The 56854-nt window shown below is 69.3% G+C and carries 59 protein-coding genes (1 of these 59 only partly in view); 13 read left to right on the forward strand and 46 right to left on the reverse strand.

The genetic code is table 11. The annotated features are described in order from the left end of the window. The 4 genes from HT102_RS03000 to rimP all read right to left on the reverse strand — a co-directional run. On the reverse strand, positions 1-687 hold a 687-nt coding region (locus HT102_RS03000; protein ID WP_192037890.1), incomplete at its 3' end, for a translation initiation factor IF-2 N-terminal domain-containing protein. 132 nt (positions 688-819) lie between these two features. Next, the gene (locus HT102_RS03005; RefSeq protein WP_333473264.1) at positions 820-1176 is read right to left on the reverse strand and encodes a YlxR family protein; all 357 of its coding nucleotides are present in this window, start codon (positions 1174-1176) and stop codon (positions 820-822) included. A 159-nt stretch (positions 1177-1335) separates the two neighbouring features. Beyond that, the gene (gene nusA, locus HT102_RS03010; RefSeq protein WP_192037891.1) at positions 1336-2337 is read right to left on the reverse strand and encodes a transcription termination factor NusA; all 1002 of its coding nucleotides are present in this window, start codon (positions 2335-2337) and stop codon (positions 1336-1338) included. After that, a complete protein-coding gene (gene rimP, locus HT102_RS03015) occupies positions 2334-2882 on the reverse strand; it encodes a ribosome maturation factor RimP (RefSeq protein ID WP_192037892.1) in 549 nt (182 codons plus the stop codon). Before rimP ends, nusA begins: the two co-directional genes overlap by 4 nt. 92 nt (positions 2883-2974) lie before the next feature. On the opposite strand from rimP, the gene HT102_RS03020 reads away from it, so the two are divergent. After that, on the forward strand, positions 2975-3541 hold the full coding sequence (locus HT102_RS03020; RefSeq protein ID WP_192037893.1) for a hypothetical protein: 567 nt from the start codon (positions 2975-2977) through the stop codon (positions 3539-3541). Next, positions 3541-4047 (forward strand): ferritin-like domain-containing protein, encoded by a 507-nt coding sequence (locus HT102_RS03025; protein ID WP_192037894.1) that lies wholly within the window; start codon positions 3541-3543, stop codon positions 4045-4047. The genes HT102_RS03020 and HT102_RS03025 overlap by 1 nt, the downstream gene beginning before the upstream one ends. On the opposite strand, the gene HT102_RS03030 is transcribed toward HT102_RS03025, so the two are convergent. Both HT102_RS03030 and HT102_RS03035 read right to left on the reverse strand, forming a co-directional pair. Then, the gene (locus HT102_RS03030; RefSeq protein WP_192037895.1) at positions 4011-4745 is read right to left on the reverse strand and encodes an O-methyltransferase; all 735 of its coding nucleotides are present in this window, start codon (positions 4743-4745) and stop codon (positions 4011-4013) included. The two genes, HT102_RS03025 and HT102_RS03030, sit on opposite strands and share 37 nt — an antisense overlap. Positions 4746-4823: 78 nt before the next feature. Next, on the reverse strand, positions 4824-6569 hold the full coding sequence (locus tag HT102_RS03035) for a proline--tRNA ligase (protein WP_192037896.1): 1746 nt from the start codon (positions 6567-6569) through the stop codon (positions 4824-4826). Between the two features lie 82 nt (positions 6570-6651). Here HT102_RS03035 and HT102_RS03040 point away from each other — a divergent pair, with 82 nt between their 5' ends. Both HT102_RS03040 and HT102_RS03045 read left to right on the forward strand, forming a co-directional pair. Further along, the gene (locus tag HT102_RS03040) at positions 6652-7392 is read left to right on the forward strand and encodes a YaaA family protein (RefSeq protein WP_192038035.1); all 741 of its coding nucleotides are present in this window, start codon (positions 6652-6654) and stop codon (positions 7390-7392) included. A 31-nt stretch (positions 7393-7423) separates the two neighbouring features. Beyond that, entirely contained in the window at positions 7424-8398 is a 975-nt protein-coding gene (locus HT102_RS03045) for an arsenic resistance protein (protein ID WP_333473252.1), read from the forward strand. On the opposite strand, the gene HT102_RS03050 is transcribed toward HT102_RS03045, so the two are convergent. From HT102_RS03050 to mqo, 7 genes are all read right to left on the reverse strand, one after another. Then, entirely contained in the window at positions 8395-9939 is a 1545-nt protein-coding gene (locus HT102_RS03050; protein ID WP_192038036.1) for a DHA2 family efflux MFS transporter permease subunit, read from the reverse strand. The genes HT102_RS03045 and HT102_RS03050 overlap by 4 nt on opposite strands. A gap of 107 nt (positions 9940-10046) precedes the next feature. Beyond that, entirely contained in the window at positions 10047-11297 is a 1251-nt protein-coding gene (gene cobA / locus HT102_RS03055; RefSeq protein ID WP_192037897.1) for a uroporphyrinogen-III C-methyltransferase, read from the reverse strand. A gap of 58 nt (positions 11298-11355) precedes the next feature. Continuing rightward, positions 11356-11871: a cobalamin biosynthesis protein gene (locus HT102_RS03060; RefSeq protein WP_192037898.1), complete on the reverse strand. Its 516-nt coding sequence runs from the start codon at positions 11869-11871 to the stop codon at positions 11356-11358. Continuing rightward, positions 11868-13262: a cobyrinate a,c-diamide synthase gene (locus tag HT102_RS03065; RefSeq protein WP_408611296.1), complete on the reverse strand. Its 1395-nt coding sequence runs from the start codon at positions 13260-13262 to the stop codon at positions 11868-11870. Before HT102_RS03065 ends, HT102_RS03060 begins: the two co-directional genes overlap by 4 nt. Further along, a complete protein-coding gene (gene cobO, locus HT102_RS03070; protein WP_192037899.1) occupies positions 13259-13879 on the reverse strand; it encodes a cob(I)yrinic acid a,c-diamide adenosyltransferase in 621 nt (206 codons plus the stop codon). Before cobO ends, HT102_RS03065 begins: the two co-directional genes overlap by 4 nt. Before the next feature lie 70 nt (positions 13880-13949). Continuing rightward, a complete protein-coding gene (locus tag HT102_RS03075) occupies positions 13950-15914 on the reverse strand; it encodes a VWA domain-containing protein (protein ID WP_333473255.1) in 1965 nt (654 codons plus the stop codon). Continuing rightward, on the reverse strand, positions 15911-17560 hold the full coding sequence (gene mqo, locus HT102_RS03080) for a malate dehydrogenase (quinone) (RefSeq protein ID WP_192037900.1): 1650 nt from the start codon (positions 17558-17560) through the stop codon (positions 15911-15913). Before mqo ends, HT102_RS03075 begins: the two co-directional genes overlap by 4 nt. Before the next feature lie 161 nt (positions 17561-17721). On the opposite strand from mqo, the gene HT102_RS03085 reads away from it, so the two are divergent. Together HT102_RS03085 and HT102_RS03090 are read left to right on the forward strand one after the other, a co-directional pair. Then, complete coding sequence (locus tag HT102_RS03085; RefSeq protein WP_192037901.1) at positions 17722-18792, forward strand: alpha/beta hydrolase; 1071 nt, start codon at positions 17722-17724, stop codon at positions 18790-18792. Between the two features lie 43 nt (positions 18793-18835). Further along, positions 18836-20263: a mycothione reductase gene (locus HT102_RS03090; protein WP_192037902.1), complete on the forward strand. Its 1428-nt coding sequence runs from the start codon at positions 18836-18838 to the stop codon at positions 20261-20263. Positions 20264-20285: 22 nt separating this feature from the next. Here the strand turns inward: HT102_RS03090 and HT102_RS03095 are convergent, their stop codons facing one another. Next, complete coding sequence (locus HT102_RS03095) at positions 20286-20849, reverse strand: alpha/beta hydrolase (RefSeq protein WP_192037903.1); 564 nt, start codon at positions 20847-20849, stop codon at positions 20286-20288. Between the two features lie 236 nt (positions 20850-21085). On the opposite strand from HT102_RS03095, the gene HT102_RS03100 reads away from it, so the two are divergent. From HT102_RS03100 to HT102_RS03110, 3 genes are read left to right on the forward strand one after another with little or no spacing between them, the layout of a single operon-like run. Then, complete coding sequence (locus tag HT102_RS03100; protein WP_192037904.1) at positions 21086-21454, forward strand: GntR family transcriptional regulator; 369 nt, start codon at positions 21086-21088, stop codon at positions 21452-21454. Continuing rightward, complete coding sequence (locus HT102_RS03105; protein WP_192037905.1) at positions 21441-22337, forward strand: ABC transporter ATP-binding protein; 897 nt, start codon at positions 21441-21443, stop codon at positions 22335-22337. Before HT102_RS03100 ends, HT102_RS03105 begins: the two co-directional genes overlap by 14 nt. After that, positions 22334-23068 (forward strand): hypothetical protein, encoded by a 735-nt coding sequence (locus HT102_RS03110; protein WP_192037906.1) that lies wholly within the window; start codon positions 22334-22336, stop codon positions 23066-23068. Before HT102_RS03105 ends, HT102_RS03110 begins: the two co-directional genes overlap by 4 nt. 22 nt (positions 23069-23090) lie before the next feature. On the opposite strand, the gene HT102_RS03115 is transcribed toward HT102_RS03110, so the two are convergent. After that, on the reverse strand, positions 23091-24044 hold the full coding sequence (locus HT102_RS03115) for a diacylglycerol/lipid kinase family protein (RefSeq protein ID WP_333473256.1): 954 nt from the start codon (positions 24042-24044) through the stop codon (positions 23091-23093). 122 nt (positions 24045-24166) lie between these two features. On the opposite strand from HT102_RS03115, the gene HT102_RS03120 reads away from it, so the two are divergent. Then, positions 24167-24781 carry a TetR/AcrR family transcriptional regulator gene (locus HT102_RS03120; RefSeq protein WP_192037908.1) on the forward strand — a complete coding sequence of 205 codons (615 nt, stop codon included), beginning with the start codon at positions 24167-24169 and terminating at the stop codon, positions 24779-24781. Here HT102_RS03120 and HT102_RS03125 read toward each other — a convergent pair. The 6 genes from HT102_RS03125 to dxr all read right to left on the reverse strand — a co-directional run bounded on the left by HT102_RS03125 (position 24778) and on the right by dxr (position 31895). Continuing rightward, positions 24778-26346: a cobyric acid synthase gene (locus HT102_RS03125; protein WP_192037909.1), complete on the reverse strand. Its 1569-nt coding sequence runs from the start codon at positions 26344-26346 to the stop codon at positions 24778-24780. The genes HT102_RS03120 and HT102_RS03125 overlap by 4 nt on opposite strands. Continuing rightward, positions 26343-27206, reverse strand: a complete 864-nt coding sequence (gene map, locus HT102_RS03130) for a type I methionyl aminopeptidase (protein WP_192037910.1) — start codon at positions 27204-27206, stop codon at positions 26343-26345. The genes HT102_RS03125 and map overlap by 4 nt, the downstream gene beginning before the upstream one ends. A 51-nt stretch (positions 27207-27257) precedes the next feature. Then, positions 27258-28094: a GNAT family N-acetyltransferase gene (locus tag HT102_RS03135; protein ID WP_192037911.1), complete on the reverse strand. Its 837-nt coding sequence runs from the start codon at positions 28092-28094 to the stop codon at positions 27258-27260. Between the two features lie 126 nt (positions 28095-28220). Next, positions 28221-29351: a flavodoxin-dependent (E)-4-hydroxy-3-methylbut-2-enyl-diphosphate synthase gene (gene ispG, locus HT102_RS03140; protein WP_192038040.1), complete on the reverse strand. Its 1131-nt coding sequence runs from the start codon at positions 29349-29351 to the stop codon at positions 28221-28223. Between the two features lie 124 nt (positions 29352-29475). Next, positions 29476-30729: a M50 family metallopeptidase gene (locus HT102_RS03145; RefSeq protein ID WP_192037912.1), complete on the reverse strand. Its 1254-nt coding sequence runs from the start codon at positions 30727-30729 to the stop codon at positions 29476-29478. Continuing rightward, on the reverse strand, positions 30726-31895 hold the full coding sequence (dxr, locus tag HT102_RS03150; protein WP_192037913.1) for a 1-deoxy-D-xylulose-5-phosphate reductoisomerase: 1170 nt from the start codon (positions 31893-31895) through the stop codon (positions 30726-30728). The genes HT102_RS03145 and dxr overlap by 4 nt, the downstream gene beginning before the upstream one ends. 186 nt (positions 31896-32081) lie before the next feature. Here dxr and HT102_RS03155 point away from each other — a divergent pair, with 186 nt between their 5' ends. Next, positions 32082-32357, forward strand: coding sequence for a DUF2631 domain-containing protein (locus HT102_RS03155; RefSeq protein WP_192037914.1), 276 nt, complete (start codon positions 32082-32084; stop codon positions 32355-32357). Between the two features lie 330 nt (positions 32358-32687). Here the strand turns inward: HT102_RS03155 and rlmN are convergent, their stop codons facing one another. Then, positions 32688-33797, reverse strand: coding sequence for a 23S rRNA (adenine(2503)-C(2))-methyltransferase RlmN (rlmN, locus tag HT102_RS03160; RefSeq protein WP_192037915.1), 1110 nt, complete (start codon positions 33795-33797; stop codon positions 32688-32690). A 77-nt stretch (positions 33798-33874) separates the two neighbouring features. Between rlmN and HT102_RS03165 the strand changes: the two genes are divergently transcribed. Beyond that, positions 33875-34360 (forward strand): LapA family protein, encoded by a 486-nt coding sequence (locus HT102_RS03165; RefSeq protein WP_192037916.1) that lies wholly within the window; start codon positions 33875-33877, stop codon positions 34358-34360. A 54-nt stretch (positions 34361-34414) separates the two neighbouring features. Here the strand turns inward: HT102_RS03165 and HT102_RS03170 are convergent, their stop codons facing one another. The 6 genes from HT102_RS03170 to rpsB form a co-directional block, all read right to left on the reverse strand. After that, positions 34415-35149, reverse strand: a complete 735-nt coding sequence (locus HT102_RS03170) for a class I SAM-dependent methyltransferase (protein WP_192037917.1) — start codon at positions 35147-35149, stop codon at positions 34415-34417. A gap of 31 nt (positions 35150-35180) precedes the next feature. Next, positions 35181-36062: a phosphatidate cytidylyltransferase gene (locus tag HT102_RS03175; protein WP_192038041.1), complete on the reverse strand. Its 882-nt coding sequence runs from the start codon at positions 36060-36062 to the stop codon at positions 35181-35183. 82 nt (positions 36063-36144) lie between these two features. Then, on the reverse strand, positions 36145-36702 hold the full coding sequence (gene frr, locus HT102_RS03180; protein ID WP_192037918.1) for a ribosome recycling factor: 558 nt from the start codon (positions 36700-36702) through the stop codon (positions 36145-36147). A gap of 127 nt (positions 36703-36829) precedes the next feature. Next, positions 36830-37561 carry a UMP kinase gene (gene pyrH, locus HT102_RS03185; RefSeq protein WP_192037919.1) on the reverse strand — a complete coding sequence of 244 codons (732 nt, stop codon included), beginning with the start codon at positions 37559-37561 and terminating at the stop codon, positions 36830-36832. A gap of 134 nt (positions 37562-37695) precedes the next feature. Further along, positions 37696-38520, reverse strand: a complete 825-nt coding sequence (gene tsf, locus HT102_RS03190) for a translation elongation factor Ts (RefSeq protein ID WP_192037920.1) — start codon at positions 38518-38520, stop codon at positions 37696-37698. Positions 38521-38625: 105 nt separating this feature from the next. Beyond that, complete coding sequence (gene rpsB, locus HT102_RS03195; RefSeq protein WP_192037921.1) at positions 38626-39534, reverse strand: 30S ribosomal protein S2; 909 nt, start codon at positions 39532-39534, stop codon at positions 38626-38628. A 451-nt stretch (positions 39535-39985) separates the two neighbouring features. On the opposite strand from rpsB, the gene HT102_RS03200 reads away from it, so the two are divergent. Next, the gene (locus HT102_RS03200; protein ID WP_192037922.1) at positions 39986-40582 is read left to right on the forward strand and encodes a M23 family metallopeptidase; all 597 of its coding nucleotides are present in this window, start codon (positions 39986-39988) and stop codon (positions 40580-40582) included. A gap of 17 nt (positions 40583-40599) precedes the next feature. Here the strand turns inward: HT102_RS03200 and HT102_RS03205 are convergent, their stop codons facing one another. The 18 genes from HT102_RS03205 to HT102_RS03290 form a co-directional block, all read right to left on the reverse strand. Then, positions 40600-41673 (reverse strand): tyrosine recombinase XerC, encoded by a 1074-nt coding sequence (locus HT102_RS03205; RefSeq protein WP_192037923.1) that lies wholly within the window; start codon positions 41671-41673, stop codon positions 40600-40602. Between the two features lie 75 nt (positions 41674-41748). Continuing rightward, complete coding sequence (gene dprA, locus HT102_RS03210; protein ID WP_192037924.1) at positions 41749-42966, reverse strand: DNA-processing protein DprA; 1218 nt, start codon at positions 42964-42966, stop codon at positions 41749-41751. An 11-nt stretch (positions 42967-42977) separates the two neighbouring features. Continuing rightward, a complete protein-coding gene (locus HT102_RS03215; protein WP_192037925.1) occupies positions 42978-44495 on the reverse strand; it encodes a YifB family Mg chelatase-like AAA ATPase in 1518 nt (505 codons plus the stop codon). Then, a complete protein-coding gene (locus HT102_RS03220; RefSeq protein ID WP_192037926.1) occupies positions 44495-44980 on the reverse strand; it encodes a YraN family protein in 486 nt (161 codons plus the stop codon). The genes HT102_RS03215 and HT102_RS03220 overlap by 1 nt, the downstream gene beginning before the upstream one ends. Positions 44981-45214: 234 nt before the next feature. Further along, complete coding sequence (locus HT102_RS03225; RefSeq protein ID WP_192037927.1) at positions 45215-45382, reverse strand: hypothetical protein; 168 nt, start codon at positions 45380-45382, stop codon at positions 45215-45217. Between the two features lie 8 nt (positions 45383-45390). Beyond that, a complete protein-coding gene (locus tag HT102_RS03230) occupies positions 45391-45714 on the reverse strand; it encodes a DUF2469 domain-containing protein (protein ID WP_149359976.1) in 324 nt (107 codons plus the stop codon). A gap of 76 nt (positions 45715-45790) precedes the next feature. Further along, positions 45791-46480 (reverse strand): ribonuclease HII, encoded by a 690-nt coding sequence (locus tag HT102_RS03235; protein WP_192037928.1) that lies wholly within the window; start codon positions 46478-46480, stop codon positions 45791-45793. Between the two features lie 13 nt (positions 46481-46493). Then, the gene (gene lepB, locus HT102_RS03240; RefSeq protein ID WP_192037929.1) at positions 46494-47324 is read right to left on the reverse strand and encodes a signal peptidase I; all 831 of its coding nucleotides are present in this window, start codon (positions 47322-47324) and stop codon (positions 46494-46496) included. Positions 47325-47367: 43 nt separating this feature from the next. Beyond that, positions 47368-47709, reverse strand: coding sequence for a 50S ribosomal protein L19 (gene rplS, locus HT102_RS03245; RefSeq protein WP_192037930.1), 342 nt, complete (start codon positions 47707-47709; stop codon positions 47368-47370). A gap of 177 nt (positions 47710-47886) precedes the next feature. Then, complete coding sequence (locus HT102_RS03250; RefSeq protein WP_192037931.1) at positions 47887-50277, reverse strand: Tex family protein; 2391 nt, start codon at positions 50275-50277, stop codon at positions 47887-47889. 27 nt (positions 50278-50304) lie between these two features. After that, on the reverse strand, positions 50305-51051 hold the full coding sequence (gene trmD, locus HT102_RS03255; protein WP_192037932.1) for a tRNA (guanosine(37)-N1)-methyltransferase TrmD: 747 nt from the start codon (positions 51049-51051) through the stop codon (positions 50305-50307). 8 nt (positions 51052-51059) lie between these two features. Continuing rightward, entirely contained in the window at positions 51060-51578 is a 519-nt protein-coding gene (rimM, locus tag HT102_RS03260; RefSeq protein ID WP_192037933.1) for a ribosome maturation factor RimM, read from the reverse strand. A 10-nt stretch (positions 51579-51588) separates the two neighbouring features. Continuing rightward, the gene (locus HT102_RS03265; RefSeq protein WP_192037934.1) at positions 51589-51831 is read right to left on the reverse strand and encodes an RNA-binding protein; all 243 of its coding nucleotides are present in this window, start codon (positions 51829-51831) and stop codon (positions 51589-51591) included. Beyond that, positions 51828-52259 carry a 30S ribosomal protein S16 gene (gene rpsP, locus HT102_RS03270; RefSeq protein ID WP_192037935.1) on the reverse strand — a complete coding sequence of 144 codons (432 nt, stop codon included), beginning with the start codon at positions 52257-52259 and terminating at the stop codon, positions 51828-51830. Before rpsP ends, HT102_RS03265 begins: the two co-directional genes overlap by 4 nt. Before the next feature lie 225 nt (positions 52260-52484). Continuing rightward, entirely contained in the window at positions 52485-53522 is a 1038-nt protein-coding gene (locus HT102_RS03275) for a CPBP family intramembrane glutamic endopeptidase (RefSeq protein ID WP_192037936.1), read from the reverse strand. After that, complete coding sequence (locus HT102_RS03280; RefSeq protein ID WP_192037937.1) at positions 53519-54598, reverse strand: amidohydrolase family protein; 1080 nt, start codon at positions 54596-54598, stop codon at positions 53519-53521. Before HT102_RS03280 ends, HT102_RS03275 begins: the two co-directional genes overlap by 4 nt. A gap of 6 nt (positions 54599-54604) precedes the next feature. Continuing rightward, positions 54605-56176, reverse strand: a complete 1572-nt coding sequence (gene ffh / locus HT102_RS03285; protein ID WP_192037938.1) for a signal recognition particle protein — start codon at positions 56174-56176, stop codon at positions 54605-54607. Positions 56177-56309: 133 nt separating this feature from the next. After that, positions 56310-56854, reverse strand: the 3' end of a protein-coding gene (locus HT102_RS03290) for a [protein-PII] uridylyltransferase (RefSeq protein ID WP_192037939.1). Its footprint extends 1972 nt past the window's final position; only the last 545 of its 2517 coding nucleotides appear in the window; the start codon falls outside the window, past its right edge; it ends in the stop codon at positions 56310-56312.

Raw genomic sequence — 56854 nt, forward strand, 5'->3', positions numbered from 1 at the left:
GCGACCGGGCGCGCCACCGGGACGCGGAGCCGCCGGTCGTCCGGGCGCGGGCGCCTGGCGAGCAGCGGGCGCGTCGGTGGGCGCGCTGAAGGGGTTGTTGCCTACCCGTGGTGCACGCTGGCCGGGCTTGGGGGCACCGGTGCGGGGTCCTGCGGGCGCGGCAGCGCTCGGTCCGGGGCCTTCCTGGGCCTCGGGGCGGCGCGGCATGGCGGGCTTGGGCGCGCCGGGCTTCGGGGCCGTGGCGCCTTCGGCGGGCTTGCTCTCCGCGGGCTTGCTTTCCGCGGGCGCGCTCGCGGCCGGGGCCGTGGGCTCTGCGGGACGCGGGGCGCTGGATGGAACCGGGGGCGCGGTGGCCTCCGGCGCGGGGCGGGGAGCGCCGGGCTTCGGCGCTGCGGCCCGGGCTGGCCCGGGCTTGGGGCCTCCCTTGCGCGGGCCCGCGGGGGCTCCGGGCTTGCCGGGGGCAGGCTTCGCTTGGGTGGGCTTTTCCTGGGCGGACTTGCGCTCGCCGGAACCGGAAGCATACTGCTCGCGGATCCTGCGGGCTACGGGGGCCTCGACGGTCGAAGAAGCTGACTTGACGAACTCGCCTTGCTCCTTAAGCGTGGTCAAGAGCTCCTTGCTCGTGACCGTCTGGCCTGATGCGCTGAGCTCTTTTGCTAGCTCGTGCACGCGGATCTTGCCTGGCACTGCTCTCCTCACTGATGAGGCCGAGCGGTGACAGGCCGCACGACCTCGGGTTATCGCGGATGATTGTTCATCGCGGGAACTTCATTGCTTGCTCATGTGTGCTCGTGCCTACCCTTCTCGCAGGTCGCGCTGTCATGGTTCATCACTGCCGGTGGCGCTGCCCCGGGGCCCGATCATTGAGGTCGGCCGCCGACCACCCGTGGGTGGCGGTGAATCCCGTACATAACGATCAAGCTCCGTGGTGTCCACGTTTCCCGGCCGCCGCAGAGCCTTCCCGAGCGCGCGCCGCTTGACTGCCTTGTCCAGGCATTGCGCGGTGGGATGCAACCATGCTCCCCGACCAGGCAAGACCCGGCGTGGATCCGGGACCAGGCAAGCGCGATGCTCATCGCCCTGCCGAGCCACGATCCTCAACAGATCAGCAGCGAACGCGCGGCGCCGACAACCCACGCAAGTCCGCACCGGCATGTGGGCCGGGCGAAGTGGCATCGGGAAGATCGAACTGTCGCTCACGTTGAACCACCCACAATTGTAGCGCTATATGCGCGATACGTTAAATGCGAATCGTTCGGCGGGCCACCGGCGTTAGCCCTCCCCCGCCGCGGTGCTGGTAGCGCCGCAGCGCGCAGGGTCGATGCCAAGCACGAGCTACGCGTCATCACCGGCAGCGGCGTCGCTGCGGATATCGATGCGCCAGCCCGTCAGGCGCGCCGCGAGCCTGGCATTCTGACCCTCCTTGCCGATGGCCAGCGATAGCTGGTAGTCCGGCACGACCACGCGGGCCGAGCGGGTCGCGAGATCCACGACCGAGACCGACAGCACCCGCGACGGCGAGAGGGCATTGGCGACGAAGCGCGCGGGATCCTCGTCGTAGTCCACGATGTCGATCTTCTCCTGGCCGAGCTCGCTCATGACGTTGCGCACCCGCTGGCCCATCGTGCCGATGCACGCGCCCTTGGCATTGAGCCCGGCGATGTGTGACGTGACCGCGATCTTGGAGCGGTGGCCTGCCTCGCGCGCGACCGCGACGATCTCCACGGATCCATCGGCGATCTCGGGCACCTCGAGCGCGAAGAGCTTGCGCACCAGGTTCGGATGGGTGCGCGAGAGGGTGATCTGGGTGCCACGCATGCCGCGGGCCACTCCCACGACGTAGCACTTCAGCCGGTCGCCGTGCTCGTAGCGCTCGCCCGGCACCTGCTCCGCGGTGGGTAGGACGCCCTCGGTGGTGGAGAGGTCGCTGCCGATGCGGACGATCACCATGCCGCGCGCGTTCGCCCGCGCATCGCGCTGGACAACGCCGCCCACGATCTCGCCCTCGTGCGTGGAGACCTCGCCGAAGGTCCGATCGTTCTCGGCATCACGGAGGCGCTGCAGGATGACCTGTCGAGCCGTGGTCGCCGCGACGCGCCCGAACCCCTCGGGCGTATCGTCCCATTCCGCGACGAGGTTGCCGTTCTCGTCCTCCTCGTACGCCATCACGGCGACCTTGCCGGACTTGCGGTCGATATCGATCCGGGCGTGTGGCTGATGCCCCTCGGTATGGCGGTAGGCCGTGAGCAGCGCGCTCTCGATGGCCTCGATCACGGTATCGACAGGAATGTCCTTGTCGCTCTCGATCGCCCGCAATGCCGCGATATCAATGTTCACTTGTGGGACTCCTCATTGCTCGTGCTCCCGGCTTCCCCGAGCGCGAGCGCGACGGCCCGCGCATCCGGAGCCGAGAATTCCACCTGCACCCCCGCGCTGGACACCTCGGAGAGGTCAAGCACGTGCGCGGTGGGTCCATCCGGGCCACTGACCACGAGCATCACGCCATCTGGGTCGTCCTCGTCGCCGACGAGAGCGCCAACGCGCGCCTCGATGGAGCGGCCGGCCGCCCGCACCTTCACGAGCCGACCACGTGCGCGCCGCCAGTGGCGCGGCAGGGTCAGTGGGCGATCCACTCCGGGAGAGGTGATCTCCAGGACGTAGGCGAGCTCGCCGAACACATCAGCGGCGTCGAAGGCCTCGGACACCTCGCGGCTCAGGCCAGCGAGCTCGTCGAGCACGGGTGGCTGATCAGCATCGACTACCACGGTGACCATGCTGCGGTTGCCGGCTGGCGAGACCCGTACCTCCTCGAGATCGCAGCCATGGTCCCGCGCGAGGGGGGACACGATCCGGGCCAGGTCTTCCCGGGATGGCACTGGCATGAACAAACCCTTCATCTCGATTGCGCGGCGGTGCAGCGCGCGGCCGTCTGTGGCCGCGCGAGGCTCTAGCTTAGCGCGCCAGGGATGGCAGGATGACCGGTGTGAACTCGCACGCGCGCCCCGAGGGCATTCCCGGCAGGTCCATGACACGACGGCAGTGGCTCGCCGCTGTCCCGCCTGCAACGGTGGCCGCGGGCGCGACGCTCGCCCTCGTCGGCTGTGCCGCTCCCACCGCGCCGCGATCCTCGGTGACGGATGAGGACATGCTCGACCGGCATGCGGGGGCCGCGGCCCGGGATGCCGCCCTGGCCCGGTCGGCCGCCGCGACATCCCCCGATCGCGCCGAGGAACTAGGGATCGTGGCCGCGCAGCGCGTGGAGCACGCCGCAGCACTGCGCACCGAGATCGCGCGAGCGGCGGGCCGGAGCATCACTGAGCCGCCGGCGAGCGTCGACGCGGAGCGGGAGGCGGTGCTCGCCGAGCTTCCGGCGCTGATGCCGGGCAGCCCCGCGGGGCTCGATGAGGTGCGCGCGGCGCTGGCGGAATCCGTGGAGGCCACGCGGCGGGCCGCCATCCGGGCGATCGGCCACCGGTCGGGCCTGCTGGCCTCGGTCAGCGCCTCGTGCGCGGCCCATCTCGAGCTTCTCGGAGGTGCGTGATGCCGCCCTTGCGCCCTCTCGGGCCCCACGCCCGGGACTCCCATGGCAGCCCCGGGCCGGGCAATGATCCGGCCAGCCTCGACGAGGCCTCGGCGCTCGCCCGGGCCCTCGACCGCGAGCATGCGGCGGTGTACGTCTATGGCATGCTCCAGGCGTTCGCTGACGCGTCGGCGAGGGCGGGCGTGGGTGCCGCGCTGGCGGTCCACCGGGCTCGCCGTGATGCGGTGGCCGAGCTGCTGGCCACCCGCGGAATGGCCCCGGTGATCGCTGCCCCGGCCTACGAGCCTCCCGCGGACATCGATTCCTCGGCGTCCGCGCTCCGGGTCGCGGCCATCATCGAGGATGATTGCGCGAGGGCGTGGCACGCGGTGATCGTGCGCGCCACCGCGCGGACCGTGCGGGAGGCTGCCATCGATGCGCTGTCCGAGTGCGCGCGGACCGCGGCCTCCTGGAGGATCGCGCTGGGCGATCAGCCCGCCACGGAGCCATTTCCCGGCTCGCCCTGACGCCGGGCGGAGCGGACGCGGGCGATCGCGAAGCCATCCCAGCCCTTCGTGCCGACTGTCTGGATGACGGTGGCATCGAACCGGGGCTCGGAACCGAGGAGCTCGAGGCCCGCGCGGATGCCCTGTGCCGCGTGGTCCGCGGCGTCGACGATGGCACCGTGCCACACCGCGTTGTCGAGCACCACGACCGCGCCGTCGCCGCAGAGCGAGAGCGCGAGGCGGAGGTACTCGGGGATGTTCTCCTTGTCCGCGTCGATGAACACGAAGTCGAACGAATCAGCGGTCGGCGCCGATCGCGCTAGCTCCTCGAGGATGGTCGTCGCGTCGCCGATGCGTAGGTCCACGGCATCGCTGAGGCCAGCCTCCGCGATGTTCTCGGCGGCGATCCTGGCGTGGCGTGGCTCGTTGTCGATGGTGACCAGCTTGCCGCCCGGTGGCAGCGCGGATGCCATCCAGATGGTGCTGTAGCCGGCGAGGGTGCCGATCTCGAGCACGCGGCGGGCACCGCTCATGGCCACGAGCAGGTGAAGCAGCTTGCCGTGGTTCGGCGCGACCTCGATCGGGGGCAGGCCCGCATCCATCGCTCGACGGGCAGCGTGCTCGGCGCGCTCATCGGGCGTGACGACGAGCTCGGTTATCAAGTGCTCGACAGCGTCGACATCGGCGGGCAGGCCCAAGGGGTGGTTCGCGGACACCATATGCCGATCATGCCTTGTGGACGGGCATCCCCGCACCTGGGCGCAGGCAACCAAGGTGCGGGGATAATGCTTCTTCGGTCAGGCCAGTTCCTCGACCACGGTACCGGCGGGCACCTCGCGAGCCTCGCCAGTGACGCGGTCGCGGATCTCCACCACGCCGTTCGCCCAGCCGCGGCCCACCACGACGATGGTGGGGACGCCGATCAGCTCGGCGTCCTTGAACTTGACACCGGGCGATGCCTTGCGGTCGTCGAGGATGACCCGCAGCCCCGCGTCATCGAGCTGCGCGGCGATCGACTCGGCACCCGTCCGGGCTTGCTCGTCCTTGTTGGCGATCACCACGTGCACATCGGCTGGCGTGGCCTCGGCGGGCCAGCGCAGGCCCTTGTCGTCGTGCATCTGCTCGGCGATGACGGCCACGAGGCGCGAGACGCCGATGCCGTAGGAGCCCATGGTGACGCGCGCGGGCTTGCCGTTGACGTCGAGCACGTCGAGATCAAAAGCGTTGGTGTACTTGCGACCGAGCTGGAAGATGTGCCCGATCTCGATGCCGCGCGCCGCGACCAGCGTGCCCTCGCCGTCGGGCGAGGGATCACCATCACGGACCTCGGCGGCCTCGATGGTGCCGTCGGCCTCGAAGTCCCGGCCAGCGACAAGGTCCACGACGTGTTTGCCGGGGGCGTCGGCGCCGGTGATCCACCGCGTGCCCGGCACGACCCGGGGGTCGAGGAGATACCGGACCTTGTTGTCCCGCAGGGCCCGCGGCCCGATGTAGCCCTTCACCAGGAATGGCCGCGCGGCGAAGTCGGTGTCGTCGAGCATGGCGAACTCGGCCGGCGCGAGCGACGCCTCGAGGCGCTTCTCGTCGACGTCGCGGTCACCGGGAATACCCACGGCGAGCAGCTCCCACTCCTTGCCCGGCAAACGGGTCTTGACGAGGACGTTCTTGAGGGTGTCGGCGGCGGTGACGGGGCGCCCCAGGCGCTCGACCACCTCCTCGCGCGAGTTGGCCCAATCGACGAGCGTCGCGATGGTGGGAGTGCCGGGGGTGTCGAACACCGTCGCCTCGGGGAGGCCGTCGATCGGCAAGGGCTCGGGCGCCGGGGTGGTGACGGCCTCGACGTTGGCGGCGTAGCCGGTCTCGGGGCTGCGGACGTAGGTGTCCTCACCGATGGTGCTCTCGGCGAGGAACTCCTCGGAGGCGCTACCGCCCATCGCGCCGGACGTCGCGGTGACGATGACGTACCGCAGGCCGAGCCGGTCGAAGATGCGCTGGTAGGCGGCACGATGCCGCTGGTAGGACTCCGCGAGCCCCTCATCGGTGACGTCGAAGGAGTAGGAATCCTTCATGATGAACTCGCGGCCACGCAGGATGCCCGCGCGCGGGCGCTCCTCGTCGCGGTACTTGTTCTGCACCTGGTACAGGATGACGGGCAGATCCTTGTACGAGCTGTACTCGCCCTTGACGGTGAGGGCGAAGAGCTCCTCATGGGTGGGGCCGAGGAGATAGTCGGCGTTCTTGCGGTCCTTGAGGCGGAACAGCCCATCGCCGTACTCGGTCCAGCGCCCGGTGGCCTCGTAGGGCTCCCGCGGGATCAGCGCGGGCAACGAGATCTCCTGCGCGCCGATCGCGTCCATCTCCTCCCGCACCACGCGCTCGACCTCGCGCAGCACCCGCAGGCCCAGCGGCAGCCAGGAATAGATGCCCGGGGCGACGCGCCGGATGTATCCGGCGCGAACGAGCAGCTTGTGGCTCGGGACCTCGGCGTCAGCGGGATCCTCGCGCAGCGTGCGGAGGAACAGATGAGAAAGTCGGGTGATCACGGCATGCAACACTATCGTGCCCATCACGGTCGTCGCACCTGGCGGGGCCCTCGTGCCGCGCATCACCGATAGGGTGTATTGCGTGCTGATCATCCTCCCGCCCTCGGAGACCAAGTCCCTCGACGGCCCCGGCGCCCCGCTCGACCTCGCGAGGCTCGCGCTGCCCGCCCTCGGCCCGATCCGCCAGCACATCGCCGATGCCGTGGTCGCGCTGGCCGCGAGACCGGAGGAATGCGCGGCGGCACTGAAGCTCGGACCGACGCAGCTCGACGATGTGGCACGCAACGCGGCGCTGTGGTCTAGCCCCACGATGCCCGCGCTGGAGCGCTACACCGGGGTGCTCTTTGATGCTCTCGACGCGGGAGCGATGTCGTTGTCCGAGCGAGGCCGCGCGGAGGAGCGCCTGATGATCGGGTCTGCCCTGCTTGGCGCGGTGGGTGCTGCTGATCCGATCCCCTACTACAAGCTCTCCGCAGCCTCCCGGATCCCGGGCGAGCCCACGCTGCGCGCCTTGTGGCGGCCCGTGCTCGGCGAGGAGATCGCGGGGCTGGGCCGGGGGCTCGTCGTCGATCTCCGCTCGGGTGGCTATGCGGCGCTCGGGCCGGTGCCGGGCGCGATCTCGGTGACCGTGATGAGCGAGCGTCCGGATGGATCCCGCACGGTGGTGAGCCATTTCAACAAGCACTACAAGGGCCTGCTGGCGAGGGCGCTCGCGGTGGCCTCGCGGGAGCCCGCTGACGCGCATGGCATCGCGCGGATAGCGACCAGCCAGGGCATGCGCGCGGAGGTCTCGGGCGAGCACGCTGTGACGCTGGTCGTCTAGAGGCGTGGATCGTGCTCGGGGAAAGTGGCTCGTGGTGGACCGGCTGGCCCTGGAGCGCCGGCAAGCCTGGATATACCTCGCCGCGATCGCGCTGGGCCTGCTCGCTGGAAGCACGTGGCCGCGCGCCGGGGGGTACTTCGAGGCGCTGATCTGGCCGTTCCTCGTGCTGTTGCTCTACGTGACGTTCACCCAGGTGCCGCTGCTGCATGTTCGCGATGCGCTGCGGGATCGTCGCTTCGTGGCTACGGTCCTCATCGGCAACTTCCTCCTGGTTCCGGCGCTGGCATGGGGGCTGCTGCAGCTCGTGCCGGCCGACCCCGCGATCCGGCTCGGGGTACTTCTCGTGCTGCTCGTGCCGTGCACGGATTGGTTCATCGCTTTCACCCAGCTCGGCCAGGGCGATGTGCCGCGCGCGATCGCCGCGACACCGCTGAACCTTGTGCTGCAATTGCTGCTGCTGCCGCTGTACCTGTGGATCATCCTGGGACCGGGCCTGGCCGCGACAATGAGCCCACCCGATGTGCTGCCAGCGCTCGCGGTGGTGCTCGTGCCGCTGGCAGCGGCGATCGCCTCGGAGCGCTGGTTCGAGTCCCGGCCAGGCCGGGCCAGGGCGCGCGACCGCCTCGCATGGTTGCCCATCCCCTTGCTGGCGGTCGTCGTGCTCCTCGTAGCGGGAGCGCAGGTCCATGCTGTCGGCGAGGTGGTGCACCTGCTGCCCGTGCTGGTACCCGTGTTCGCCGCCTATCTCGTCGTGGCCTCGCTGCTCGCCCGGGGCCTGGCACGAGTGGCAAGGCTGCCCGTCGAGCAGGGGCGCACCCTGGCGTTCAGCATGGGGACGAGGAACTCGTTCGTGGTGCTGCCGGTGGCGCTGGCCCTGCCGGGCGGCGAGATCGTGGCGGTCGTGATCGTCACCCAGTCGCTCGTCGAGCTGCTCGGGATGGTCTTCTACCTGTGGTGGGTGCCCCGTGTCCTGTTCGCTGGGCGGCCGGAGCGAGCCCGTGGCTAGAGGGTGGCCGCGTCCTGGGCCGCACGCGCCTGCGCGACCTGCCGCGGGGTGAAGCGCATCCACAGGCCAACGAGGAGGGTCAGCAGCACGGCGAGGCCGGCCGTGGTGCCGATCGCGAACATGTAGCCATCGCCGAGGGCAGTGACCTGGTTGGCGGTCATCTCGTCGACGGGCCCGCTGATGCCGCCGAGGTACAGGGTGCGCGAGGTGGCGATCGCGCCGACCACTGCGAGGCCCAGCGCGCCGCCGAGGGTCTGCGCGACCAGGGCGATCGCGGTGAGCGGGCCGATCTCGCTCGAGGGGACCCCGGCCACGGCGCACAACGTCAGCGGCACCACGGCCATGCCCACGCCCGCGCCGACGATGACGATCGCCGGAAGCAGGTTCGCGGCGTAGGTGGATTGCTCGTCCATGCGGGAAGCGAGCCCGAGCCCGACGGCCATGAGGACGCCGCCCGAGGCAACGAGCCAGCGAGGCTGGTAGCGCACCGCGAGAGTCGCCGAGGCTTGCGCGGCGATGCCGAGCGCCACGGCGAACGGCAAGAAGGACAGCCCCGCCTCCAGCGGGCTGAAGCCGATGATCTCCTGGACGAACAGGGCCACGAACACTGCCATGCACATGGTGATGGAGCCCGCGATGGCGATCGCGGCGAACGTGACGACGCGGTCGCGGTCGCGGAAGAGCACAAAGGGCAGCAGGGGATTCTCGGCACCGCGCTCTACGAGGAGGAACACGCCGAGCAGCACGAGCCCGACCGAGAGGGCAACGATGACGCTGGCGTGGTCCCAGCCGGCCTCGGCGCCCTGGGTCAGCCCATAGACGAGGGCTGTCGCGCCGAGGGTGCCGAGCACCGCGCCGGGCACATCGAGGCTGCGGCGCGGGCCCTGCGACTCCGGCAGCGCGGTGCGGGCCATGACGAGGATGAGCAGGCCGACGGGGATGTTGACGAGGAAGATCCAGCGCCACGAGATCTCGGTGAGCACACCGCCGAGCAAGAGGCCGGATACGGAGCCGAGCGCGGTCATCATGGCAAAGATCGCGAACGCCTGGTTGCGCACGGGACCGGCGGCGAAGGTAGTGGCGACCAGCGCGAACGCGGTGGGCGAGGCCACTGCGGCCCCGGCGCCCTGGAGGACACGGGCGAGGATGAGCACCATGTCGGTGGTGGCGAGGCCAGCGATGAGCGAGGCCGTGGTGAACGCGGCAACACCAGCCATGAACATGCGCTTGCGGCCGAACGTGTCGCCGAGGCGGCCGCCGAGCAGCATCAGGCCGCCGAACGCGAGCGCATAGCTCGTGATGACCCAGGTCCGGCCACTGTCGGTGAGGGCGAGATCGTTCTGCAAGCGGGCGAGAGCGAGATTGACGACGGTGCCGTCGAGGACCACCATCAATTGCAGAGCGCTGAGCACGACGATGGCCCATCCGAGGACCCGAGTCGCTGCACCGTCTTGGGCCACGTGCGTTGTTCCTCCGCCCGATCCCGCTGGTGTCGCGGATTCCTGGTCGACCGATCGTGAGCCCGGCCCGTCGCTAGCCATCGCGTGCTTACTGCTCGCGTCGATGTCGATGCTCACGGTCCGCGCTCCTTTGCGTCGTCAATCGAACCTTTCGTTACCTATCGTCAACCAATACGTAATTCGTTTCATCAAATGCCCGGTGCGATTCCCGCCACATCGCCAAACACGATGATCGCGGGCGGGCGGATCCCGTTCTCGGCCACCGCTGCCGCAACGTTCGCGAGGTCGCTGCGCACGATCCGCTGCCCCCGCGTGGTTCCCTCCTGCACGACCGTCACGGGCGTCGCGGGCTCCCGCCCGCCCTCGAGCAGCGCGCCCGCGAACTGCTCGATGCGCTCGACCCCCATCAGCAGCACGATTGTGCCCCGCAGCCGGGCGAGCGCCGACCAGTCCGTCAGCGACTGGGGATGGCCGGGCGCAACATGTCCGCTGACGATCACGACCTCGTGCGCTACCCCGCGATGGGTGATCGGCACCCCCGCCGCGGCGGGCACGGCGAACGCCGAGGAGATCCCCGGGACCATCGTCACGGGCACCCCGGCCTCCACGCACGCGAGGAGCTCCTCGAATCCGCGGCCGAACAGGTAGGGGTCCCCGCCCTTCAGGCGCACCACGAACTTGCCGGCGCGGGCACGATCGATGAGGGTGTCGTTGATCGCCTCCTGGGCCATCGACCTGCCGTAGGGGATCTTCGATGCATCGATGACCTCCACCGACGGGGCGAGCTCCGCGAGCAGCTCGGGCGGGGCGAGCCGGTCGGCCACGACGACGTCGGCATGCGCGAGCAAGCGGCGGCCGCGCACCGTGATCAAGTCCGGGTCGCCGGGCCCCCCTCCGACGAGCGCCACGCCCGTATAGGAGCTCGAGCGGGCATCGTGATCATCGACCGCGCCAGTCTGCAGGGCATCACGGATGGCGTTGCGGATGGCGGCCGATCGCCGGTGATCCCCGCCCGCGATGACCCCGACGGTCAGCCCGTCATAGGCCATCGACGCGGGAGTGACCGCGGTGCCCTTTCGCGCCACGTCCGCGCGCACGCAGAACACGCGCTGCGACTCGGCCTCGGCGACGATGGCGGCATTGGTCTCCGGGTCATCGGTGCAGGCGATCGCGTACCACGCGCCGGAGAGGTCGCCAGGCTGGTAGGCGCGCAGCTCGAGCTGGATCTGCCCGCTGGCGGCCATGCCCTCGACCGCCGCGGTGGCCGCGATCGTCACTACCTCCACGAGCGCGCCCGATGCGACCAGCAGCGGCAGCCTGCGCTGGGCGACCGACCCGCCGCCGACCACGACGACCTTGCGGCCGGCGAGATCGAGCCCTGCCAGGTAGGGGGCCTGGACGGACGCGTGCTCGCGGCCCTCCGACGTGCTATCGCTCACCGTTGCTGCTCCTCACTCACTGTGCCACCCGCGCCGGCGGCGGCGAACCTGCCAAAGCCTAGTACCTGGCCATGCCGGCGGCACCAATGGCCTGGCCGCCCTGCGGGCAGTCGGCCCACGTGGCCCGCGCCACCGCGCCCGTGACAAACCGCCCCACGAGCTTGGGCACCAGCATGTCGATCGCCGCGGCGGCGCCCGGCACGGGCCCGCCGCGCACCGGTGCCGGGCGCGGCACAGGCCCGTCCTCGGCACGACGCGCCGCCCTGGTCAGCCGCTGTGCCGCGCAGATCGCCGCGGCCTCCGCCACGCTCCCTGTGCCCACCGTGGCCTCGAGCCGACGGCTTGGCGCCTCGACCGGGATCACGGTGAGCTCGGCGGGCGCGAACCCCTCGATGCGGATCGGCGCGAACGACTCCACCCCACGCACGAGCGCGGGCACCGCGGACTTGCTCTCCAGCGTCCCCACCCCCACGAACGTCAGGACCCCGGCTGCCCGCGCGAGCTCGGCCAGCATGTCCAGCACGTCGAGATGGCTTGCCCGGGAGGAGATCCCCAGCCCCGCGGTCACGATCACGCCGCCGCCCCCGCCCTCGCGGCGGCCCGCTGGACGAACCGCGCCACCGCCGCGGGCCGCGCCACGGGATGGGTATGCAGGTAGGAAGCGTGCACCCCGCGATGGACCAGGCCCTCGCGCGCCGCGGTGCCGTCGTGGGCGCGCCAGCCCCAGGCGGCATGCCCTGCTGTGGCCGCGGCTGGGCCGGCATCGATGCTGGTGCGGTGGAACTCGTGCCCGGTGATGCGCTCCCCGGCCTCGAACGACGCCGACGGGGCGAGGGCGATCGCGTCCCGGTATCCGAGGACGAGCCGATTCCCGAACCGAGCGCGCAGGTCGAGCGCGCCCACCATCTCGTGCCCGTCGAGATCGCGAGCGAGATAGACCAGTCCCGCGCATTCCGCGTGCACGGGCATGCCCCGCTCGATGGCGTCCCGGATCTGCGCGCGCACCACCGTGTTCTCCGCGAGCGCGCCCGCGTGCTCCTCGGGAAACCCCCCGGGCAGGATCAGGGCCGTGGAGTCAGCCGGCAGGGGGTCGGTCAGCGGATCGAAGCGCACGAGCTCGGCCCCCGCGGCCCGCAGCAACTCGTCCTGCTCGGCGTAGACGAAGCTGAACGCCGGCCCCGCCGCCACCGCTATCCGCGCGGATGCTGGTGCTGGCCCGGTGAGGGCTGGCGCGATGGCCGCCGAGGGATCCCAGGCCTCATCGCGGGTGCTCGCCCGGGCGAGAACGCGGATCGCGCCGAGATCGATGTGCTCGCGTGCCAGCGCGACCATGGCATCCCGCGCGGCGATGGCGCCCGCGCCGCCTTCCCGCGCGGTGACCAGCCCGAGGTGGCGGGAACGGACCGTCGCGGCATCCAGCCGCGGCACGCACCCCAGCACGGGCATCCCGGCCCGGTCGCACGCCTCCCGCAGGACCTCCGCGTGCCGCTCGCTGCCGACCTGGTTGAGGATCACCCCGGCGATCCGCACCCGCGGATCGAACGTGGCGAAGCCATGCAGCAGCGCGGCCAGGCTCTGGCTATGCCCCCGGACATCCACCACGAGCACCACGGGCGCCCCGAGCAGCGCGGCGATGTGCGCCGTGGAGCCGGTCGCGGGCTCGCCGCTGCCGATGCGGCCGTCGAAGAGGCCCATGACCCCCTCGATGATCGCGATGTCACACCCGCGCGAACCATGCTGGTAGAGGGGGCCGATCAGCTCCGGGCGGGCAAGGACAGCGTCGAGGTTCCGGCCGACCCGCCCCGTAGCGAGGCCGTGGTAGCCGGGGTCGATGTAGTCGGGGCCCACCTTGAACGGGGCGACCCGCGCGCCGCTATCCGTGAGCGCGCCCATGATCCCGGTGGCCAGTGTCGTCTTGCCGCTTCCCGAGGCAGGGGCGGCAAGCACCACGGCCGGAACTGTCACCACTCGATGCCCCTCTGGCCCTTGCGCCCCGCGTCCATGGGGTGCTTGATCTTGGTCATCTCCGTGACCAGGTCGGCGGCGGCGATGAGCTCCGGGGGCGCGTCGCGCCCGGTGATGACCACATGCTGGTTGCCGGGCCGCGCGCGCAATGCCTCGACCACCTCGCTGACTTCGATCCAGCCCCACTTGAGCGGATAGGTGAACTCATCGAGCAGGTAGAAGCGGTGCCGCTCGCTGGCAAGCCGGCGGGCGATCTCCGCCCAGCCCTCGCGCGCTGCCTCTGCATGATCCGCATCATCCCCATGCTTGCGGATCCACGACCAGCCCTCGCCCATCTTGTGCCACTCGACGGGGCCGCCGATGCCACTGGCGAGGTGGGCGTCGCCGAGCGCCCGCAGCGCGGTCTCCTCGCCCACCCGCCACTTGGCGCTCTTGACGAACTGGAAGACACCGATATCGAAGCCCTGGTTCCAGGCCCGCATCGCCATGCCGAAGGCGGCGGTGGACTTGCCCTTTCCCGTGCCGGTGTGGATGGCGAGCACCGGTTGCTGGCGGCGCTGCCGGGTAGTCAGGCCATCGTCGGGGATCGAGCCCCGCTCCGGTACGCCCTTGGGCATCGTGTTCCCTTCCTCCTCGGTGCCGCGCCACGTCCGAATGCCGACCGTCCTCGCCCGCCTCCCGGGGCAGCTACGCCGCGGCGGCCCCGGGCCCGCGCGCTGCGCGGACCACTCCGGAGACAGTACTGGCGGACAACTCGTTCAACCGTACGTATCCACCCCGGAGGTGGTGGGCGAGTTCAGCGGCAAGGCCGAGCGAGACCATGCCGTGCTCGCAATCAATCGTGATCGACGCGATGCCGTCCCTGGCCATGCCGCGCGCGGTGGATCTCGCGCGTGCGACGGGATCTGGTCCCGCGGTGGCGCGGCCATCGGTCAGCAGCACGACGAGTGCCCGCCGGTCCGGGTCCCGGCGGCGCTCGCGCTGGATGAGCGAGCGCGCCTCGACGAGCCCCTCCGCGAGCGGGGTACGGCCCCCGGTGCGGAGGTCGTGCAGGCGACGGGCCGCGACATCGGTCGAGCTAGTGGGAGGCAGCACGACGTCGGCGCTGCGACCCCGGAGGGTGATCACGGCGACCTTGTCGCGCCGCTGGTAGGCGTCACGGAGAAGGGACCGCACTGCGCCGGTCACCGCGGAGAGCCGATCGCGCGCGGCCATCGAGCCCGATGCATCCACCACGAAGATGACGAGGTTGCCCTCGCGGTCCTCGCGCGCCGCGCCGCGCATGTCCTGGAGCCGGATGGCGAGCCCGCCCCGCCGCGGGACCTCGGCCGCCGCGGCGCGGATCGTGGCGGGGGCATGCATGCCGTGGCCGGTGAAGGGAGCGTCCCGGACGATGCGGCCGCGGGGGGAGATCGATCGGGACCGGCGCCCCGCAGCGCCAGAGCCTCGTCCTGGGAGCTCGAAGCGGGGCGCGACGAATCCCGGGCCGGGCGCCCCGGCCTGCCGCTCCCGCGGGCTGCCACTGGGCCCGTTCGGCGGCTCCGGTGATGGTTCCTCTCCCCCGCCCGGGCCGTCATCATGCGGCCCGTCACCATCGGGCTCCCCGGGGCCACCGGGGCCGGGATCCTGGGAGCCGGGATCCTGGGGCCCGGGATCCTCTCCAGGCTCGTCCTCGTCGCCCGCCGCGGACCGGGCCTCGCTGATCGCGTCGTCGAGCTCGTCCTCGCTCATTCCTGTCTCATCGAACGGATCCCGGCGCCGCCGGTGCGGCAGCGCGAGCTCCGCAGCGATGCGAACGTCGTCCTCGACAACGGTGTCGCCGCCCCGCCAAGCGGCGTGCGCAACCGCGGCACGAGCGATCACGAGGTCCGCGCGCATGCCATCCACGTCGAGCCGGGCGCAGATCGCGGCGATGCGCCGGATCTCGCGCTCGGGCAGGCGCACCGCCGTTACGGCGTCCCGGGCTTCCCTGATGCGCTCGGCGAGCTGCGCGTCCTCCGCGGCATAGGCATCGGCAAAGGCCTGGGGGTCGCGCTCGTACGCGAGCCGCCGCACCACGACGGCCGTGCGGATGTCGAGATCGCGGGAGGCGGCCACATCCACGGCGAGTCCGAAGCGGTCGAGAAGCTGCGGGCGGAGCTCGCCCTCCTCGGGGTTCATGGTGCCCACGAGCACGAACCGGGAAGGGTAGGCGTGGGAGAACCCATCACGCTCGACATGCACCCGCCCCATCGCGGCGGCGTCGAGCAGCACGTCGACGAGGTGATCGTGCAGCAGGTTCACCTCATCGACGTACAGGACGCCATCGTGGGCGCGGGCGAGGAGCCCGGGCCGGAAGGCATGCTCGCTGTCGCGCAGGACGCGCTCGAGGTCGATCGAGCCCACGACCCTGTCCTCGGTCGCGCCGATGGGCAATTCCACCAGCGGGGCACGGTGCTGGTCCGTGCTCCCGAGCGGGCTCGGCAGGAGCCGAGCGAGAGCACGGACGATCGTGGACTTGGCGGTGCCCTTCTCGCCACGCACCAGGACCCCGCCGATGGCGGGGTTGATGGCGCACAGCACGAGCGCGAGGCGAAGCTGGTCCTGGCCGACGATCGCGCTGAACGGGTAGCCGGGGATCTCGCCCGGTTCGCCGGGGCGGCCCTGGATCACGATTCGCTGGCGGCTTCCCCGGCCGTTCGCGCGGTGGCATCGCTCGGGGTGCCCGCATCCTCTGCCGCGGCATCGTCGGCGCTGGAGACCTCCACGGGCGCAGCCTCCGCAGCGGGGGCAGGCTCGGGGGCGAGCTTGAGCACGCTGTTGGTCCAGTCCCACAGCTCCTGGTAGAGCGCGGGCTCGGTGTTGAGCTGCCGTCCAGCAGACGGGATCATGCGCTGAAGGTCCTTCTCCCACGTCTTGTAGCGCGAGGTGAAGCACCGCTCGAGCACCTCGAGCATCGCGGAGACACAGGTGGACGCGCCGGGCGATGCACCCAGCAGGCCCGCGATGGAACCGTCCTCGGCCGCCACGATGGCGGTACCGAACTCCAGCGTTCCCTTGGTGTCCTTGCCCGTGCGGATCGTCTGCACGCGCTGCCCGGCGGTGATGAGGTCCCAGTCCTTGCCGTCAGCGTCGGGGATGAACTCCGAGAGGGCGTCGATGCGGGTCTGGTCGGACTGCACGACCTGCTCGATGAGGTACTTGGTGAGTCCCATCTCGTGGATGCCGACGCTCATCATCTGGAAGATGTTGCCGGGCTTGACCGAGAGGAAGAGATCGGTCAGATGGCCTTCCTTGAGGAACTTGGGCGTCCAGCCCGCGTAGGGGCCAAAGAGGAGGCCGCGCTCCCCGGCGATGACGCGGGTATCGAGGTGCGGGACGGACATGGGGGGCGCGCCCACGGCAGCCTTGCCGTAGACCTTGGCCTCGTGCTGCTTGATCAGGTCGGGATTGGTGCAGCGCAGGAACTGGCCGCTGATGGGGAACCCGCCGAAGCCCTTGATCTCCTTGATGCCCGACTTCTGCAGCAGGGGCAGCGCGCCACCGCCGGCACCTACGAAGACGAACCGGGCGATGACGGTGCGCTTGGCGCCGGTGCGCACGTTGCGCACCTTGAGCTTCCAGCGGCCGTCGCTCTGCTTGGTGATGTTGGCGACCTCGTGCCCGAACCGCACGTCGTAGCCGAATGCACCAAGGTGGGTGAGCAATTGCCGGGTCAGCGCGCCGAAGTCAACGTCGGTACCGAGGTCGAAGCGGTTGAGAGCGATCGGGTCGCTGAAATCACGCTTGCTCGCCATCAATGGCAGCCACTCGGAGAACGTGCTGCGGTCCTGCGTGTACTGGATGCCCTCGAAGAGGGTCTCGGCGGCGAGCGCGTCGTACCGCTTGCGCAGGTACTTCACGTTGTCCTCGCCGTGCACGAAGCTGATGTGCGGCACCGGGTTGATGAACCGGGAGGGGTTGCCGAGGATGCCCTTCTCCACCGCGTAGGCCCAGTACTGGCGCGATACCTGGAAGCGCTCGTTGATTTCGATCGCCTTGTCGATGCTGACGCTGCCGTCGGGGTTCTGCGGCGTGTAGTTCAGCTCGCACAGCGCGGAGTGGCCCGTCCCGGCGTTGTTCCAGGGATCGCTGCTCTCGGCGGCGGCGGCGTCGAGCCGCTCGAACAACGAGACGGTCCAGTCGGGCTCGAGCTCGGTGAGCAGGGATCCGAGCGTGGCGCTCATGATTCCTGCACCGATCAGGGCGACATCGACCGATTGCTCGGTGCTGCCGCGGCTCGAAGCGTTGCTCCGGTCATGCGCATCTTGTTCTGGCACTGGACTCAACTTTCTTGTCCGGTCGTTCGGCACCCATCAACCTCCCCTAGACCCTAGCGGGCGCGGGGACGTGATGCTGTCACCGTCCGCGCAGGTCCGCGTGCGGTGTGTTCCATCCTGCCTCATCCATCTTCTAGCAGTATGCGCGATAGGGTGTTTTCGTGACCACATGGACCGCGGACATCCTCGGGGATGACTTCGAGCAGTGCACCATCGAGCTGGGCACGGACCCGGATGGCGAGGGCGAGATCGTCGCCACCCTGGTGCGCCATGTGCCGCCGGATGGTCGCTTCCCCGCTGCTCACAGCGCTGCCCTGTATGTGCATGGATACTCGGACTACTTCTTCCAGCGGCACCTCGCGGAGGCGTTCGCCGCTGCGGGCCACGCGTTCTATGCCATCGATCTGCGCAAGTGCGGGCGTTCTCAGCGCGCCGGCCTCACTCCGCATTTTGTGACCGATCTCGCGGTCTACGACGAGGAGCTCGGCGCGGCGATCGACATCATGCGGGCCGAGCTCCTCGCCGGGGCCGGGGATCGCATCGTCGTCTCCGCCCACTCCACGGGCGGGCTGATCGTGCCCCTGTGGCTGGATCGGCTCGAGCAGACCGAAGGCGGGACGAGCAGCCGGGGCATCATCGGCATGGTGCTCAATAGCCCCTGGTTCGACATGCAGGGCTCCTGGTGGCTGCGCAGCGTCGGCACTGCCGCCATCGATGCCGTGGGACGCGTGCAACCGCTGCGCATCGCCCAGGACGCTAAGTTCGACGGCTACGGGACGAGCCTGCACCGGGAGCGGCACGGCCAGTGGGAGTTCGACACCGAGTGGAAGCCCTACGGCGGCTACGCGGCACGGTTCGGGTGGCTCCGGGCGGTCCGGCGGGGCCACCTGCAGCTGCACCGGGGCCTCGAGACCGGCGTGCCGTCGTTGATCCTGCGCTCGGACCGGACGTGGTTCTCCCCCCACTACCAGCCCGAGATCGATACCGTGGACTGCGTGCTCGACGTGCGCCAGATAGCAAAGTGGTCGGGCTGCGTGGGCAACAGGGTGAGCGTGGTGCCGATCACGGGGGCGCGGCACGATGTGTTCCTCTCCAACGAGCCTGCTTTGTCGGAAGCATTGCGCGAGCTCGAAATCTTCCTCGAGTGGCTAGCCAGCCAGGATGCCCGCGAGCGGGGAGCCGAGGAGCCGGCGTCGGGGACCAGGGAAACGAGCGACGCGCCGGCGCGCTGACCGGGGGCGCACGGACCGGCGGTTCGGCAGTGGAGGTTCGGCAGTGGAGCACTACGACATCGTGATCATCGGGGCCGGGTCCGGCAACATGATCGTCAATCGCAAGTTCGCGAGCAAGAAGGTCGCGATCATCGAGGCGAACAAGTTCGGTGGGACGTGCCTGAACGTCGGATGCATCCCCACCAAGATGTTCGTCTACACGGCGGACGTGGCCGCCCATATCCGCGAGGCCGCGCGCTTCGGCATCACCGCGCGGCTGGACTCGGTGGACTGGCCGGCGATCGTGGATCGCATCTTCTCGCGCATCGATGCCAACGTGGCCGCCGCCAAGCAGTTCCGCGAGGACAACCCGAACGTCACGGTGTACTCCACGCGCGCGCGGTTCATCGAGGATCATGTGCTCGAGCTCGCCCCCACCGATGACGAGGGAGCACCCGGCGGCACCGGCGCACCCAGCACTGGAGGGCAACGGATCAGCGCTGATCAGATCGTCATCGCCACCGGCTCGCGCCCCACGATCCCGGACCAGTTCTCCAGCTTCGACGCCGTGGCGAGCGGTCGGGTGCCCGTCTACACCTCCGATGACATCATGCGGATCCCGCAGCTGCCAGACCGGCTGGTGATCGTGGGCGGTGGCTTCATCGCCGCGGAGTTCGCGCATGTGTTCTCCGAGCTCGGGGTGGAGGTCACCCTCGTCGAGCGTGGTCCCGCCCTGCTGCGCCACCACGATGGGGAGATCTCGCAGCGCTTCACCGCGCTCGCCAGCAAGCAGTGGAAGGTGCGACTGAACACCGAGGTCACCGCGGTGGAGGAATCACCGGGAGGCGCTCGCGTCACCTTGTCCACCGGCGATGTCCTCGAGTGCGCGGCGCTGCTCGCGGCTACCGGCCGAGCCCCCGATACCGGCGAGCTCGGCCTCGGCAACACCTCGGTGCGCGTGGAGGAGGACGGGCGGATCGTCGTCGACGCGCACCAGCGCACCAGCGCGGATGGGGTGTGGGCTCTCGGCGACGTGTGCTCGCCGTGGATGCTCAAGCATGTGGCCAACCACGAGGCGCGCGTGGTGCAGCACAACCTGCTGCATCCGGGGGAACTGATCAAGACCGATCACCGGGTGGTGCCCTCGGGCGTCTTCACCGCCCCCCAGATCGCGACGGTGGGACTGACCAGCGAGATGGCGAGCGAGGCGGGGCTCGACGTCGTGGAGTCGGTGTTCGATTACAAGGATGTCGCCTATGGGTGGGCGATGGATGATCCGGAGGGGTTCTGCAAGGTCATCGTGGATCGACCAACCGGGCTGATCGTGGGAGCGCACCTGCTGGGCGCCCACGCGACGGCGCTGATCCAGCAGGTCGTCCAGGCGATGACCTTCGGGATCAGCGCCGCGGAAATGGCGCGCGGGCAGTACTGGGTGCATCCCGCGCTGCCCGAGGTGGTGGAGAACGCCTTGCTCGGGGCGCGCATCCGGTAGGCGGTGCCCCAGGGCCGCGCGGTCACCAGGGGTTGGAGCGCAGCACCACCTCAGTGGCGAGCACGCCGAGCTCCGAGGCAGCACCGGCGGTATCGGTGGTCGTGACGATCCGGAGGTCACCGCGGATGTGCTGGCCGGACGCCTTCGCGTGGGCGAGCTCGCGGGGGCTGGTCGCGATGATGGTGGTGCCGACCTCGATCGCCGGGCAGGTGGCGTCGATGGCCGTGTCCTGGCTGGTCACCGCAGCGGGGTGGCCGGAGCCAAGCACGATGAGGCTGCTCGTGCGATCGAAGTGGTGGGCGGCGAACTGCCAGGCGACCACGGTGGCCGCACGGATCCCAGTGACGTGGACCCAGCCGAGGCCCAGCGCGTCAATGAGACCGAGGATGTCGGCGTCGGGGGTGGTCGTCGCTACGGGAACAGTGGCGGTGCGCAGGCCGGAATTGTGCAGGCGGGCGCACAACTCGTCGTAATCCTCGGCAGCGTCTCCCTCGGGGACGAGGATGAGGACGGCGGCGTTGCGCTGGTCCCCTCCGCATCGCGCCGTGTAGTCGTTCTCCCCCATTGTCTTCGAGACGATCTCCATGCCGTGCACGTTACGCGAATGGGATGGTCGCGACCTGCACAGTTGTGCGAACTCACTCGATTGCCGGGGTGGGGCACGGCGCACACCGGGGTCGTAGCACGGCAGCCCTCATAGGGGGCGATGGGGCAAAGGGCATTGCGCCTTCGCCAGGTTACATCTATGGTTAGTTGCACAAGTAGTGAACCAGTGAACCAGTGAGCCAATGAGGCTCCTGGCGCAGCGCGGAAGGCTTGCCCATGGACGACGGAAAACCCCTTTTCCAGCAGGTGGCCGAGCTCGTCGAGGGCTCGATCATCGATGGCTCGCTCAACGAGGAGGAGCAAGCGCCCTCGACCAACGAGCTCGCTGCCTTCCATCACATCAACCCAGCCACCGCCGCCAAGGGGCTCAATCAGCTCGTCACCACCGGCGTGCTCTACAAGAAGCGGGGAATAGGAATGTTCGTCGCCCCCGGCGCCCGCGACCGGCTCCGCGGGCAACGCCGCGAGCAGTTCGCCCGCGCCTACATCGCGCCGCTCCTCGCCGAGGCACGCCGCATCGGCATCGCGCCCGAGGAGCTCAGGACCATGCTCGACCACAGGGAGGACCAGGATGATCGCCACTGAACCCACTAGTTCCCCACCAGCCCCCACCGGGCTGCACGGGGTGACCATGCGCTTCGGGCGCCTCCGCGCCCTCGACGACGTGGACCTCGCGCTGCGCCCCGGCACCATCCACGGGCTCCTCGGCCGCAATGGATCCGGCAAGACCACCGCCATGCGCATCCTCGCCGGCCACCAGATCCCCACCGCCGGCCGCGCCACGCTCGATGGGTCCAGGATCTTCGAGGATGACACTGCCGTCGCCGCGATCAGCTTCATCCGGGACGACCAGCGGTATCCCGACGACTTCACCGTCCACCACGTGCTGCGCTGCGCCGCCGCACTGCATCCCGCGTGGAACGAGCAGCTCGCCCAGCAACTCTGCCAAGACTTCGCCCTGCCGCTACGACGCAAGACCAAGAAGCTCTCGCGCGGCATGCGATCCGCGCTTGCCATCACCGTCGGGCTCGCCTCCCGCGCGCCCCTCACCCTGCTCGACGAGCCCACCCTCGGCCTCGACGCGCCCTCGCGACAGATCTTCCACGATCGCCTCATCGAGGACTACGCGCTGCATCCCCGGACGATCCTGCTCTCCACCCACCTCATCGACGAGGTCTCCCCGCTGCTCGAGCATGTGTTCATCCTTGACCGCGGTCGCGTGATAGCCGATACCACGGCAGACGAGCTGCGCTCCCGCGCGGTGCGCGCCACCGGGGAGACCCAGCAGGTGCGGGAACTGATCGGCGACGCCTCCGTGCTGGGAACCGAGACGCTCGGCAGCCAATCGCGCATCGTTGCCGCGATCGCAGCCGACGAGCACCTCCGCGCCGAGGCCCTGCGGCGCGGCGTGGCCCTCGATCCCGTGCCGTTGCAGCAGCTGATCACCCACCTCACCCAAGGAACATGACGATGTCCGAGGAGAACACCATGCAAACGATCAACCGCGCCACCCGCGCCCGGCAGGCGCTCGCGCTCTACCGGCAGGTCTTTCCCAGGAACCTGATCATCATCGCGTTGATCACCGGGGCGATCTTCCTCCTCCAGCTCGCCATCGCCGCCTATTTCAGCGGTCGGGGCGAGGTCTTCACTGGCTCCGCACCGATCATCCTGGCCATCTTTGTCTTCGTGACCGCGATCATGTCGATGACCCAGTACCTGCCGCTCGCGCTGGGCCTGGGCCTCACCCGGCACGCTTTCCTGCTCGCGAGCCTGGTGCACGCGAGCATCCTGGCCATCGTGCTCACTGGCGCGTGCATGCTCCTCGCGCTCGTCGAGCACGTGACCGACGGCTGGTGGCTCGGTTTCACCTTCTTCGACGTCGCGGGCGAGCTCACCGTCCATCCCGCATCAGCGATCGCCATCATCCCCCTGGGGCTGCTCGCGGTGGCGTCCCTGGGCTTGCTGCTCGGCGCCATCCACACGCGCTGGGGAGGCACCGGCGCCTGGGTCGTCATCCTCGGGACGCTCGCGGCGGCCAGCATCCTCGGATCGATCGAGAGCCTGGCGTCGCTTGCCCGCAGCGCGGCCAGCATCGTCGACAGCGCGCCGATGGAGGCGCAACTGCTCGGCGGCTACGCTCTCGCCGCCCTCGTTCTCGCGGCGCTCACCAGCCTGGTGATCCGGCGAGCATCCATCTAGCCCGATCCGATCACGGATGCCGTCACTGGGCGACCCGCGGCACGAGCACTTCGAGAGCCGCGGGCCGCACGGATGCGCGCAGCGGAAGCCGACCGAGCCGATCGCCATCGCCCCATGCCTCCAGCTTCTCTCCACGGTCCTCGATGCGCACCTCGACCTCCCGACCGCGGAGGACAGTGACGTCGGGAAGCGCTACGTGGTCGCCCCGGTAGAGCCGGGGCAGCGCGCGCAGCAGCCTCGCGCGCGATCCGGCCGAGACCATCACGATGTCGAGCATCCCGTCCGCGGGGTCGGCATCGGGGGCGATGTGCATGCCCCGGCCGTAGAAGCCCGAGCTCGCGATGACCGTGGTGAAGCCCCGGAAGCGATGGGAGGAACCATCGACGTCGACGATGTACTGGCGGGGCGGGAACGAGGCGAGCGCCCGGACCGCTGCATAGTGGTACTGGAGCGCGGCGGGAATGAAGCGTGGCGCTCGGTCCACCAGTGCCGAGGCGAGGGAATCCACCCCCGCATAGACACTTCCCGCGACCACGTCTGCCCCGCGAGCAGTGGTCACGTCGATGAGATCGATGCGCGTGGCCCGGCCACGCAGCAAGCAGTCGGCATTGGCAGCTGCGGCACGCGGAATGCCGAGCTGCCGGGCAAGGTCGTTTCCACGCCCCGCTGGCACGATGCCGAGGGTTCCGCCCGCGCCCGAGACCGCACCGGCGAGCGATCCCACCATGCCATCCCCGCCCACCGCGACGATGATCTCGCCGCGCGCGACCGCGCCAGGGATCAACCCCCGGCAATGCTCCGCTCCCGCGCTCTGCGTGATCCTGGCCTCGGCCCCCGCCGATCGCAGGCGCCGGGCCACGGGCGCCGCTGCCCGGGCCGCCGAGCCACCACCAGCTTGGCGGTTGAGAAGGAAGCGGAAGGCGCGGGGGCCGCTCACTGGGCGCTGCTCGGATGGGCGCTGCTGGGCTGGGCTCACCGGTCGATGATGCGGGATGCGACACTTCCTGTCGACAGGAACGGCACGAGGCATGGATCACTCCTGCAGCGGATGCTGGGATAGCCCACCCCGGTCCCGATGAGTGTGTTACGTTGTGACATATGTCGATCGGCCGTCACAGATCCATTAACGAGGATGCCGTCCTCGACGCCGCTCGCGACTGCGTGCTCGCCGTCGGCTGGAAGCGCACGACGCTGACCGACGTTGCCCGGCGCGCAGGTGTGTCCCGCATGTCCATCTACCGCAAATGGAACGACATGCGTCGGCTCATGAGCGATGTCATGACCCGCGAATGGACCAGCCTCCCCGGCATCGAGGAACTCCTCGGCACCGAGGGCCACCATCCCGCTCGAGCACCTCGCGAGCTAGCGACCGAGCTCCTCGCCATCACCGACTCGCTCCGTGAGAACTCGCTGTTCGCGAAGGTCATGGACGTCGATCCCGAGATCATGCTCACCTACATCATCCAGCGCCGCGGGCGCACCCAGAACTGGGGCATCGCGGTGTTCGAGCGCATGATCCGCCACGGACAGGCCGCCGGCACGCTCCGGGACGGTGACGCCGCCGCGAGGGCGCACACCATCCTTCTGCTCTGCCAGTCCTGGCTGGTATCCGCGCCGATCATGGCCGGGCCGCCGTCGCTCGAGAGCCTCCGTGCCGAGCAGATCGATCTGCTCACGCGCTACCTCGCCCCCAGCGGCGCGCCCACCGCCTAGCGACCGCGCAGCCGCGCCTCGAGCACCGGCAACAATTCCGGCCCCGCGCCCGGAGCCCGTCCCGAGCGCATCACGGCCTCCAGCCGCGCCAGCCCGATCCCCTGCTCCACCGCATCCGCGATAGCGTCGAGCTGCGCCTCCCGCGCCCCGGCCACCGACGTGCTGGGCGAGACCCGGAAGCCCCGCGCGCCACGCAGCCGCGCCACCTCCTCGAGGAACGCGCGGCGGAACCGATCATTATCGAGCAACCCATGCCAATGGGTGCCCCACAAGGCCTCGCGCGCGCTCCCCTCGCCCCCGGAAACCGTATCGAGCAAAGGTGCTTCTCGATTGCGGGTCACCCGGCCATGATGGATCTCGTACCCGCGCACAGCGATGCCCGCGCCCACCGCGCTGCCGCGCCCCTCGGGACGCTCGAGCACCTTGTCCGGCGCGAACTCCGTCACGACATCGAGCAGCGCCAGCCCCGCCACCGGGCCCGCGGCACCGGACTCCACCGGGTCAACGATCGTCGTGCCGAGCATCTGATATCCCCCGCATATGCCCAGCAAGGGGCCGCCCGCCTCCGCTCGCGACCGCAAGGCCAGGTCCAGGCCACGCTCGCGCAACCAGCGAAGGTCATCGACGGTGGCCTTGCTGCCCGGCAGCACCACGAGGTCCGCCGCCAGGACCGAGCCGGGATCATCGACCCACCGCACCACCACGCCCGGCTCGCAGGCCAGCGCCTCCACATCGGTCGCGTTCGACACCCGCGGCAGCCGGATCGCCGCCACCGATAGCCATGCGTCGCCGAGCGGCGGGGCCGCCAGGCCGACCACTCGACCGACCGGGCTCGCCAGCGAATCCTCCGCATCGAGCCACACATCGTGCAGGAACGGAACCGTGCCCAGCACCGGGCGCCCGGTCAGCTCCGCCACGCATTCGAGGCCCGGGCGCAGCAACTCCGGATCACCCCGGAACTTATTGACGATGAAGCCCGCCACTCGTTGCTGATCGGCGGCGGAGAGCACCGCGAGCGTGCCCACGAAGTGCGCCAGCACGCCGCCCCGGTCGATGTCGCCCACCACCACGACCGGCAGGCCGGCCGCCTCGGCAAGGCCCATGTTCGCCACATCGGAATGGCGGAGGTTCATCTCGGCCGGCGAGCCCGCGCCCTCGCACACCACGATGTCGAACTCCTCGCGCAGGCCCCGCAGCGCCTCCGCCGCGACGCCCCGCAACCAGGAGCGGCGCGCGATGTAGTCACCGGCCATCACCGTTCCCTCGGCACGACCATGGATGACGAGCTGCGAGCGCCGATCGGACCCCGGCTTGAGCAGGATGGGGTTGAACCGCGTGCTCGGCTCGAGGCCGCACGCCCGCGCCTGCAACGCCTGCGCCCGGCCGATCTCGCCGCCATCGAGGGTGACGAACGAGTTGTTCGACATGTTCTGCGCCTTGAACGGCGCCACCGATACGCCCTGCCTCGCCCAGGCCCGGCACAACCCCGCCACGATCACGCTCTTGCCCGCGTCGGAGGTGGTTCCAGCGACAAGGAGCGCCCCCGCGGGACGCGCGGGGCTCACGCCGACGGCAGGGTCAGGACCTCGGCCCCGGTATCGGTGACCACCAGCGAATGCTCGAACTGCGCCGACCACTTGCGATCCTTGGTCACGACCGTCCAGCCGTCATCCCAGATCTCATGGTCGATGCCGCCGAGATTGATCATCGGCTCGATCGTGAACGTCATGCCCGGCTCGAGCACGGTCTCCACCGAGGGATCGTCGTAGTGCAGCACCACTAGGCCGTTGTGGAAGGTCGGGCCGACCCCGTGGCCGGTGAACGCGCGCACCGTCCCGTAGCCGAAGCGGCTCGCGTAGGACTCGATGACGCGCCCCACGACGTTGAGCTGCCGCCCCGGCTTGACCGCCTTGATCGCCCGGTCCAGCGCCGCCTTGGTGCGCTCGACGAGCAGGCGATGCTCCTCGGAGACATTGCCGGCAAGGAAAGTCACACAGGTATCGCCATGCACATCGCCGATGTAGGCGGTCACGTCGATCTTGACGATGTCGCCGTCCTCGATCACCGTCGAGTCCGGGATGCCGTGGCAGATCACCTCGTTGAGTGACGTGCAGCAGGACTTCTGGAATCCGCGGTAGCCCAGCGTCGACGGGTAGGCGCCGTGATCGCACAGGTACTCGTGCACCACCGCGTCGAGCGTGTCGGTGGTGACGCCGGGCTCCACGCGCTTGCCCGCCTCCACGATCGCGTCGGCAGCGATGCGCCCCGCGACCCGCATGTTCTCGATCACCTCGGGCGTCTGCACCCACGGCTCATGCCCTTCCTTCGCCGTCTTGCGCCACGCGTACTCCGGGCGAGTGATCGAGGCGGGCACCTCACGGATCGGCGAGAGGGTTCCAGGCTGCAGGGCAGTGCGGGTCGACATGCTAACGAGGGTAATGGGCGGGCGGTGCCGATGCGAGGAGCAGGGGGCCTGCTAATCGACGAGGACGGTCGCGAACGTCGCGACCTGCTGGAAGCCGACCTTGGCGTACATCGTGCGCGCGGCCCGGTTGTAGCTGTTCACATAGAGGCTCGCGGTACGCCCGGATTTCACGATGGCCTGGGCGATCGTTGCTGTTCCCGCCGCACCGAGGCCGCAACCCCGGTAATCGGGATGCACCCACACCCCATGGATCTGGCCGACCCGCTGCGACATCGAGCCCATCTCGGCCTTGAACACCACTTCGTCGCCCTCGAAGCGCACCCATGCCCGGCCTGACTCGATCAGCCCCTCGATGCGATAGCGGTAGGAGCGGCCCCCGTCGTGGGCGAGCGGGTCCACGCCGACCTCCTCGATGAACATCTTCACCGCGGCATCGAGATAGGGCTCGAGCTCGTCCTTGCGCGCGCGCCTGGTGAAGGGATCGGACTGGCAGCGCGGCGGCCCGGGCAAGGCGAGCATCGGCTGCTCGTCGCGGATCTCGCGCGCCGCTCCCCACTCGCTCTCGAGCTGCTCCCACAGCGGCAGCACCAGGTCAGCGCGCCCCACCAGCGAGGAACACATGCGGGGGCCCCGGCAAGCACGATCCGCGAAGAACCGCATGTCGGTGTCGTCGCCGCGCAGCGGAATGAGGTTCACGCCGGAGAAGCAGAGGGACTCCTCGGGGCGGCCCCGGCTCCACATCTCGCCCCGCAGGAAGCGCGGATCCACGCCGAACTCCTCGATGCGCGAGGCAACCATGCAGCTCGCGATCGGGTCGTTGTCGAGCGCGCGCAGCACCGCTGGGGTATCGCGCAACCCCAGCGGACGGGCGCCCAGCAACTTCAGCACAACTCAAGATTGCCACGAGAATGGGGGTCAGCGGTACCCCGTTTGGGGGGCAAGAACGAAAAAAGAGGAACGAGACCGTGCCAGGTCCGTGATCAGACCGCGATCCTGGGCTCACCGGTGGCTGGCTCAGCTCACCGTGACGACCGGTCCACCGGTGCCGGTCTCCCCGAATTCCTCGGCGATGCGCATCGCCTCCTCGATCAGGGTCTCCACGATCTTCGCCTCGGGCACCGTCTTGATGACCTTGCCCTTGACGAAGATCTGGCCCTTGCCATTGCCGGACGCGACACCGAGGTCCGCCTCGCGCGCCTCGCCGGGCCCGTTGACCACGCAGCCCATCACCGCGACCCGCAGCGGGATGTCCATGCCCTCGAGGCCCGCGGTGACCTCGTTGGCGAGCGAATACACATCGACCTGGGCGCGCCCGCACGACGGGCAGGAGACGATCTCGAGCTTGCGCGGGCGCAGGTTCAGCGATTGCAGGATCTGGTTGCCCACCTTGACCTCCTCGACAGGAGGCGCGGACAACGAGACCCGGATCGTGTCGCCGATGCCCCGCGAGAGCAGCGCGCCGAACGCGACGGCGGACTTGATGGTCCCCTGGAACGCTGGGCCAGCCTCGGTCACGCCGAGATGCAGCGGGTAGTCGCATTGCTCGGCGAGCAGCTCGTAGGCCCGCACCATCACGACGGGATCATTGTGCTTGACGGAGATCTTGATGTCGCCGAAGCCGTGCTCCTCGAACAGGCCCGCTTCCCACAGCGCCGACTCGACGAGCGCCTCCGGGGTGGCCTTGCCATACTTGCCGAGGATGCGCGGATCGAGCGAGCCGGCGTTCACGCCGATGCGGATGGGGATGCCCGCCTCGCCAGCGGCCTTCGCCACCTCCTTGACGCGACCGTCGAACTCCTTGATGTTGCCGGGGTTCACCCGCACCGCGGCGCAGCCCGCCTCGATCGCGGAGAAGATGTAGCGCGGCTGGAAGTGGATATCGGCGATCACGGGGATCTGGCTCTTGCGCGCGATCTCGGCGAGCGCATCCGCGTCCTCCTGGCGCGGGCACGCCACCCGCACGATGTCGCAGCCCGACGCGGTGAGCTCGGCGGTCTGCTGCAGCGTCGCGTTCACGTCATGGGTCTTGGTGGTGGTCATCGACTGCACCGAGACCGGGTGCTCACTGCCAACGCCGACCGAGCCGACCATCAGTTGCCGGGTGCGGCGACGGGGCGCAAGGACCTCGACCGGTCCCGCTGGCATACCGAGGCCGATCGCATTGGTGGTTCCGGCCGAGCTCGTGCCTGTCACAACAAACCTTCCTTCAACGTCTCGCGCCCCTGGGGTGCCTGAAGCCGTGGCACCAGTGTGGCAGCGGGGCGTGCCACTAGAACAATCTGATCGGGTTGACGATGTCGGCGGTGATGGTCAACAGCATAACCGCGCCGCCGAGGAGCATCACCGTGAACGTGATCGGCAACAACTTGGTGTAGTCGACCGGGGCGCCATTGGGCTTGCCCATCATGCGCCGGATGCGGTTGCGGATCGACTCATAGATGGTCACCGCGATGTGCCCGCCATCGAGCGGCAGCAAGGGCAGCAGGTTGAACAGCCCGATGAAGAAGTTGAGGCTCGCGAGCAGCAGGATGAACACTTCCCACAGGCCGCGCTCCGCGACCTCCCCACCGATGCGGCTCGCGCCGACCACGCTGATCGGGGTGTCCGGGTCGCGATCCTCCCCCATGATCGACCGCACCACCGCGGGCATGCGCTCGGGGATCCGCAGCATCGCGTCCCACGTGAGCACCGCCATATCGCCGGTGAACGCGACGGATGCGGGGACCGCCGGAAGAACGCCCAGCGGCTCGGGCGGGGCCAAGCGACCGGCCCCCACGCCGATGGCGCTGACCGTCTCCGGCCGCGCTTGCTCGAGGGACTGCCCCGGCTCGATCACGTAGCGCTGCGCGGGCTCCACCTGTACCGGGAAATCGAGGCGCTCCTCGCCACGCTCGACCGTCACCGTGATGACGCCCTCGGCAGGCTGCACCAGGCGCACGAGCTCACCGAAATCCGCTACGGGCTGCCCATCGACCGCGACGATCAGATCGCCCGGCTCGATGCCCGCCTCCTCGGCCGGGCCGGTCCCGGCGCAGTCCGAGACACCGCCGGGCACCCAGCGGCCCTGCGCGTCCTGCCGGGGAGGCTCCTGCGACGCGGCCACGCAGCCGACGTCGCCCACGACAGCGCTCGACGACAGCATCAGGTTGGGCAGGCCCCAGCCCACCGCGAGCACCACGACCAGCACGAAGCCGAACACGAAGTTGCCCATCGGGCCGCCCAGCATCACCACCAGGCGCTTCCAGGTGGCCTGCTTGTACATCGCTCGCTCATGCTCGTCCGGCTCCAGCTCATCGAGAGCCGTCATCCCCGCGATGTCACAGAAGCCACCCGCAGGGATCGCCTTGAGCCCATACTCCGTCTCCCCGCGCCGCCACGAGAACAGCGTCGGGCCGAAGCCGATGAAGTACCGGCGCACCTTCATGCCGAAAGCCTTGGCGGTGAGGAAATGGCCGTACTCGTGCAGCGCGATCGACAAGCCAATGCCGAGCGCGAACAGGGTCACGCCAAACGCAAACATCATGAGCGGGCTTCATCCTCCTGGGCGATGAGCTCACGGGCACGGGCACGGGCCCAGCCCTCCGCGGCGAGCACATCCTCGACCGTCGACGGCGCTACCGACCATTCGCCTGCGGCCGCGAGCACCTCCTCAACGATACGGACGATCCGGGGGAAACGCAGGCCCGCAGTGAGGAACGCCGCAGCAGCCTCCTCGTTCGCCGCGTTGTACACCGCCGTCGAGCAGCCCCCGGCCACCCCCGCCTCCCGCGCGAGCCGCACCGCCGGGAACACCGCGTCGTCCAGCGGCTCGAAGGTCCACGAGGACGCCTCCGCGAAATCCAGCCGCGGCGCCGCGCCCGCCACCCGATCCGGCCACCCCAGCGCCAGCGCGATCGGCAGGCGCATGCTCGGCGGGCTCGCTTGCGCGATCGTGGACCCATCGACGAACGTCACCATCGAATGCACGATCGACTGCGGATGCACCACCACATCGATCTGCTCGTACGGCACGCCGAACAGCAGGTGCGTCTCGATCAGCTCCAGGCCCTTGTTCACCAGAGTCGCCGAGTTCAACGTATTCATCGGCCCCATCGACCACGTCGGATGCGCCCCCGCTTGCTCCGGCGTCACAGGCTCGAGCCGCTCGGCCGGCCATCCGCGGAACGGCCCGCCCGACGCGGTCAGCACGATGCGGTCCACCTCGCCGCGCGCTCCCGACCGCAAGCACTGCGCCATCGCCGAATGCTCCGAGTCCACCGGCACGATCTGCCCCGGTGCCGCGGCCTCGAGCACCAGCGAGCCGCCTGCTACCAGGGATTCCTTGTTCGCCAGGGCGAGCCGCGCGCCCGTGGCCAGCGCCGCCAGGGTCGGCCGCAGCCCCAGGGAGCCCACTAGCGCGTTCAGCACGACATCCGCCTCGACGGACTCCACGAGCTCCGTGGCCGCGGCCTCCCCGCGCAGCACCCCCTCGACGCCGAGCTCCTCCGCAGCCTCCACTGACGCCACCGCGACGCGATGCCCCGGGACGCCCGTCGCCGCGATCTGCCGCCGCAGCAGGTCCACGTTGCCGCCCCCGGCCGCGAGGCCCACCACCTCGAACCGCTCCGGGTTCTCCGCGATCACCTCCAGGGCCTGCGTGCCGATCGAGCCAGTGCTGCCAAGGAGAAGAACACGAGTCGGTGAGGTCACCCCGTCATTGTGGCCGATGGCGCCGGGGCCCTGCACCGCGCGGTGCCGCGCGCCGCGCCGGCCCGGCTTCTGGCAACCCCTCCTGGATGCGCCCGCGCGCGATGTGTCACGATAAGCTCAGTGAACCGCGCGTACCCGGGGCAGGCCCGGGCCGCGTCAGCGTTCAGGCGATCAGGAGGAACCACGGTGGCCAGCACAGAAATCGATCCAGGCCTCGAGCGCGCCGTCGCGCGATCAAAGATCGACCCGCAGGACGAGCCCTCGGTGGGCTGGGGCTGGCACGGCGAGTTCCCCGCCGCGTTCCAGGCCGTGGGCTGGATTTTCACGATCATGGTGTTCGCCTACCTCATCGGCAACCACGAGGGCAATATCGAGAATGCCTTCATCCTCGGCACCGGCGTCACCATCGCCGTCCTGCTCATCAAGTACAACATCGACTCGCGCAAGGCCAAGCGCCGCTAGAGAATGTGGTGGCCCGCACCCAGTTGCGGGCCGTGGCGCGGGCCCTGGTGCGGGCCGTAGCGCGGGCCCAGGGGCGGGCCGTAGCGCGGGCCCAGGGACGGGCCGTAGCGCGGGCCCAGGGGCGGGCCCAGGGGCAGCTGCCACCCCAAGCGCGCCGGGCCCACGTATCTCACATAGCTGCCACTGAAATGTCGGTGGCAGCTATGCGTATTGGTGGCGGGAGATGCCCTTGGGTGGCGAGGACCATCCACGTCCACGGCGAACAGCCCAGAGCGCAGCCTGCCGCCGCGAGCTGCCCGCAAGCCGCCGCGAACAGCCCAGACCTCTGCTTCAGCCTTCCGCCGCGAGCTGCCCGCAAGCCGCCGCGATCTCCTGGCCGCGGGTATCGCGCACCGTGCATGGCACACCCTGCGCTTGCACGCGCCGCACGAACTCCGCCTCGGCGGCCTTCGGGCTCGCATCCCACTTGCTGCCCGGCGTCGGGTTCAGCGGGATGACGTTGACATGCACGAACTGGCCGAGCGCCTTGTGGAGCTTCTTGCCCAGCAGGTCCGCGCGCCACGGTTGATCGTTGATATCGCGGATCAAGGCGTACTCGATCGACACGCGGCGGCCGGTCTGGTCGGCGTAGTACCGGGCCGCTTCGAGCACCTCGGCCACCGACCAGCGGTTGTTCACCGGAACGAGCGTGTCGCGCAGCTCATCGTCCGGCGTATGCAGCGACACGGCGAGGGTGACACTGAGGCCCTCGTCAGCGAGCTTGCGGATCGCCGGGGCCAGACCGACGGTGGAGACCGTCACGTTGCGCTGGGAGAGCCCTAGCCCGCGCGGGGCAGGATCAGTGATGCGTCGTACCGCGGCGAGCACGCGCTTGTAGTTCGCCAGCGGTCCCCCCATGCCCATGAACACGACGTTGGACAGCCGCCCGGGACTGCCCCCGACCTCGCCATCGCGCATCGCGGCCGCGGCGGCCCGGACCTGGTCGACGATCTCGGCTGTGGAGAGGTTGCGATCAAGCCCCGCCTGGCCGGTGGCGCAGAACGGGCAGGCCATGCCGCACCCGGCCTGGCTCGAGATGCACACCGTGGCACGATCGCGATAGCGCATGAGCACGCTCTCGAGGAGGGTGCCGTCGTGGGCCTTCCACAAGGTCTTGCGCGTCTCTCCGCGATCGCACGCCAGGTGCCGGACGGGTTCGAGCAGCGGGGGGAACAGCGCATCGGCTACGGTCGCGCGAGCAGCAGCGGGAAGGTCCGTCATCGCGTGCGGATCAGCATCGAGGCGACCGTAGTAGTGGCGGGCGATCTGGTCCGCCCGGAAGGCTGGCAGTCCGAGCTCCGTGACAGCGGACTTGCGATCGGCGGGATCAAGATCAGCAAAATGGCGCGGTGGTATCCCGCGGCGGGGCGCGGTGAAGACAAGAGGAATGTTCGCAGTCATGGCCGCACCAGTGTCCCACGGATCTCCGTGAAGTCCGAACTAGTGCGCCGGTTCACCAAATCAGCCATGATCAATACATGGCATCCAAATCCACGGACCCCTCACCGAAGGAACCCGTTTCCAGCTCCAAGGATCCGACAGCGGAGCCCTCGTCGCACCGCTTCGGCTCCAAGTCCGCCTCGCCTGACGCGACGACGTCGAGCACGACTGGCACCTCCTCCACGACGTCTCCCGAATCGAGCACGGCTGCCTCGGCACCGTCCCCGGGGAAGCACGGGAAGCCGGAGAAGCAAGGCAAGCACGCCAAGCAGAACCTGCCGCATACCCGCGCAGGCTCGTGGTGGACCGCACTGATCATCGGCGCGGCGCTGCTGATCATCCTGCTGGTGTTCATCCTGCAGAACCTCGAGACGCAGACCATCCACATCCTGGTGTGGCAGATGGACATGCCGGTTGGCGTGGCTCTGCTCGGCGCCGCGATCCTCGGCGTGCTGATCACCGCGACCATCGGCGGCATCAGGATCGTGCAGTTGCGGCGACAGGCACGAAAGGGCATGAACTAGTCGCATCGCCCTTGGCTCTCGACGGCCGTGCCCGCCCGGCGCGGCCCGGTCCTGCTACGCCCCGCCGCTGCCGATCCTCGGCTTGCGGAGGCAATGGACCCGGTACCGCACGGGCAGGCATGTGCCGACGACCTGCTGCCGCGCGCGGCTCGCCACTCTCGGGCTGAACTCGATGCCAAGGACTGCCTCGAGGTCCGCCCGCGAGCCGAAAACCCACTCGGTGTCGATGCGCGCGAGCTCGAAACCCTGGCGTTCGAAGAACGCCTCCACTGCCACGGGATCGTACCGGGGCAGGTCCGCGCGCATCCACTCCCCGTAGTGACCGGCCGTCGCGTCGAGGTCCACGACGAGCAGGCACCCGCCCGGCACGAGCACCCGCAGCGCTTCCCTGATGCCGGGCTCGCAGCCGGGTCCGAAGAAGTAGGCAGTGCGCGCGTGCACGATGTCCACGCTCGATCCAGGCAGCGGGATCGCATCGGCCCGGCCCTGGAGGACGATGACGTTGCCGAGGTCGGCGGTACGCTCGCGGGCCGCACCAACGAGAGGCGGGTGCGGCTCGATCCCAGTGACGGCGCGCGCCTGCTCGGCGAACAGCGGCAGGTGGTAGCCGGTTCCACACCCGATATCCACGATGTGCGCCCCGGACCAGCCCGCGTGGCGCTGCAGCTCAGCAGCAAGCGCTCCCGCGTGGTCCTGCGCGGCGTTCTCGATCTCATAGATCTCTGGCCAGTGCCAGATGTTGGGGCTAGGGATCGTGACGGTCCCCCTGCGCCGACCGCCGCGAAGCATGCCCTGGCCCTTCCCCCGCTGCCCTGGGCTGCTAGACGGTCAGCGGATAGCCCAGGAGCATCACGAACACCCACAGCACGACCGCAGCAACGACGAGCGAGTCGAGCCGGTCCATCAGCCCGCCGTGACCGGGCAGGAGGGTACCCATGTCCTTGATGCCGAGGTCACGCTTGAACTGTGACTCGATGAGATCGCCGATCGTGCCAAACACCACGAGGGCCGCGCCGATGAGCGCTCCGATGAGCGGATGCTCCCCAAGGATCAAAGTGACGGTGAGGATGCTGCCGATGATGCCAGCGATCATCGAGCCCGCGAAGCCCTCCCAGGACTTCTTCGGGCTGATCCGCGGCACCATGGGGTGCTTGCCGAACAGCACACCCGCGGTATAGCCACCCACGTCCGAGCAGATCACGCCGATCATCAGGACCCAGATCGGGCCAGCGCCCTTCTCGGTGAGGACGAGCAGCGCGCCCACGCTCGTGAAGAGGATCACCCAGGTCGCCACGAACAAGGTGATGGCGGAGTCGCACACATAGTTCTCGGGCTTTCCCGAGAGGCCATTGCGCAGCAGGCACCACATCATGCAGGTGACGGTGGTGACGGCGAAGCCCGTGAAGACTCCGGTGATCCCGAAGGGCAGGGAGGCGAGCACCGTCGCGGGCCCACCGATGACCATCGGGATGAGCGGCAGGTACACGCCTTGCTGGCGCAACCGCTTGTACAGCTCCCAGATCGCTAGCCCGACAGCGACGGCGACGATGCCGACCCATCCTCGTGGAGCGAGCAGCAGCACCGCCACGATGACGGCGCCCAGGCCCGCCCCCACACCGATGGCAGCGGGCAGGTTGCGGCCCGCCCTGGAGGTCTTCTTCTCCTCGGGGTCAGCGGTCGCCGGCTCCGCTGGCTCGCCCATTGGCTGGTGCGACTCGTGCCCGTCGACCACTGCTTATCTCCTCGTGCGCCCGGTTTGACTGATCATTCACTCACGGTTGAGGCTAGACCTCCATAAGTTCCGATTCCTTGTGTTTGACCAATTCGTCGATCTGGGTCGTGTACTTCGCGGTGAACTTGTCGATCTCTTTCTCGGCGCGGGCCACCTCGTCCTCGCCAGCCTCCCCGTCCTTCTGGATGCGACCCAGCTCCTCCATCGCTTTGCGGCGCACGTTGCGGATCGCGACCTTGGAGTCCTCGCCCTTCGACCGGGCCTGCTTCGACAGGTCGCGGCGCCGCTCCTCGGTGAGCTGCGGGATCGACACGCGAATGATGTTGCCATCATTGGTGGGGTTGACGCCGAGATCGGAATTGCGGATCGCGGTCTCGATGTTGTTCAGCTGCGACTGCTCGTACGGCTTGATGACCACCATGCGCGCCTCGGGCACAGCTATGCTCGCGAGCTGCGTGATGGGTGTGGGGGCGCCATAGTAGTCGATGGACACGCGGGCGAACATCGACGGGTTGGCACGACCAGTGCGGATGGACCCGAGCTCGTCCTTCGCGACGGTCACCGCCTTCTCCATTTTTTCCTCGGCATCGAACAATGCTTCGTCGATCACGGCACACCTTCCTCGTAGCACTTCGTTGATAACTATGGCACTGCGGCTGCTTCGCCGCGCCCGCTTACCCCTCGGGCACGGTCGGCGGGGCGCATGCTCGCGCCCCGCGCTTGTCGGGCCCGGGCCCCTAGGGCCGGACCAGGGTGCCGACGTGCTCCCCCGCCACGGCGCGCGCGATATTGCCATGCCGCATCAGGTTGAACACGATGATCGGCATGTCATTGTCCATGCAGAGGCTGAACGCCGTCGCATCAGCGACCTTCAGGCCCTTCTCGAGCGCCTCGCGGTGCGTCAGCTCATCGAACATCGTCGCGGTGCTATCGACCTTGGGATCGGCGGTGTAGACGCCATCGACGGCCTTGGCCATCAGCACGACCTCTGCCCCGATCTCCAGGGCTCGCTGCGCCGCGGTCGTGTCGGTGGAGAAGTATGGCATGCCCATGCCCGCGCCGAAGATCACCACACGGCCCTTCTCGAGGTGCCGGATGGCGCGCAACGGAATGTATGGCTCGGCGACCTGGCCCATCGTGATCGCTGTCTGCACCCGGGTATCGACTCCCTGCTGCTGCAGGAAGTCCTGGAGCGCGAGGCAGTTCATGACGGTTCCCAGCATGCCCATGTAGTCGGCCCGGGCCCGATCAAGACCGCGCTGCTGCAGCTCGGCGCCGCGGAAGAAGTTGCCGCCCCCAATGACGATAGCGACCTGCACGCCGGTCTTGACGATCTCGGCGACCTGCTCGGCAACCATGTGGACGACGTCGGGATCCACGCCGATGCGTCCGCCCCCGAACATCTCTCCGCCGAGCTTGATGAGCACACGCTTGTAGGGGCGGCGCTCTTCGGGATTCTGGTCGGCCATGAGTCTCCTCGTCACTGGTGCGTGTGTGAATGTCGCCTCATACGCGAATGCGGGGTCACCACGTGGTCATGCCCACGCGGCAACCCCGCATATCTTGCCTCATCGCTGTCGATCGTACCTCCGGGACCCCCGGGTCAGGACTGACCGACCTCGAACCGCACGAAGCGCGTGATGGTGGCGCCAGCCTCATCAAGAAGAGCCTTGACCGACTTCTTGCTGTCCTTCACGTACGCCTGCTCGGTGAGCACGACATCCTTGAAGAAGCCGTTGACGCGGCCTTCCACGATCTTGGGGAGGGCCTGCTCGGGCTTGCCCTCCTCCTTCGCGGTCTGCTCGGCGATGCGCCGCTCGTTCTCGACGATGTCCGCGGGCACATCGTCGCGCGTGACGTACTTCGCCTTGAGGGCCGCGACCTGCATCGCGGCCTCGCGGGCTGCCTCAGCGGCAGCGTCGCCCTCGCCGGTGTACTCAACGAGCACGCCAACGCCGGGGGGCAGATCACCACTGCGCTTGTGCAGGTAGGTCTGGACCTGTCCGTCGAACGAGGCGACCCGGCGCAGCTCGATCTTCTCGCCGATCCTGGCTGCCAGTTCCTGCACGGCGGCCTCGACGGTGCGACCGTTGACCTCGACCGCCTTGAGCGCGTCGAGGTCCGCGGGCTTGGCCTCAGCGGCCGCCTTGACGACCTCGTCGGCGATAGCCTGGAAGTCGGCGTTCTTGGCGACGAAGTCGGTCTCGCTGTTGAGCTCGATCATCGCGCCGCCAGCCGCCGCGACGAGGCCTTCGGCGGTCGCGCGCTCGGCGCGCTTGCCGACGTCCTTGGCGCCCTTGATGCGGAGGATCTCCACGGCCTTGTCGAAGTCGCCGTCGGTATCGGCGAGCGCGTTCTTGCAATCCATCATGCCGGAGCCGGTGAGCTCACGAAGCCGCTTGACGTCGGCGGCAGTGAAATTCGCCATGGTGGGGCGAGCCTCCTCTAGTGCGTGTGCGGGATGCAACGGGTGGTGCTGTGCTGGCCGAGCGAAAGCGCCAGCCACGATCGTAGCCGCGGCTGGCGCTTCACCTCAGTTGTCGGACGTGGTGTCGGCGGCCGCTTCCGCGGGCGCCTCTGCAGCGGCAGGCTCAGCGGCAGCAGGAGCATCCGCAGCAGCGGGAGCCTCCGCGGCAGCAGGAGCCTCCGCGGCAGTAGCTTCCTCGGCCGCGGGCGAAGCGGACTCGAGGAGCTCCTTCTCCCAGTCAGCGAGCGGCTCGCCCTCGGCCTTCTCCTCCGCGCCAGTGTTCACTCCGGCGCGGGACTTGAGGCCGTCAGCGGCCGCAGCGGCCACGACGCGGGTGAGCAGAGCAGCGGACCGGATCGCGTCATCGTTGCCCGGGATCGGGTAGTCAACGACATCGGGATCGCAGTTGGTGTCAAGGATCGCCACCACGGGGATGTTGAGCTTGCGCGCCTCGCCGACGGCGATGTGCTCCTTGTTCGTGTCGACGATCCACACCGCGCTCGGCACCTTGGCCATGTCGCGGATACCGCCGAGAGTGCGCTCCAGCTTGGTCTTCTCACGCGTGAGCATGAGGATTTCCTTCTTGGTGCGACCCTCGAAACCGCCGGTCTGCTCCATGCTCTCCAGTTCCTTGAGGCGCTGGAGGCGCTTGTGGACGGTCTGGAAGTTCGTGAGCATGCCGCCGAGCCAGCGGTGGTTCACGTAGGGCATGCCGACGCGAGTGGCCTCCGCCGCGATGGACTCCTGCGCCTGCTTCTTGGTGCCGACGAACAGGATGGTGCCACCGTGGGCGACGGTCTCCTTGACGAACTCGTACGCCTTGTCGATGTACGTCAGGGTCTGGCGCAGATCGATGATGTAGATGCCGTTCCGGTCGGTGAAGATGAATCGCTTCATCTTGGGGTTCCACCGACGGGTCTGGTGACCGAAGTGCACGCCGCTGTCAAGCAGCTGCTTCATGGTTACAACAGCCATGGCGATTCACGGACACAGGCACTAGGCCCGTTGTCCTCGCTCCTTTTCTCGTGTTCCGGTTTGTGCGGGCACCGGGTTGGTGACCGCCCTGGTCCTCGTCGCGAGCCTCCACCCGCGCAATGCGCGGGACCGAGAGGCCCGGGCTCCCGGAGTGCCAAGCAGGACAACCAGTGTTCGCGCTGTGGTGCGAGGACCACAAGCCGCGCGTTCCGGCCGACTGCTCGGATCTAGGTGCGTTCGAGAACGCGAAATTGTGGCGCGCAGATTGCACACCGCCATGTAGTGTACTCCCAGCCGGCCTCAAGTACGCAACTGCCGCTTCAGCATCCGCGAGCAGCGCGGATAGCATGGGCCGCGCCTGCCGCCGAGGAGCCTGTGGATCGATTCGCGACCATTCACAGATGCGGCCGCCGCGCAGCGGGATGGCGCAGTGCTCGGCATCGTGAGCACCATGGCAGGACATTCGACGGGCCCGAGCCGCGCCCCAAGGCGACGCGGGGCGACGGTTCTCGCGACCACGGCCACGCTGCTCGCCGCGATGGCAGCGCCCGCGCTCGGCGATCCGGCGCAACACCGTTCCCCCATCGCTAGCCCCGCCCGGAGGGACTACGCAGCGCGCGAGGGATTCACCTGGCCCCTCGATCCGCCGATCCGCATGGCCACGCCCTTCGTGGCGCCCTCGCATCGCTACGGTCCCGGGCACCGCGGCATCGACCTCGCAGCGGCTCCCGGTGATCGCATCCTCGCTCCATCGCACGGCACGGTGTGGTTCGCCGGCACCGTGGCGAACGCGGGCGTGGTGTCGATCCGCCACGAGGGTGGCCTGCTCACCACCTACCAGCCGATCGCCGCGACCGTCCGCGCGGGCGATGAGGTCGCGACGGGAACGCTCATCGGGACCCTGGAGCCCGGGCACGCGGGCTGTCCTGCGGCAGCGTGCCTGCATTGGGGAGCACGCCGCGCCGAGGACCGCTTGGCCTACCTCGATCCCCGGCTGCTCCTTGGGCTCGTTGCCATCCGGCTGAAGCCCACCATCGAAGCAGGCTGACCCGGCGTCCGCGCAGCTCAGGCCCTCGGGTGGGCCTGATCGTGGACGGTTCGCAGGCGCCGGACCGATACCTGGGTATAGAGCTGGGTGGTGGAGAGGCTGGCATGGCCGAGGAGCTCCTGGACGACCCGCAGGTCGGCACCACCCTCGAGGAGGTGAGTGGCGGCGGAATGCCGGAGACCGTGCGGGCCGAGGCTGGGCATGCCTGCATCCGCGAGGACGGCGTGCACGATCTCGCGGGCCTGCCGCGGATTGAGGCGCCCTCCGCGTGCGCCGAGCAGCAGCGCGCTTCCCGACCGTGGCACCGCGAGCACGGGCCGTCCCAGTCGCAGCCAATCATCGAGAGCGCGCTGGGCCGGCCCGCCATAGGGCACCATTCTCTCCTTGCGGCCCTTGCCCAGGACACGCACGATCCGGCTTCGCTGGTCGATGTCCTCGATGTCGAGGCCGCACAGCTCGCTGACGCGAATCCCTGTCGAATAGAGGACCTCGACGATGAGACGGTCCCGGCGACGCATCGCCTCCGCGCGCGGCGACTGCCGGGCGTCGTCGTCGTGGGCAGCGTTGTCGGCGTGGGGTTCGGCGTGGGGTTCGGCGTGGGGGTCGGCATGAGCGTCGAGCCGATCCAGCGCTGCGGCCGCCTGGTCCTGCCTCAAAACGTGCGGCAGGGCGCGGTGGCGGCGCGGGGATTGCAGCCGAGCAGCAGGGTCGGCATCGAGGTGGCCGTTCTTAACAGCCCAGGCGGTGAATGCCTTGATGGAGGAGGCACGCCGCGCGAGCGTGGAACGGGCCAGGCCGCTGGCTGCCTGCTCGGACTGCCACGCGCGGACCGCGACGAGGTCGATATCGCGCAGGCGGGTGCAGCCGCGGGCCGCCGCGTGGTCGAGGAGCGCGCGCACGTCGGCGAGGTAGGCGCGGATAGTGTGCTCGGACCGGTCGCGCTCCAGGACAAGATGCTCGGCGAACTGCTCGAGCACGACAACGAAGCCCACAGGCGTCGGGTCCTGCTTGGTCGGTTCCGGCGGGGCAGGGCGCGGCGGATCGGGGGCGTCACGGGTGTCGGTGGGGCCGTGCGCGCGCTCTCCTGGCATGCCGCTAGCGTGCCCGTTGCCGCGTGGCTTGGCAATCGTTCGCGACGCGGGCACGTTATTGCCTCGGGGCGCCCATCACTGTGCCGTGGACCTCGTGGCGCTCCGCGGGCTCGCGCGTTGCCATTCGCCGTCGAGGCACCGCGCGTGCCCGTGCATCTCGAGCACAGCGAGCGCGGCCCTGGTGCTCCTCGGATCCAGACCGGCGTCGATGCCGACCCTGGCGGCGCCGGCGCGGCCCCTGAGGGGCAGCACGTCGAACACTCGGAGCTGCTCTGGCGTGAGGTGGTCGGTCTGCCGGACGACCTCTGGCGCCCGCGACGACGATCCGGCGTTCACGGGCAGCATGGGGGTGCCGGTGATATCGCTAGCCCTCGTGAGCAGGGTCGCTTCCCCGTTCCGGATCATCTCGTGGCAACCCACCGACGCCGCCGAGCTGACGGGCCCGGGCATCGCATGGACGGGGGTGTTGTACAAGCGTGCCCAGCGTGCCGTATTGCGAGCCCCGCTGCGTGCTCCCGCCTCGGTGATGATGACGTGCTCGGCGAACGCAGCGATGAGCCGGTTGCGGGCCAGGAAGCGGAACCGCGCGGGCCGTGTTCCTGGCGGGTACTCGCTGACGATGGCACCGTGCCGGGCGATGTCATGCAGCAACCGGGCGTGGCCGGCCGGGTAGTGCTGATCGATCCCGCACGCGAGGACCGCGATCGTTGGCTGGTGGGCGGCGAGCGCGGCGCGGTGGGCGCATCCGTCGATGCCGTATGCGGCACCGGAGACGATGGTCGCGCCGTGCGCGGCTAGCTCGTGCGCGATGTCGCGCGTGCAATGCTCGCCATATGCCGTCGGGGCCCGGGTGCCGATGATGGCGATGCCGCGGCCGAGGAGGGTGTCGAGATCGTCCTGGCCACGTATCCACAGGGCGATGGGAGGCGCGGCACCGCCATCGCGCTGCGCGGGCTCGTTCTGCATCTGGAGCGTGTGCCAGGCAGGCCATCGCGGGCTATCCGGGGTGAGGAGGGTTCCGCCGTGGCTCGCCAAGGCCTCCAGATCGGCGCCGGAGGTGTCGGTGTCCCGGCGGGCGCGCGTTGGCTTATCGAGCGCGGCTGGCAGCTTGCCCGCGCGAAGGGCTCGCGCCGCATCGATGGGGCCCACAAGGCTGATCAGTTCGTGGAGCGCCCAGCAAGGGCCTTCGGCAACGCGGGACAAGTAGGCCCAGGACCGTTCGGCGGTGCGGGTGGTGGTGGCGGCTGGCAGGATCGTCGCGCGTGGGGCGGGCGGGAGGCTCGGGGTTGGCATGCGTGAGTCCTTCATCGCAGGTGGTGGATGCGGTAGGCGAGCGCCTGGTCGACGTGTGCACGGGATGGAGCGGTAGCGCCCTCGAGGTCGGCGATGGTCCATGCGACGCGCAGCGCGCGATCCGCTCCACGTGCACTGAGCAGGCCATGTCGCATCGCGGTATCGAGGCTGGCTAGGGCCTGCGGGCCTGGCGCGGCGTGCGCGCGCAGCGCGGGACCAGGCACTTCGCTGTTCGTGGCGCATCCGAGGTGCTTCCATCGTTGCCGCGCGGCGGCGCGTGCTGCTTGCACGCGTTGCCGCACCTGGTGCGAGGACTCGGGCGGTTCCTGGCTCCGGCTGCGGTGACCTGTCGGGACCGGCCACATCCTGGCGCCGAGGTCGATGCGATCGAGCAGCGGGCCGGACAATCGGGAGCGATAGCGTCGCAAGGTCGTGGGCGTGCAGGTGCAGTCCGCCTCATAGCGGGGCGCGCACGCGCAAGGGTTGGCAGCGAGCACGAGCAGGAACCGGGCTGGATAGCGGGCGACCCCTCCGCGGCGACTGATCCGCACCTCGCCCTCCTCGAGCGGAGTACGGAGCGTGTCGAGCACCCGGGGCGGGAGCTCCGCGCATTCGTCCAGGAATAGCACCCCACGATGGGCCCGGCTGACCGCGCCGGGCCGGGCGATGCCAGCGCCCCCTCCGATGAGCGAGGCCGCGGTGGCGGTGTGATGAGGAGCCACGAACGGCGGGCTGCCCACCAGCGTGCCCCCGGCAGGGATCTCGCCAAGGAGCGAGTGGATGGCCGTGACTTCCAGTGCCTCCTCGGGCTCGAGCGGGGGAAGGATCCCAGGCAGTCGATGGGCGAGCATGGTCTTTCCGGTTCCCGGGGCTCCTTGCAGCAGCAAGGGGTGAGCGCCGGCTGCGGCTACCTCGACGGCGAAGCGGGCGTCGTCCTGCCCGGCGACATCAGCGAGGTCTGGGTACTGGGGCGGTGGCGGGTTGGCGGGCGCGCCGGGACGCTGCAGGATGTCGTCGCCGTTGCACCAGCTGATCACCTCGTTGAGGGACTTCGCGCCGCGCACGGTGATGCCGGGGACGAGGGCTGCCTCGTCGAGGCTGCTGCTCGGCACGATGACGGCGTCGCAGTCGCTCGAGCGCGCGGTGGTCACTGCGGGCAGCACGCCCCGCACGGGCCGGATGCGACCGTCGAGGGCAAGCTCGCCGATGACCGCTGTCCGGTGCCACGCCGGGGTGGCGGGGATGATCGATGCGGAGGCGAGGATGGCGCAGGCAAGGCCGAGGTCGTAGTGGGATCCGATCTTGGGCAGGTCGGCGGGCGAGAGGGCGAGGGTTGTGCGCCCCACGGGCCAGCGGTGCCCCGAGTTGTGGAGCGCGGCGCGAACACGATCCCGGGCTTCGTTGAGCGTGGTGTCGGGAAGCCCGACGATATGCATGCCTGGCAGTCCCCTGCCGATGTCAGCCTCGATCTCCACCAATCGGCCGTCGAGCCCTGTCATCGCGACGGTGTGGGCGCGTCCGATGGGCATCAGCACACGTCCTCGAGGTGCGTGATGGCGGGAAGCGTGGAAGCTCCCGGGCGCGCGATGATGCCAATGATGTCGAAGCGGATTGCTCGCGCTCGCCACTCGTGCGCGGCGATCCAGTGCAGGGCGCTCTCGCGCATGCGCCGTGCCTTGATCGGGGTGACTGTCTCGCACGGGTGGCAATGCAGGTCGCTGGCGCGGGTCTTGACCTCGACCATGACGAGTGTCCCGGCGGGGTCGAGGCAGATGAGATCGAGCTCTCCGTGCTGGCAGTGCCAGTTGCGGGCAATGACCCGATAGCCATGCCGCGTGAGGTACTCGGCGGCGAGGTCCTCCCCCGCGCTGCCGAGGGCACGGGCTCCGGCGCGCCGAGCGCTGTCGGCGTCCTCATGCGATCGCTCGCTCGGCGAGGAACCGCCTGTGGCTCGCCGTCGGTCAATGGGATTCGCGCCAGCGGTGGCCGGGCTGGGATGGGTCTGTCGAGGCATGGATCCGTCCTGCGTATGCGGGGGGGTTCAGGGGCAGTGGCGTTGCGCCGCTGTCACTGTGCCCGCATGGGGCAGGTTCTCGTGCTCGGGCACGAGGGTGCTGTGGAAATGCCGGAATTGTGGATAAGCCCGCCAGGAAGCGGGATTGTTGTCGGAGTTGCCTGCTATCGATCGGCGGGGGCCTCCTGCCTCTCGCCCAGCCCCGATCACCGCAGGTGCCGGTGCTCCCGCGCCTCAGCCATCAGCTCCCGGTGCGGTGCCGTGGCGCGGTCGCTCCGGTTCGCCGCCATCGCGGGAGGATCCGGGCCTGGCCCAGTTGATGCTGATGACGCTGGGGCGGAGCTTCTCCCCAGCCACGACATCGAGGTCGATGAGGCCGAGGATTCGTCGGTGGATGCGCATGCTTCCCCCTAGCTGAAGTGCCCGCCGCCCGGCGGCAGGTTGATCTCGGGCTTCTCGAGTTCCTCGATGTTGACATCCTTGAACGTGAATACGCGGACGTGGCTGACGAATCGCGCCGGGCGATACATGTCCCACACCCAGGCATCGGTCATGCGCACCTCGAAGTAGACCTCGCCCTCGGCGTTGCGCGGGATCAGCTCCACGGCGTTGGCGAGGTAGAAGCGCCGCTCGGTCTCGACCACATAGGCAAACTGGCCCACCACGTCGCGATACTCGCGGTACAGCGTCAGTTCCATCTCGGTGTCGTACTTCTCGAGATCCTCTGCGCTCATGACGTGGGTCCTCCTTCTCTATTGCGTCTGCTGGGTCGTTCGCGGCTGCTCGATCCATCGTGCTCGGGGAGCCTCGTCATGCGTGCCTCGCAGCGGCGTGCGCGTGGCGAGCCCTAAACATACGGGAAGCCTCGGCGACGTTGGCGTAGGACATCCTGTGGAGTGGCGTCACACCGCGAGCCACGATCTCCGCCATGTGGCTCGCGGTGGAGTACCCCTTGTGGCGGGCGAAGCCATACCCCGGGTAATGCTTGTCCATCTCGGCCATGAGCCGATCCCGAGTGACCTTCGCGAGCACGCTCGCTGCCGCGATGCATGCCGCGCTCGCATCGCCGCTGATGACCGCGAGGGATGGCCAGGGGATGCCAGGGACCGGGAAGCCATCGGTCAGCACATAGCCCGGCGCCGGATCCAGTCCCATCGCGGCGCGCCGCATCCCCTCGATGTTGCATACATGCACGCCCCGCTCGTCGATCTCGCGCGGCGCGATGGTGACGACGTGCGCGCTCAAGGCGATGTCGAGTATCCGCGGGAACAGGCGCTCGCGGGTCCTCTCGCTGAGGACCTTCGAATCGTCGAGTCCAGGAAGCCTGGTGTGGGCGCGCCCTGGCAGGACGCAGGCCGCGATGACGAGGGGGCCCGCGGAGGCGCCGCGACCCGCTTCGTCCACGCCCGCCACCGGGCCGAGCCTGCGGCGCAAGGCACCCTCGAGCGCGCGGTTGCCGGTGTCCCGCCGGACGATGGCGCGAGGAGGCCATGCAGCCATCAGGCGTCCTGGTTCACCGTGTCGATGCCATCGCCGCGGGCTGGATCTCGGGAGCGCTGATGCCGCCCCATCGCGAGGGCGGGAGGATTATCCAGCGTGCCTGGCCGATGACCGTGTCCTCGGGAATCGCGCCGTCGGTCTCGCTGCCGATGTACCAGCGCGAGTCCTTGGAGTTGTTGCGGTTGTCGCCCATCATCCAAAGGTGATCGTCGGGGACAGCTACCGCGGGGAAGCAGCGCCGCGATTCCGGCGACGATCCGCAGTCCAGCACGCCGGGCTCGAACGGGAAGTCCGACACCACATAGGGCTCGTCGATCGGCTGGCCGTCCACGGTCACGTCGCCCTCGTCGTCGCAGCAGGCGACGGTCTGGCCGCCGGTGGCGATGACTCGCTTGACCAGGTCGTTCTCGTCAGGCGGGACGACCCCTATCGCGGAACCGGCTTCCTGGAGGCCGCGCACGACGACGTTGTCCGATCGTGTGGAGATGAAGCCCTCGGCCCAGGGCCCGGTGCCGCGGAAGACCAGGACGTCGCCGGGGCGGGGATTGGCGAACCGATAGGTGATCTTCTCCACTAGGATGCGGTCGCCGGTGCAGCCGGGGCATCCATGCAGGGTCGGCTCCATGGATTCCGAGGGGATCACATAAACGCGAGCGACGAAGGTCTGGATGACGAAGCTCAGCGCGAGAGCGATGACCAGCAGGATCGGTAGTTCCCTCCAGAAGGAGCTTTCCTTCTTGGGGGCGTCTTCCTTCTTGCTCACGAAATCCTGCCGATCATCGTTGTCGCTGCTGCGGGACGCGGAGGCGTCACTGCCGGGGCCGTGCGGGCGCGGGTCGGTCACGCGACCAGCCTAGCGATGCGCACGCCCCCGGAGCGGACGACTCTCAGCGCTTCTCCTTGATCTTGGCAGCCTTGCCACGGAGGTCGCGCAGGTAGTAGAGCTTCGCGCGACGCACGGCACCGCGGGTCGCGACGTCGATCTTGGCGATGTTGGGGCTGTGGACGGGGAAGGTGCGCTCCACGCCTACGCCGAACGACACCTTGCGGACGGTGAAGGTCTCGCGGATGCCGCCTCCGGAGCGACGGATGACGACGCCCTTGAAGACCTGGACGCGTTCCTTCGATCCTTCGATGACCTTGACGTGCACTTCCAGGGTGTCGCCGGCGCGGAAGGCAGGGATGTCATCGCGCATCGACTTGGCGTCGAGTGAGTCCAGCGTGTTCATAGTGTGTTATTCCTCGCGTATTCGCGTGACGGGCAGAGGAACCGAGTGGCGCTCGGGCTCGTCTGGTTCGTGCCCCTGGGTCATGGTCGCGCGTCGCGGCATGCGACGGGCAACCCCGCAATCATGCCAGAACGACATACAGGTTGGAAAACCGGACGGGTGCCACCCGGCCCCCGTTCAGTTGCGCCCGGTGTATCCCGCCTTGCGCAGGGCGTCAGCGAGGGATCCTCCAGCGGGCGGCGCCGGGCTGCGGCCTGCCTTCGGTTGCTTGCTGCTGGCCGTCGGCCTGCGACCCTCGCGCCGAGGTGGCCTGGAGCTCTCCCCTTGGGCTGCATCGCCGCCGACCGGGAGATCGTCGTCGAGCCGCAGGGTGAGGCTGATCCGGTTGCGCGGCACGTCCACGCTGGTGACCTTGACTCGCACGAGGTCGCCGGAGCGCACGATCGATCGCGGGTCGGAGACGAACGAGCTGGACATCGCGGAGACGTGGACGAGGCCGTCCTGGTGCACGCCAATGTCAACGAAGGCTCCGAAGGCAGCTACGTTCGTCACGGTGCCCTCGAGCACCATCCCGGGCTTGAGATCGGAGACGGTATTGACTCCCTCGGCGAACCTGGCGGCCTTGAACTCGGGGCGCGGGTCACGGCCGGGCTTCTCGAGCTCGGCGAGAATATCGGTGATGGTGGGGATGCCAAAGGAATCATCGACAAAGTCCTCCGGCCGCAAGGACGAGAGGATCCGGGAATTGCCCAGCAGGCTTCCGATCGCGGTGCCGCTGCTCGCGACGATGCGCCGCACGACTGGGTATGCCTCGGGGTGCACGGCGCTGGAATCGAGCGGGTCGTCACCGCCGGTGATCCGGAGGAAGCCCGCGCACTGCTCATAGGCCTTGGGGCCGAGCCGGGTCACGTCTCGGAGAGCGGAGCGGCTCCGGAAGGCGCCGTGCTCATCACGGTGCGCGACGATGTTCTCGGCGAGCGCCGGGGTGATGCCAGAAACGCGCGCGAGCAGCGGCACGGATGCTGTGTTGACGTCGACACCAACGGCATTGACGGCGTCCTCGACGACGGCGTCGAGCGAGCGGGCAAGAAGCGTCTCGGACACGTCGTGCTGGTACTGGCCCACGCCAATGGACTTGGGATCGATCTTGACGAGCTCGGCGAGCGGATCCTGCAACCGACGAGCGATCGAGACCGCGCCGCGCAGCGAGACATCGAGCTCGGGGAGCTCTCGGGTGGCGTAGGCGGAGGCCGAGTAGACGGAGGCCCCGGCCTCGGACACAACGATCTTGGTGGGCTTGGAGCCGGGCACGCGCGCGATCAGCTCGGCGGCGAGGGTGTCGGTCTCGCGCGAGGCAGTGCCGTTGCCGATGGCGATGAGGTCGACGCCGTGTCGCGCGACCAGCGCGGAGAGCGCCTGCAGGGCTTGCTCCCACTGCCCCTGTGGCTTGTGCGGATAGATGGCGGTGGTCTCGAGGACCTTGCCCGTCGGGTCGATGATCGCCACCTTGACCCCCGTGCGATAGGCAGGATCAAGGCCCATGGTGGCGCGCGCGCCGGCCGGAGCAGCAAGCAGAAGGTCACGAACGTTCTGGCCGAAGACCTCGACCGCGTCCTGCTCGGCGGCGTGGCGGAGGCGATTGCGGATATCGATGCTCGTGCTGACGTATAGCTTGGTGCGCCAGGCCCAGCGGACCGTATCGGCGAGCCAGCGGTCCGCTGGCCGTCCCTGATCAGCGATGCCCGCGCGTGCCGCGATCCGGTTCTCGTAGACCGTCCTTGCGCGGGGATCTTCCGGATCAGCCGGATGCGGATCGATGGTGAGGGCGATAGCGCCCTCCTTCTCGCCGCGGAGCAGGGCAAGCACGCGGTGCGAGGGCAGCGTGCGGAACGGCTCGGAGAAGTCGAAGTAGTCGGCGAACTTGGAGGCGGCCGCATCCTGTCCGGGCTTGCCCGTCGCGGTGACCCTCCCCTGGCTCCACATGAGCTCGCGGATCTCCCCGACGAGGTCGGCGTCCTCGGAGATCTGCTCGATGAGGATTGCCCGGGCGCCTTCGAGGGCAGCGGCAGCGTCGGCGACATCGCGGTCCGGGTCCACATACCGCTCGGCGAGGGCATGGGGGTCGTGGCGCGGGTCGTCGAGCAGTGACGTGGCGAGCGGCTCGAGCCCTGCCTCGCGCGCGATCTGGGCCTTGGTGCGACGCTTGGTCTTGTACGGCAGGTAGATGTCCTCGAGCCGTGCCTTGGTGCGCGCCTCGTGGATCTGGGTGGCGAGGTCCTCGGTGAGCTTGCCCTGCGCGGAGATCGACTCGAGAATGGCCTCGCGCCGCTGGTCGAGCTCGCGGAGATAGTGCCTGCGCTCATCGAGCTCGCGCAACTGGGCATCGTCGAGACCACCCGTCGCCTCCTTGCGGTAGCGCGCCACGAAGGGGACGGTGGCGCCGTCGTCAAGGAGCGAGATCGCGGCGGCGGCCTGCCAGACGGCGATGCCAAGTTCCTCCGCGATACGTTCGGGCACGGGCTTCACAGCTTGTTTCACGGCGGGCAGATTACCTGCTTGCTCCGACATTGCTGCGGCGCGGTGCTCGCCGGCGGTTCATTCAGCGCGAGGCGCCTCGGTCGCGAGCGTGTCGAGGAACTGCTGGTCCGCGGCGGACAGCTCGGCGGAAGCAAGCAGCTCGGGCCGGCGCTGCGCGGTGAGGCGCAAGGATTGCTGCCGCTTCCAGGACGCCACGCGCGCGTGGTCCCCGGACATCAGGATCGGTGGCACATCGAGGCCTCGCCAGGACGCAGGGCGGGTGTAGCTGGGGCCTTCGAGCAGCCCGTCGGAGAACGAATCCTCCCGGTGGGACTGCTGGTTGCCGAGCACGCCGGGCAGGAGCCTCGCGACGGCCTCGACCATCACGAGGACCGCGACCTCGCCACCGATGAGGATGTAGTCGCCGAGCGAGACCTCCTCGACGCGCGCGCGGCCGCGAGCATCGTCGATGACGCGCTGATCGATGCCCTCGTAGCGGCCGCACGCGAAAACGATGCGTGGCTCGCGGGACCACCGCTCGGCCGTGTGCTGGGTGAACGGTTCTCCGGCCGGGGTGGGGAAGACGAGCAAGGCATCATCGGGGCACACGGCATCGAGGGCCGGTCCCCAGACCGTCGGCTTCATGACCATGCCGGGACCACCCCCGTAGGGCGAGTCGTCCACCGACTTGTGCACATCGCTCGTCCAGTCGCGCAGGTCGTGTATGCCGATATCGATGATGCCCCGCGACCGCGCCTTGCCGAGCAGCGATTCACGCAGCGGACCCAGATACTCGGGGAAGATGGTAATGACGTCGAGGCGCACGCGAGCGCTCAGAGCTCCAGCAGTCCATCGGGCGGCGCGACGCTGATGCGTCCCGCGTCGAGGTCGATGCCAGGCACGATCTCGGTCACGAAGGGAACAAGCACTTCCTTGCCCTCCGTGGTGGTGATCGCGAGCAGCTCGCCGGCGGCGGTGTGCAGGACCTCGCGGACGGTTCCGAGCTCCTCGCCGCTGCCGACGAGAAATGCTCGCAGCCCCTCGAGCTCGTGATCGTAGTAGGAATCGTCCTCTGAGGGAGGGATGTCCGCGCTGTCGATGACGAACAACGTTCCGCGCAGCTCATCGGCCGCATCGCGATCCCGGATGCCCTCGAGCCTCACGAGGAGCCGGCCCGAGTGCGCGCGCACGGCCTCGATCACGTACGGGCGAGTCGCTCGCTCGCGATCCCGCCGCCCGCGCAGCTCGATGCCCGGGATGAAACGGTCCTCGGGCGCGTCGGTGCGCACCTCGACGACGAGCTCGCCGTGCACGCCGTGGGACTTCGCGACACGACCGATGACCAGTTCCATAGCAGCGCGGTCAGTTGTCGGTATCGACGACGTCAACGCGGATGCCCCGCCCGCCAACGCCCGAGACGAGCGTACGGAGCGCAGTGGCCGTGCGACCATTCCGGCCGATCACCTTGCCCAGGTCATCGGGATGGACATGGACCTCGATGGTGCGGCCTCGACGGTTGGTGATCAAACCGACGCGCACCTCGTCCGGCTGGGCAACAATGCCACGGACGAGGTGCTCGACGGCGTCAACAAGGACGGAGCTCACTTCTGCGCGGCCTCATCAGCCGGCGCGGCAGGGGTCGCCTCGGCAGCGGCCTTCTTCGAGGCCTTCACCGGCGCGGGAGCTTCGCCATCAGCCTCAGCGAGCGCGGCCTGGAAGACCTCGAGCTTGGTGGGCTTGGGCTTGGCGGTGCGGAGGGTGCCCTCGGTGCCGGGGAGGCCCTTGAACTTCTGCCAGTCACCGGTGATCTTCAGGATCGCGAGCACAGGCTCGGTGGGGAGAGCGCCAACGCCGAGCCAGTACTGGGCCCGATCGGACTTCACGTCGATGAGGCTGGGCTCTTCCTTGGGGTGGTACTTCCCGATCGTCTCGATCGCGCGGCCATCGCGACGAGTGCGCGAGTCAGCAACGATGATGCGGTACTGGGGGTTGCGGATCTTGCCGAGCCGCTGGAGTCGGATCTTAACAGCCACGCTAGTAGCTCTCCTTCATGATGATCACGGTGCAATTCAGCGATGCGCCTGGTCGGTGCACCCGGTTTTGCGGTTTCGTGGTCCCGCACGGCACTGGCCCGCTTCGGCCCGCGCTCCAGCGTCGCGCTGGGAGGGCAGACCCGCAACGGAGACCGACAACGTCATTGAGCCATGGGGAACAGCGCACAATTGTGCCAGATATCGGAGCGCATGTGGTAATTCCGCTCACGGCATGATCACCGGGAGGAACAGGACGCTCAGCGCGGGCAGCGTGTTGTTGACGCTGTGGGCCACCATCGGCGCGAGCACCCCGCCGGTGTAGAGCCGCGCGACGCCGAACACCAGGCCCGCGAAGAGCAGGATCCCCAGCCGCCAGGGCTCCGCGTGCCAGGCCGCGAACAGCACAGCCGTGAGCACCAGGATGCTGATGTTCCCGCTCGCGGCATGGGCCAGCCAGCGCCACCGGGTGGCATTGCGCTGCTTCTCCAGCGCCCCCCACACGATGCCGCGGAAGATGACCTCCTCGACGATCGGGGCTCCGATCCAGATCCACATCGCGAGAGCGATCCGCCACCCGAGCGTCTGGTCCGCGAGCTCCTGCAGCGGCCCTGTAGGGATGTCATCGCTGAGCCCGAACAAGGCAAGCGCGAGCAGCAGCCCCCCGAGCACCGCTGCCGCGCCGAGCACGAGGCCCACGCCAGCCTGCGCGCCCGCCTCGCGCAGCGACCGCGGCAGGCCGAGGTCGATCCAGGGCCCGTTGCCGCGCGCCCAGGTGATCCCTATGCCCAGCAGGGCTGCCAGCAAGGTGGGGACGATCACCGCGATCACCAGCAGCGGGCTGGCGGGATCAACGATCAGCGCAGCGACCGCGAACCCCGCGAGGTTGGCGGCGAGAACGAGGATCGCGGCGCCCATCCCCCAGCGCTGGCCGGGCATGCGCCGCGCGCGCGACTCCTCCGCGCGCTTCCAGCGCCCGGGCTGGCCGGTGGGCACGGCGGGCCGGGGCGCGCCGAGGGGCCGGGGCTGGATGGGTTGCCTCTGCCAGAGCTCCTGGGGATCGGCGCTGCCGTGCGCCGACTGGGCGGGCCGATCGATGCTGGTGGGATACCACCAGTCCTTCGGGATCGGGCGGGGGCCGGGGGCGTCGCGGGAGCCGTTGCCCGGCCCTCCCTCGTTTCTGGGGCCCTCGTTTCTGGGGCCCTCGTCGCGGGGATTCTCGCCCCCTATGTCGCCCCCTATGTCGCCCTCGCCCGGCTCGCTCATGCCACCACGGTGCCCGCGCAGAGGATGCGGACGGGATGGCGCAGCACCTGTGGCCTGGATCGCGGATCCTCGAGGTAGACGACAGCGTCGGCGCGCTCCCCCGCGCTGTACGCGGTGTCGGCGCCCAGCCAGTCCCGCGCGGACCAGCTCGCTGCAGCGACCGCCTGGTCGGTCGTCATGGCGTGCTCGCGGAGCTTGTCGATCTCGTCGGCGATGCGCCCGTGCTCGACCATGCCGCCGGCGTCAGTACCGGTGTAGACGGGCACGCCGGCCTCGACAGCGTCGCGCACTGCCTGCCCGGCCCGCTCGTGCAGGTCGCGCATGTGTGCCGCGTAGAGCGGGAAGCGGGAAGCACTGTCGGCGATGCTGGGGAAGTTGTCGATGTTGACCAAGGTCGGGACGAGGGCGACCCCGTCGCGCGCCATCTGGTCGATGGTGGTCGCGGTCAACCCGGTGCCGTGCTCGATGCAGTCGATCCCGGCGTCGAGCAGATCGGGCAGCGCGTCCTCGCCGAAGACATGCGCGGTGACACGAGCACCCTCGTCGTGCGCGGCCGCGATGGCCTCGCGCAGGATCTCTCGGCTCCAGAGGGGCGCGAGGTCGCCGGCGTCCCGGTCTATCCAGTCGCCGACCAGCTTGACCCACCCGTCGCCCGCGCGGGCCTGCCGACGCACCTCGTCAGGCAGGTCCTTCTCGTCCTCGACATCGATGCCGAGGTCACGGATGTACCGCTTGGGCGCGGCGATGTGCCGCCCCGCGCGGATGATGCGCGGCATCGCGTCCTCCTCGTCGAGGAAGCGCGTGGGCACGGGCGATCCGGCGTCGCGCGCGAGCAGCACACCGGCCCGTGCCTCGACACTGGCTTGCTCGCGGGCTCCGTCAGGGGACTCGTGGCCCCCACCGAACCGGATCCCGATGTGGCAGTGCGCGTCGACGAGCCCCGGGGTGATCCAGCCGCCGGACACGATGGTGGTGGCCTTCGGCACGGGTTCGCGCACCCATTTGCCATCCACTATCCACAGGTCAGTGGTCTGCTCGTCGGGCAGCGTGATTCCGTTCAGGTGCAGCGCTCCCACGGGCTGCTACCGCTTCTTGCCCTGGTTGGGCAGCTTCAGCTGGGAGAGGTCGAGGCCCTCGAGCCCGGGGGGCAGCTCATCGAGGCCCTTGGGCATCGATGAGAGGTCGGGCATCCCGGGTGGCATTCCCATGCCCGGCGGGAGGCCGCCGCGCACCTTGGGTGGCGTGGGCCCGCGGCCTTTGCCCTTGCCCTTCTTGCCCTTGCGAGTCTTCGATCGGCGCTGGTTGCCCCCGGGCAGGCCCATGCGCCCGGCCATGGCGGACATCATCTTGCGGGCCTCGAAGAAGCGGTCCACGAGCTGGTTGACGTCGGAGACCGTGACACCCGAGCCGTTGGCGATGCGCAACCGGCGGGAAGCGTTGATGATCTTGGGATTGTCCCGCTCGGCGGGGGTCATGCCGCGGATGATCGCCTGGATCCGGTCGAGGTGCTTCTCATCGACCTGCTCGAGCGCGTCCTTCATGCCCCCGGCGCCGGGCAGCATTCCCATCAGGTTGGCGATGGGGCCCATCTTGCGGATGGCCATGAGCTGGTCGAGGAAGTCCTCGAGCGTGAGCTCCCCCGAGCCGATCTTGTGCGCGGTCGCCTCGGCCTGCTCCGCGTCGAAGACCTGCTCAGCCTGCTCGATGAGGCTGAGCACATCGCCCATCCCGAGGATGCGGCTGGCCATGCGATCGGGGTGGAAGACATCAAAATCCTCGAGCTTCTCGCCGGAGGACGCGAACATGATCGGCTTGCCGGTGACTTCGCGGACGCTCAGCGCTGCACCACCGCGAGCATCGCCATCGAGCTTGGTGAGCACCACGCCGGTGAACCCGACGCCCTCGGCGAACGCGTTCGCGGTCAGCACCGCGTCCTGGCCGACCATCGAATCGAGCACGAACAAGGTCTCGTCGGGCTGCACGGCATCGCGGATCCCCGCGGCCTGCCTCATCAGCTCCTCGTCGATGCCGAGCCGGCCCGCGGTGTCGACGATCACGATGTCATGCTGCTTGGCCCGGGCCTCGGCCACGCCATCACGGGCAACGTTGATCGGATCGGACACGGTGACCTCGCGGGGCGCGCTCCCGTCCCCGACCGAGGTGCCGGGGTGCGGCGCGAACACCGCGACGCCCGCGCGCTCGCCGACGATCTGCAGCTGCGTCACCGCGCCGGGGCGTTGCAGGTCGCACGCGACGAGCAAGGGGGCGTGGCCTTGCTTGCGCAGGTAGTGGGCCAGCTTGCCAGCGAGGGTCGTCTTGCCGGAGCCCTGGAGGCCCGCGAGCATGATGACGGTGGGCGGGTTCTTCGCGAGCGCCAGGCGACGGGTCTCGCCGCCGAGAATGCCGACGAGCTCCTCGTTGACGATCTTGACGACCTGCTGGGCGGGATTGAGCGCCCCGTGCACCTCGGCACCCTTGGCGCGCGTCTTGATCCGCTTGATGAACTCACGCACCACGGGCAGCGCGACGTCCGCCTCGAGCAGGGCGAGCCGGATCTCGCGGCAGGTAGCGTCGATGTCCGCGTCGGTGAGCCGCCCCTTGCCTCGCAACCCCTTGAACGCGCCATTCAACCTGTCTGACAGGGAATCGAACACCGACCGCACTCCTTATTCGTCCATCACTGCGCCGCGCTGCTTGCCTTGCCCGCCACTCGGGTACGCCGCACGCCCGGTGGCACTCCCTACAGGGTAACCGCCTGGCCCAAGGAGAATACCCGCGGCGCGGGGCCTACCGCGCAGACCGTGCCGCACGGGGCAGGACAGCACGCACGGCAGCGTCCGCGCGCGACCGTGACCTAGGCCCCTCGGGCAAGGCCACGCAGAACACATCATCCACGTACGCCCCCATCGTCGCCACCTTGGCCCAGCGGATATCGGCACCGCCCCTCTCGAGAGCGCCGGCCACGCGCGAGAGCAGCCCGAGGCTATCGGCGGACCGTACCTCGAGAATGCCCTCGCCCGCGTTCCCCGCCGGGAGCCAACGGATCACCGGAGGCGCATCGGCATGCTGCGCGGGCACCGCCGCCACCTGGGAACCCAGCACGCCGGTGCCGGGCGGGGTGATGTCATCGGCCAGGGCATCGCACGAGATGTCCGCCGCGATCGCCGGGCCGCTCGTGGTGCGCTCGCGCTCATCGAGCATCGCCTGGATATCGAGGTCCCCGGCGAGCGCCCGGGCGAGCTCCTGCCTCAGGAACCCAGCGTCCGGTGGGCTGCCGAACTTCGGCGACACCATGAACACATTGAGCGCGGCGCCATCCTGCCCGGCCACCG

Source organism: Lolliginicoccus lacisalsi, assembly GCF_014841105.1.
Classification (GTDB): domain Bacteria; phylum Actinomycetota; class Actinomycetes; order Mycobacteriales; family Mycobacteriaceae; genus Lolliginicoccus; species Lolliginicoccus lacisalsi.

Coding starts and splice junctions, on each gene's coding strand:
- rimP (WP_192037892.1), bottom strand. CDS start 2,882: ATGCCAGTGCCATCCCGGGAAGACCTGGCCCGGATCGTGTCCCCCCTC.
- HT102_RS03175 (WP_192038041.1), bottom strand. CDS start 36,062: ATGGGCGAGCCAGCGGAGCCGGCGACCGCTGACCCCGAGGAGAAGAAG.
- HT102_RS03205 (WP_192037923.1), bottom strand. CDS start 41,673: ATGCCAGGAGAGCGCGCGCACGGCCCCACCGACACCCGTGACGCCCCC.
- rplS (WP_192037930.1), bottom strand. CDS start 47,709: ATGAACACGCTGGACTCACTCGACGCCAAGTCGATGCGCGATGACATC.
- HT102_RS03215 (WP_192037925.1), bottom strand. CDS start 44,495: ATGCCCATCGGACGCGCCCACACCGTCGCGATGACAGGGCTCGACGGC.
- HT102_RS03025 (WP_192037894.1), top strand. CDS start 3,541: ATGCCGCCCTTGCGCCCTCTCGGGCCCCACGCCCGGGACTCCCATGGC.
- HT102_RS03005 (WP_333473264.1), bottom strand. CDS start 1,176: ATGCCACTTCGCCCGGCCCACATGCCGGTGCGGACTTGCGTGGGTTGT.
- pyrH (WP_192037919.1), bottom strand. CDS start 37,561: ATGGCCGACCAGAATCCCGAAGAGCGCCGCCCCTACAAGCGTGTGCTC.
- HT102_RS03200 (WP_192037922.1), top strand. CDS start 39,986: ATGGCAGGACATTCGACGGGCCCGAGCCGCGCCCCAAGGCGACGCGGG.
- HT102_RS03170 (WP_192037917.1), bottom strand. CDS start 35,149: ATGCTTCGCGGCGGTCGGCGCAGGGGGACCGTCACGATCCCTAGCCCC.
- HT102_RS03020 (WP_192037893.1), top strand. CDS start 2,975: ATGACCGGTGTGAACTCGCACGCGCGCCCCGAGGGCATTCCCGGCAGG.
- HT102_RS03235 (WP_192037928.1), bottom strand. CDS start 46,480: ATGGCTGCATGGCCTCCTCGCGCCATCGTCCGGCGGGACACCGGCAAC.
- HT102_RS03100 (WP_192037904.1), top strand. CDS start 21,086: ATGGACGACGGAAAACCCCTTTTCCAGCAGGTGGCCGAGCTCGTCGAG.
- dprA (WP_192037924.1), bottom strand. CDS start 42,966: ATGCCAACCCCGAGCCTCCCGCCCGCCCCACGCGCGACGATCCTGCCA.
- rimM (WP_192037933.1), bottom strand. CDS start 51,578: ATGGAACTGGTCATCGGTCGTGTCGCGAAGTCCCACGGCGTGCACGGC.
- HT102_RS03165 (WP_192037916.1), top strand. CDS start 33,875: ATGGCATCCAAATCCACGGACCCCTCACCGAAGGAACCCGTTTCCAGC.
- HT102_RS03110 (WP_192037906.1), top strand. CDS start 22,334: ATGACGATGTCCGAGGAGAACACCATGCAAACGATCAACCGCGCCACC.
- HT102_RS03105 (WP_192037905.1), top strand. CDS start 21,441: ATGATCGCCACTGAACCCACTAGTTCCCCACCAGCCCCCACCGGGCTG.
- HT102_RS03145 (WP_192037912.1), bottom strand. CDS start 30,729: ATGATGTTTGCGTTTGGCGTGACCCTGTTCGCGCTCGGCATTGGCTTG.
- HT102_RS03095 (WP_192037903.1), bottom strand. CDS start 20,849: ATGGAGATCGTCTCGAAGACAATGGGGGAGAACGACTACACGGCGCGA.
- cobO (WP_192037899.1), bottom strand. CDS start 13,879: ATGCCCAAGGGCGTACCGGAGCGGGGCTCGATCCCCGACGATGGCCTG.
- HT102_RS03225 (WP_192037927.1), bottom strand. CDS start 45,382: ATGCGCATCCACCGACGAATCCTCGGCCTCATCGACCTCGATGTCGTG.
- tsf (WP_192037920.1), bottom strand. CDS start 38,520: ATGGCGAATTTCACTGCCGCCGACGTCAAGCGGCTTCGTGAGCTCACC.
- ispG (WP_192038040.1), bottom strand. CDS start 29,351: ATGCCAGCGGGACCGGTCGAGGTCCTTGCGCCCCGTCGCCGCACCCGG.
- HT102_RS03120 (WP_192037908.1), top strand. CDS start 24,167: ATGTCGATCGGCCGTCACAGATCCATTAACGAGGATGCCGTCCTCGAC.
- HT102_RS03050 (WP_192038036.1), bottom strand. CDS start 9,939: ATGGCTAGCGACGGGCCGGGCTCACGATCGGTCGACCAGGAATCCGCG.
- HT102_RS03220 (WP_192037926.1), bottom strand. CDS start 44,980: ATGCCTCGACAGACCCATCCCAGCCCGGCCACCGCTGGCGCGAATCCC.
- HT102_RS03275 (WP_192037936.1), bottom strand. CDS start 53,522: ATGAGCGAGCCGGGCGAGGGCGACATAGGGGGCGACATAGGGGGCGAG.
- HT102_RS03250 (WP_192037931.1), bottom strand. CDS start 50,277: ATGTCGGAGCAAGCAGGTAATCTGCCCGCCGTGAAACAAGCTGTGAAG.
- map (WP_192037910.1), bottom strand. CDS start 27,206: ATGTCGACCCGCACTGCCCTGCAGCCTGGAACCCTCTCGCCGATCCGT.
- HT102_RS03030 (WP_192037895.1), bottom strand. CDS start 4,745: ATGGTGTCCGCGAACCACCCCTTGGGCCTGCCCGCCGATGTCGACGCT.
- HT102_RS03230 (WP_149359976.1), bottom strand. CDS start 45,714: ATGAGCGCAGAGGATCTCGAGAAGTACGACACCGAGATGGAACTGACG.
- rpsB (WP_192037921.1), bottom strand. CDS start 39,534: ATGGCTGTTGTAACCATGAAGCAGCTGCTTGACAGCGGCGTGCACTTC.
- rlmN (WP_192037915.1), bottom strand. CDS start 33,797: ATGACTGCGAACATTCCTCTTGTCTTCACCGCGCCCCGCCGCGGGATA.